Source organism: Mesorhizobium sp. AR07 (assembly GCF_024746815.1).
GTDB lineage: Bacteria > Pseudomonadota > Alphaproteobacteria > Rhizobiales > Rhizobiaceae > Mesorhizobium.
Genome location: NZ_CP080525.1, coordinates 2,989,468 through 3,047,138 on the forward strand (window position 1 = coordinate 2,989,468; position 57,671 = coordinate 3,047,138).

Annotated in this window: 44 protein-coding genes, 1 tRNA gene and 1 pseudogene (2 of these 46 only partly in view); 33 read left to right on the forward strand and 13 right to left on the reverse strand. The window is 63.6% G+C overall.

All coding sequences use genetic code 11. From position 1 onward, the window contains the following. From BPNPMPFG_RS15255 to trhO, 3 genes are all read right to left on the reverse strand, one after another. Window positions 1-148, reverse strand: partial view of an SDR family oxidoreductase gene (locus tag BPNPMPFG_RS15255; RefSeq protein ID WP_258596279.1) — the 5' end (the start) only. Its footprint begins 608 nt before the window's first position; the window shows 148 of its 756 coding nt (coding positions 1-148); its start codon is at window positions 146-148; its stop codon lies off the left edge, out of view. A 221-nt stretch (window positions 149-369) separates the two neighbouring features. After that, window positions 370-1,107, reverse strand: a complete 738-nt coding sequence (locus BPNPMPFG_RS15260; RefSeq protein WP_258596280.1) for a tellurite resistance TerB family protein — start codon at window positions 1,105-1,107, stop codon at window positions 370-372. Window positions 1,108-1,234: 127 nt separating this feature from the next. After that, a complete protein-coding gene (trhO, locus tag BPNPMPFG_RS15265) occupies window positions 1,235-2,155 on the reverse strand; it encodes an oxygen-dependent tRNA uridine(34) hydroxylase TrhO (RefSeq protein ID WP_258596281.1) in 921 nt (306 codons plus the stop codon). Between the two features lie 191 nt (window positions 2,156-2,346). On the opposite strand from trhO, the gene BPNPMPFG_RS15270 reads away from it, so the two are divergent. Then, window positions 2,347-2,985 (forward strand): 2-dehydro-3-deoxy-phosphogluconate aldolase, encoded by a 639-nt coding sequence (locus BPNPMPFG_RS15270; protein ID WP_258596282.1) that lies wholly within the window; start codon window positions 2,347-2,349, stop codon window positions 2,983-2,985. 120 nt (window positions 2,986-3,105) lie between these two features. Here BPNPMPFG_RS15270 and mepK read toward each other — a convergent pair whose 3' ends face one another. Together mepK and BPNPMPFG_RS15280 are read right to left on the reverse strand one after the other, a co-directional pair. Further along, window positions 3,106-4,974 carry a peptidoglycan L,D-endopeptidase MepK gene (gene mepK / locus BPNPMPFG_RS15275; protein ID WP_258596283.1) on the reverse strand — a complete coding sequence of 623 codons (1,869 nt, stop codon included), beginning with the start codon at window positions 4,972-4,974 and terminating at the stop codon, window positions 3,106-3,108. Between the two features lie 367 nt (window positions 4,975-5,341). Beyond that, entirely contained in the window at window positions 5,342-6,877 is a 1,536-nt protein-coding gene (locus tag BPNPMPFG_RS15280) for a sigma-54-dependent transcriptional regulator (protein ID WP_258596284.1), read from the reverse strand. 155 nt (window positions 6,878-7,032) lie between these two features. On the opposite strand from BPNPMPFG_RS15280, the gene BPNPMPFG_RS15285 reads away from it, so the two are divergent. From BPNPMPFG_RS15285 to BPNPMPFG_RS15340, 12 genes are all read left to right on the forward strand, one after another. Next, on the forward strand, window positions 7,033-8,871 hold the full coding sequence (locus tag BPNPMPFG_RS15285; RefSeq protein ID WP_258596285.1) for a M3 family oligoendopeptidase: 1,839 nt from the start codon (window positions 7,033-7,035) through the stop codon (window positions 8,869-8,871). A 369-nt stretch (window positions 8,872-9,240) separates the two neighbouring features. Next, window positions 9,241-9,969 carry a helix-hairpin-helix domain-containing protein gene (locus BPNPMPFG_RS15290; protein WP_258596286.1) on the forward strand — a complete coding sequence of 243 codons (729 nt, stop codon included), beginning with the start codon at window positions 9,241-9,243 and terminating at the stop codon, window positions 9,967-9,969. 200 nt (window positions 9,970-10,169) lie between these two features. Continuing rightward, entirely contained in the window at window positions 10,170-11,330 is a 1,161-nt protein-coding gene (locus tag BPNPMPFG_RS15295) for an aminodeoxychorismate synthase component I (RefSeq protein ID WP_258596287.1), read from the forward strand. After that, window positions 11,279-11,941: an aminotransferase class IV family protein gene (locus tag BPNPMPFG_RS15300; RefSeq protein WP_258596288.1), complete on the forward strand. Its 663-nt coding sequence runs from the start codon at window positions 11,279-11,281 to the stop codon at window positions 11,939-11,941. The genes BPNPMPFG_RS15295 and BPNPMPFG_RS15300 overlap by 52 nt, the downstream gene beginning before the upstream one ends. 3 nt (window positions 11,942-11,944) lie before the next feature. Further along, on the forward strand, window positions 11,945-12,883 hold the full coding sequence (locus BPNPMPFG_RS15305) for a heme-dependent oxidative N-demethylase family protein (RefSeq protein WP_258596289.1): 939 nt from the start codon (window positions 11,945-11,947) through the stop codon (window positions 12,881-12,883). Between the two features lie 126 nt (window positions 12,884-13,009). Then, entirely contained in the window at window positions 13,010-14,455 is a 1,446-nt protein-coding gene (locus tag BPNPMPFG_RS15310; RefSeq protein ID WP_258596290.1) for a homospermidine synthase, read from the forward strand. 187 nt (window positions 14,456-14,642) lie between these two features. Further along, a complete protein-coding gene (gene omp10 / locus BPNPMPFG_RS15315; RefSeq protein ID WP_258596291.1) occupies window positions 14,643-15,023 on the forward strand; it encodes an outer membrane lipoprotein Omp10 in 381 nt (126 codons plus the stop codon). Window positions 15,024-15,294: 271 nt separating this feature from the next. After that, window positions 15,295-17,340: a 5'-nucleotidase C-terminal domain-containing protein gene (locus tag BPNPMPFG_RS15320; RefSeq protein ID WP_258596293.1), complete on the forward strand. Its 2,046-nt coding sequence runs from the start codon at window positions 15,295-15,297 to the stop codon at window positions 17,338-17,340. 198 nt (window positions 17,341-17,538) lie between these two features. After that, window positions 17,539-18,603, forward strand: coding sequence for a ferrochelatase (hemH, locus tag BPNPMPFG_RS15325; RefSeq protein ID WP_258596295.1), 1,065 nt, complete (start codon window positions 17,539-17,541; stop codon window positions 18,601-18,603). A 53-nt stretch (window positions 18,604-18,656) separates the two neighbouring features. Further along, window positions 18,657-19,868, forward strand: a complete 1,212-nt coding sequence (locus tag BPNPMPFG_RS15330; RefSeq protein ID WP_258596297.1) for an NAD(P)/FAD-dependent oxidoreductase — start codon at window positions 18,657-18,659, stop codon at window positions 19,866-19,868. Window positions 19,869-19,989: 121 nt separating this feature from the next. Continuing rightward, window positions 19,990-20,940, forward strand: a complete 951-nt coding sequence (locus BPNPMPFG_RS15335) for an SPFH domain-containing protein (protein WP_258596299.1) — start codon at window positions 19,990-19,992, stop codon at window positions 20,938-20,940. 98 nt (window positions 20,941-21,038) lie between these two features. Beyond that, window positions 21,039-21,503, forward strand: coding sequence for an NfeD family protein (locus BPNPMPFG_RS15340; RefSeq protein WP_258596300.1), 465 nt, complete (start codon window positions 21,039-21,041; stop codon window positions 21,501-21,503). Between the two features lie 159 nt (window positions 21,504-21,662). On the opposite strand, the gene BPNPMPFG_RS15345 is transcribed toward BPNPMPFG_RS15340, so the two are convergent. Continuing rightward, window positions 21,663-22,664: a KpsF/GutQ family sugar-phosphate isomerase gene (locus BPNPMPFG_RS15345; protein WP_258596301.1), complete on the reverse strand. Its 1,002-nt coding sequence runs from the start codon at window positions 22,662-22,664 to the stop codon at window positions 21,663-21,665. 251 nt (window positions 22,665-22,915) lie between these two features. Between BPNPMPFG_RS15345 and BPNPMPFG_RS15350 the strand changes: the two genes are divergently transcribed. Then, on the forward strand, window positions 22,916-24,691 hold the full coding sequence (locus tag BPNPMPFG_RS15350; RefSeq protein ID WP_258596302.1) for an outer membrane beta-barrel protein: 1,776 nt from the start codon (window positions 22,916-22,918) through the stop codon (window positions 24,689-24,691). 133 nt (window positions 24,692-24,824) lie between these two features. On the opposite strand, the gene BPNPMPFG_RS15355 is transcribed toward BPNPMPFG_RS15350, so the two are convergent. Both BPNPMPFG_RS15355 and cpdR read right to left on the reverse strand, forming a co-directional pair. Continuing rightward, window positions 24,825-24,899 (reverse strand) — tRNA-Val (locus BPNPMPFG_RS15355). A 117-nt stretch (window positions 24,900-25,016) separates the two neighbouring features. Beyond that, window positions 25,017-25,379: a cell cycle two-component system response regulator CpdR gene (cpdR, locus tag BPNPMPFG_RS15360; RefSeq protein ID WP_006199474.1), complete on the reverse strand. Its 363-nt coding sequence runs from the start codon at window positions 25,377-25,379 to the stop codon at window positions 25,017-25,019. A gap of 162 nt (window positions 25,380-25,541) precedes the next feature. On the opposite strand from cpdR, the gene BPNPMPFG_RS15365 reads away from it, so the two are divergent. The 3 genes from BPNPMPFG_RS15365 to BPNPMPFG_RS15375 all read left to right on the forward strand — a co-directional run bounded on the left by BPNPMPFG_RS15365 (window position 25,542) and on the right by BPNPMPFG_RS15375 (window position 28,388). Continuing rightward, complete coding sequence (locus BPNPMPFG_RS15365; RefSeq protein WP_258596303.1) at window positions 25,542-26,483, forward strand: N-formylglutamate amidohydrolase; 942 nt, start codon at window positions 25,542-25,544, stop codon at window positions 26,481-26,483. A 362-nt stretch (window positions 26,484-26,845) separates the two neighbouring features. Beyond that, window positions 26,846-27,619 (forward strand): histidinol-phosphatase, encoded by a 774-nt coding sequence (hisN, locus tag BPNPMPFG_RS15370; protein WP_258596304.1) that lies wholly within the window; start codon window positions 26,846-26,848, stop codon window positions 27,617-27,619. A gap of 256 nt (window positions 27,620-27,875) precedes the next feature. Next, window positions 27,876-28,388: a DUF1579 domain-containing protein gene (locus tag BPNPMPFG_RS15375; protein ID WP_258596305.1), complete on the forward strand. Its 513-nt coding sequence runs from the start codon at window positions 27,876-27,878 to the stop codon at window positions 28,386-28,388. 18 nt (window positions 28,389-28,406) lie between these two features. Here BPNPMPFG_RS15375 and BPNPMPFG_RS15380 read toward each other — a convergent pair whose 3' ends face one another. Then, entirely contained in the window at window positions 28,407-29,384 is a 978-nt protein-coding gene (locus BPNPMPFG_RS15380; protein WP_258596306.1) for an alpha/beta fold hydrolase, read from the reverse strand. A gap of 477 nt (window positions 29,385-29,861) precedes the next feature. Between BPNPMPFG_RS15380 and BPNPMPFG_RS15385 the strand changes: the two genes are divergently transcribed. After that, window positions 29,862-30,329 carry an Hsp20 family protein gene (locus BPNPMPFG_RS15385; protein WP_109659260.1) on the forward strand — a complete coding sequence of 156 codons (468 nt, stop codon included), beginning with the start codon at window positions 29,862-29,864 and terminating at the stop codon, window positions 30,327-30,329. Between the two features lie 83 nt (window positions 30,330-30,412). On the opposite strand, the gene BPNPMPFG_RS15390 is transcribed toward BPNPMPFG_RS15385, so the two are convergent. Further along, complete coding sequence (locus BPNPMPFG_RS15390; RefSeq protein WP_258596307.1) at window positions 30,413-31,465, reverse strand: threonine aldolase family protein; 1,053 nt, start codon at window positions 31,463-31,465, stop codon at window positions 30,413-30,415. Window positions 31,466-31,953: 488 nt separating this feature from the next. On the opposite strand from BPNPMPFG_RS15390, the gene gltB reads away from it, so the two are divergent. Together gltB and BPNPMPFG_RS15400 are read left to right on the forward strand one after the other, a co-directional pair. Beyond that, window positions 31,954-36,675 (forward strand): glutamate synthase large subunit, encoded by a 4,722-nt coding sequence (gene gltB, locus BPNPMPFG_RS15395; RefSeq protein ID WP_258596308.1) that lies wholly within the window; start codon window positions 31,954-31,956, stop codon window positions 36,673-36,675. Window positions 36,676-36,818: 143 nt separating this feature from the next. Further along, window positions 36,819-38,273, forward strand: a complete 1,455-nt coding sequence (locus BPNPMPFG_RS15400; RefSeq protein WP_258596309.1) for a glutamate synthase subunit beta — start codon at window positions 36,819-36,821, stop codon at window positions 38,271-38,273. On the opposite strand, the gene BPNPMPFG_RS15405 is transcribed toward BPNPMPFG_RS15400, so the two are convergent. Both BPNPMPFG_RS15405 and BPNPMPFG_RS15410 read right to left on the reverse strand, forming a co-directional pair. Next, window positions 38,270-39,493: an SGNH/GDSL hydrolase family protein gene (locus BPNPMPFG_RS15405; RefSeq protein ID WP_258596310.1), complete on the reverse strand. Its 1,224-nt coding sequence runs from the start codon at window positions 39,491-39,493 to the stop codon at window positions 38,270-38,272. The genes BPNPMPFG_RS15400 and BPNPMPFG_RS15405 overlap by 4 nt on opposite strands. Before the next feature lie 129 nt (window positions 39,494-39,622). Further along, complete coding sequence (locus tag BPNPMPFG_RS15410; protein WP_258596311.1) at window positions 39,623-40,846, reverse strand: lytic murein transglycosylase; 1,224 nt, start codon at window positions 40,844-40,846, stop codon at window positions 39,623-39,625. Window positions 40,847-41,056: 210 nt separating this feature from the next. On the opposite strand from BPNPMPFG_RS15410, the gene galU reads away from it, so the two are divergent. Further along, window positions 41,057-41,962, forward strand: a complete 906-nt coding sequence (gene galU, locus BPNPMPFG_RS15415; protein ID WP_413776859.1) for a UTP--glucose-1-phosphate uridylyltransferase GalU — start codon at window positions 41,057-41,059, stop codon at window positions 41,960-41,962. A gap of 39 nt (window positions 41,963-42,001) precedes the next feature. Here the strand turns inward: galU and BPNPMPFG_RS15420 are convergent, their stop codons facing one another. Further along, window positions 42,002-43,180, reverse strand: coding sequence for a dihydrodipicolinate synthase family protein (locus BPNPMPFG_RS15420; protein ID WP_258596312.1), 1,179 nt, complete (start codon window positions 43,178-43,180; stop codon window positions 42,002-42,004). Between the two features lie 239 nt (window positions 43,181-43,419). Here BPNPMPFG_RS15420 and BPNPMPFG_RS15425 point away from each other — a divergent pair, with 239 nt between their 5' ends. The 12 genes and pseudogenes from BPNPMPFG_RS15425 to BPNPMPFG_RS15480 form a co-directional block, all read left to right on the forward strand. Further along, on the forward strand, window positions 43,420-44,463 hold the full coding sequence (locus tag BPNPMPFG_RS15425) for a LacI family DNA-binding transcriptional regulator (RefSeq protein ID WP_258596313.1): 1,044 nt from the start codon (window positions 43,420-43,422) through the stop codon (window positions 44,461-44,463). Continuing rightward, complete coding sequence (locus BPNPMPFG_RS15430; protein WP_258596314.1) at window positions 44,460-45,476, forward strand: Gfo/Idh/MocA family protein; 1,017 nt, start codon at window positions 44,460-44,462, stop codon at window positions 45,474-45,476. Before BPNPMPFG_RS15425 ends, BPNPMPFG_RS15430 begins: the two co-directional genes overlap by 4 nt. Window positions 45,477-45,523: 47 nt before the next feature. After that, window positions 45,524-47,074: an acyl CoA:acetate/3-ketoacid CoA transferase gene (locus BPNPMPFG_RS15435; protein ID WP_413776874.1), complete on the forward strand. Its 1,551-nt coding sequence runs from the start codon at window positions 45,524-45,526 to the stop codon at window positions 47,072-47,074. Beyond that, a complete protein-coding gene (locus BPNPMPFG_RS15440) occupies window positions 47,067-47,843 on the forward strand; it encodes an enoyl-CoA hydratase/isomerase family protein (protein ID WP_258596316.1) in 777 nt (258 codons plus the stop codon). The genes BPNPMPFG_RS15435 and BPNPMPFG_RS15440 overlap by 8 nt, the downstream gene beginning before the upstream one ends. Before the next feature lie 16 nt (window positions 47,844-47,859). Further along, window positions 47,860-49,372, forward strand: a pseudogene (locus tag BPNPMPFG_RS15445) (aldehyde dehydrogenase family protein). Between the two features lie 59 nt (window positions 49,373-49,431). Continuing rightward, complete coding sequence (locus tag BPNPMPFG_RS15450; RefSeq protein WP_258596318.1) at window positions 49,432-50,685, forward strand: ABC transporter substrate-binding protein; 1,254 nt, start codon at window positions 49,432-49,434, stop codon at window positions 50,683-50,685. A gap of 91 nt (window positions 50,686-50,776) precedes the next feature. Continuing rightward, window positions 50,777-51,733: a carbohydrate ABC transporter permease gene (locus BPNPMPFG_RS15455; protein ID WP_127290550.1), complete on the forward strand. Its 957-nt coding sequence runs from the start codon at window positions 50,777-50,779 to the stop codon at window positions 51,731-51,733. Beyond that, window positions 51,730-52,674 carry a carbohydrate ABC transporter permease gene (locus BPNPMPFG_RS15460; RefSeq protein WP_258596321.1) on the forward strand — a complete coding sequence of 315 codons (945 nt, stop codon included), beginning with the start codon at window positions 51,730-51,732 and terminating at the stop codon, window positions 52,672-52,674. Before BPNPMPFG_RS15455 ends, BPNPMPFG_RS15460 begins: the two co-directional genes overlap by 4 nt. Before the next feature lie 4 nt (window positions 52,675-52,678). Beyond that, window positions 52,679-53,794 carry an ABC transporter ATP-binding protein gene (locus tag BPNPMPFG_RS15465; protein WP_258596322.1) on the forward strand — a complete coding sequence of 372 codons (1,116 nt, stop codon included), beginning with the start codon at window positions 52,679-52,681 and terminating at the stop codon, window positions 53,792-53,794. Between the two features lie 5 nt (window positions 53,795-53,799). Beyond that, window positions 53,800-55,302, forward strand: a complete 1,503-nt coding sequence (locus BPNPMPFG_RS15470) for a GMC oxidoreductase (RefSeq protein WP_258596323.1) — start codon at window positions 53,800-53,802, stop codon at window positions 55,300-55,302. Between the two features lie 445 nt (window positions 55,303-55,747). Next, a complete protein-coding gene (locus tag BPNPMPFG_RS15475) occupies window positions 55,748-56,509 on the forward strand; it encodes a 3-ketoacyl-ACP reductase (RefSeq protein WP_413776860.1) in 762 nt (253 codons plus the stop codon). 12 nt (window positions 56,510-56,521) lie between these two features. Beyond that, window positions 56,522-57,671 carry the 5' portion of a GMC family oxidoreductase gene (locus tag BPNPMPFG_RS15480; RefSeq protein WP_258596324.1) on the forward strand. Its footprint extends 479 nt past the window's final position, so only the first 1,150 of its 1,629 coding nucleotides appear in the window; its start codon is at window positions 56,522-56,524; its stop codon lies off the right edge, out of view.

The window sequence follows — 57,671 nt, forward strand, 5'->3', positions numbered from 1 at the left end:
GGCCGGCCTCGGCGATCGCGGCATCCAGCACGGACTTGCGGCGGCCGCAGAACACCGTGTTCCAGCCGGCCTCGAGCAGCGCCGTGGCGACGCTCTTGCCGATACCCGTGCCGGCGCCGGTGACGATGGCAGTTCTTTGCTCTGTCATGACTGTCCTCCGCAATAAGCCCAGCCATCGCAAATGATCGGAGCCATGACAAGCCGCGCAGGTGTGCAAAGATACCTACCGACAAAAAGGGCGGTCATTGGCGACCGCCCTGATCTGAACCGGGCTTGGGAGGAGGAAAAGCCGATCCGACTGTGTAGAATGATGCGCTTGCTGGGTTAACGAAAGGTTAACGCAGGAAAGGCTGCCTGTGCCGATCTGGGCTACCAGCGCGGATTGGGTGAGGTGCCTGCCTTGGCCGGCACCTTCGCTGCTGAAACTGTCGCCTCGACATGGTCGACCAGCGCGTCCGGCAGGCCAAGCCGGCCGGCAAGCAGGTCGAGATAGCCGCGCTCGGCGCGGGTGTCGGGATCGATGGTCAGCCGCGACGCCGTATAGAGTTCGAGCTTCTGCGCATCGGTCTTGGCGCCGGCCACCAGCGTGTCGAGGTCGAGCGGGCTCTCCAGCTCCGACATCAGGAATTTTTCGGCGCCGGAGCCGATCCCGGCCAGGCTGAGCTTGCCGGCGATCTTCTGGCGTTCGTCATCGTCGATATGGCCGTCGGCCTTGGCGGCCGAGATCATCGCCCGAACCAGGGTCAGGGTGAATTCGTCCTCGCCTTGCGGCGCCTGCGACGGGTGGAAGGCGGTATCCTTGGGTGGCGGCAGCAATTCCGGTTCGCCGGCCGCCGGTGCCTCCGCGGGTGCATTGCCGGCCTTGTAGTTCTGGTAGGCCTTGTAGGCGAGACCGCCGATCGCGGCCAGTCCGCCAAGCTTCACGGCCGCCCCCGTCACCTCACGACCGGCGCCAGTTCCGAGCAGCACGGCAGCGAGCGCGCCGGCGGCCAGCGGATTGTCCTTGGCCATCTGCACGGCCTGGCCCGCCTTGTCGCGGACGGTGCCGCCGGTGCCGGGGATTTGCGAGCCGAGCAGATCGTCGAGAAGCTTCTTGGGATCGAACATTCAGGACCTCCAGGATTTGCCCGGCCGAACGGGCAGGTTTCGAACGTCGAAGACGTAGGTCCCGTACCTTGACATTACAATGACGGATCCTTGGGACGGACCCTTGGCGGAGCCGCCAATGCCGGGATCAGGAGCCGATATGCCGGCCCCTGCCCCGTGTTTGCGCAAGCTCGACCTGACGTTGGCGCTCGGCATAACGCTTGCGGTCCTCATCCGAACGCGCATCGAAACAATACGGGCAAGACACGCCGGCGGCGAACTTCGGTGAGGTCAGATCGCTCGGCGTCAGCGGATGGCGGCAGGCACGGCAAAGTTCCGCCTCGCCCTCGGCAAGGCCGTGCGACACCGAAACCCGCTCGTCGAAGACGAAGCACTCGCCTTGCCAGAGGCTCTGTTCGGCCGAAACCTCCTCGAGATATCTGAGGATGCCGCCCTTGAGGTGAAAAACATCCTCGAAGCCGAGCGACTTGACATAGGCGGTCGCCTTTTCGCAGCGTATGCCGCCGGTACAGAACATCGCCACCTTGCGGCCCTTGAGCTCGGCACGGTGCGCTTCCACCCAGGCCGGGAACTCGCGAAAGCTTGCCGTTGCCGGATCGACCGCGCCCTTGAAAGTGCCGATCGACACCTCATAGGCGTTGCGCGTGTCGATGACGATCGTATCGGGCTGCGAAATCAACGCATTCCAGTCGGCCGGCGCGACATAGGTGCCGGCGCTCGTCCCCGGATCGATATCATCGATGCCCATGGTGACGATCTCGCGCTTCAGCCGCACCTTCATGCGGTGGAACGGCATTTCCGCGGCGCTGCTGTATTTGACCTCGAGGCCGGCCAGCCCGTCGATGGCTTCGAGATGCTCGATCAGTTCGGCAATCGCCATCTCACTGCCGGCGACGGTGCCGTTGATGCCTTCATGCGCCAGAAGCAGCGTGCCCTTGATGCCGCGCCCACAGCAGAAAGCGGCGAGCGGCGCGCGCAGCTCGTCGAAGGCGTCGAGCCGGGCAAACCGGTAGAGCGCGGCGACGCGAAGGGGTTGAGGCGATGTCATCGCCGAAGCCACTAAACGCTCGTCGCAGCCGATTCAAGGCGGAGCGGCTTCATCAGCCTGTCATCGTGTTTGATTCGTAATGGCCGGTATGACCGCCCCACGGCGCGTGACATCGCGACACGCTTCGTTTCATGGACAGAAAAACACCCGTCTGCTAATCGGTTGAATTGTCCCACGATACGGAGAGGCAGATGCCCAGCAAGACCGAAAAACTCCTGTCGCTCCTCAACGGCCAGCCGGTCATCCCGGTGCTGAAGATCGCCAATGTCAGCGATGCCGTGCCGCTGGCACGCGCCTTGGCGCGTGGCGGCCTGCCGGCGATCGAGATCACGCTCAGGACCGCCGATGCGCTGGAAGCGATCCGGCGGGTGGCCGGTGAGGTCGAGGAAGCCATCGTCGGCGCCGGCACCATTCTGGATAGCGGTCAGTTCGAAGAGGCGGCGAGCGCCGGCTCGCGCTTCATCGTCAGCCCCGGCATCACCCGCGAGCTTCTGGCCGCGGCCGCCGACAGCGATGTTCCGGTGCTGCCCGGCGCCATCACACCTGGCGAGATCATGGCCGCGCGCGAAGCCGGCTTGCGTTTCCTGAAATTCTTCCCGGCCGAGCAATCGGGCGGCATCGCTTCGCTGAAGGCCTTCGCCTCGCCGCTGGCCGACGTGAAATTCTGCCCGACCGGCGGCATCACCGGCAAGAATGCGGCCGAGTATCTCAGCCTGCCCAACGTCGTCTGCGTCGGCGGCTCCTGGGTGGCGCCCGACGACATGGTCAAGGCCGGCAAGTGGGACGAGATCGAAGCCCTGGCGCGCGCGGCGAGCAAGCTCGCAAAGTAAGGCTTTCGGCACGGCATGAAAAAACCCGGCCGACTTGCATCGACCGGGTTTTGCTGAACTGGTTTGACCAACAAAAAGCCGCGCAGGTTGCCCGGCGCGGCTTTGTCGATTGACTGGTCCTTACTTGGTCTGGAAGCGGGCGACCGACAGGAACTTGACGGCGTTGCCGGTGAAGCGGTTGGCATCGGCCATCTGGTTGCCCGACTGGAAGCCTGCCGTGTAAACCTCGCTCGGTGGCGTGTGCACGATGCTGTAGGCGTAGCCCGGCGCTGTCGTGGCGCTTGAAACGGTGGCGACATGCTCGCCACTGGTCAGCGCCCAGCGGGCGGCCTGCGGCGCGGCGGCAACCACCATGGCCTTGGGACCGGGCTTGAGGTCGCGGGCGGTGGCTCTCGATTCCTTGCGGGTCGTCTTCACGCCGGCGCCGATCGCGGCGGCCGGATCGGAGCCGGCCGGGCGGGCAACGACAGCCTGGCGCGGCGATGCGGTATCGGCGCCCGACGGATCGTTGAAGGCCGAACGCGGTTCTGACGCAGCCAAGGAGGCAACCTGATAACCATCGGCCGCACCGACCTGGGCGTTGGCCTCGTCGAGCACGGCCTTGACCGCGTCCGGCTTGGCCATCTCTGGACGCGCCGTCGGCAGCACCGAGAACGCATCGGTCGCGGTGCTGCCGCGCTCAGCCGTATCGGCCAGCGCCATCAGCACATCCTTGCTGGGCGGCTGAGCCAGAGCGGCCGGCAGCGAAGTGTCGGGGCGCCAAGTCGGCAACGGTATGTTGTTGGCGGCGACCTGCGCCGGGCTCGGCGCGGCCGACACATCGGCCATGCCGAAAGGCACGCTCGCCGGCGCATGCGCGGTCGCCACGGCCTGCTCGGTGGTCGCGGTAGCCTGCTCGGTGGTCGCTGCCGCATCCGCGGTCGCTGTCGCATCCGCCATGGCAAAAGGAACGTTCTCAGGCGGCTGGGCGCCGACATCGGCCTTCGGTCGCGGTGCGAAATCGGGCAGCGGAATGCTGCGGGCTGGCAACGCCGCGATGATCGTCTCCGGCGTGTCCTTCTGCGGCTCCGGAGCCTGCGCTTCGGCAATCTGCGGAATCTCGGCGCGCTGCGCATTCTCAGGCGCCACGATGGCGATGCCCGGGAGGTTGCTGGTCTTGGCTGCCGCGGCCGGCTTCAGGTTTCTAGCCTTTGGCGGCGGGGCTGCCGAAGCGGTCTCGACATCGGCGCTGTCGTCGGCCTCGTCGCTGCCACCGCCAAAGAAAGCCGACAGGAACCCGCCTGATTTCTTGCTGCTGCCACCGGCACTGGCCATCTCGATGGCCGGTGCGCCTGAACCCTTGCGCGCCTTGTAGGAGGCAACCGCCTGCTCATAGCCGGGCAGCGGCCTGCCATCGCTCGGCACATGCAGCGTCTTCCCGTTGGGAAACAGGCTGACCAGTTCCTGGCGGCTGATGCCGGGCCAGTGGCGCACATTGCCGACGTCCATATGGACGAACGGCGAACCGGATGTCGGATAGTAGCCGACGCCACCGCCCTGCATCTTGAGGCCGATATTGCGCAGCTTCTTCAGCGGCACACCGGGAATATAGAAGTCCATCGCCTTGCCGAGCATGTGCTGGCTCTTCTCGGCGACGCCCCTGCTGCGGCTGCGCAGCATCGAGTTCGTCGACGGCGAGCGATAGCCGCAGACGACCTGGATGTAGTCCGTGGCGCCGCTTTCCCGATACGCTTCCCAGACCAGATCCAGCAGGCGAGGATCCATCTTGGTCGGCTCGTTGCGACGCCAGTCGCGCAGAATGATGTTGATCTTCCTCAGACCCTCCGGAATGTAGCGGCCATTGCGCTTGTAGACGATCTCGGCCTTCTCGTGGGTGTGGAGGTGATAGAGTTTCAGCGAACGTGTTTCGGCGCTGGCGCTGGTCGCGGCCGCTGCAACAAAACCAAATGCGACAATCAACGCCGCCAGCCATTTCGGCCAGACGCTCACGTGGTGGTGCCGCCCGTTTGTGTGTCGTTCGATTCTGTTCAAATCAAAAGGCCTTGCAGGCTGCCGTTTGTCCCCGGATTTGCCCAAACGGATGTGTCGTTATCACATCCGAATATCGATCCTAATGGTTAATCATCGCTTATTGAAGCCGAAATGCGGTAACACCGTGGCGATATCCCGTCAAAAATTGTTCACAGGGTTTCTTGGTAAACCGCTGGTTTAGATCATGTTTCGGCTTTCGGCCGAACACGATCTGTTACCGCTGGCCTTAATGCGTGAACAGAGCTGTCCACTAGGTCTGCCACAATCCCCCAAAAGCCCGGTACGGGCCAATTGTGGCATTGCAAGCTGGCGCCGGCCTTGTGCCTCAGGACGCGAGCCGGTCGACGCGGCCGGTTTCCGGGTCGATGCCGTATTCCTTGAGCTTGCGATAAAGCGTCGAGCGGCCGATGCCGAGGCGGCGGGCGACTTCGCTCATCTGGCCGTTGTAATGATCGATGGCGAGCTTGATCATCTCGAGTTCGACCTCGGCCAGCGCACGCACATTGCCGCGCTCGTCAAGCGCCCGCAGCGTGCCGAAGCGAGGCTGCAGCCGGGCCGGCGGGTCGAGCTCGGTCGCCCGGGCAGCCTCGCCGGGCAAGGCTTCCTCGTCGCGCGGCTGGGCGTCGAGGGACAAGGACGGCGAAGCACCATCGGCGTCGAGATTGACGGTGCCTTCCACCTGCGCCCGGATCTGCGGAAAATCCTCCGTGGTCAGCACGTCGCCTTCGCAAAGCACCGAGGCCCGGAAGACGGCATTTTCGAGCTGCCGGATGTTTCCGGGCCAATCATAGGCCTGCAGCACGGCAAGGGCCGCGGCCGAAATGCCTTGCAGGCGATGACGCGGGTCGGCCGGTGCCACCTTGTCCATGAAATGCGTGACCAGATAGGGGATGTCGTCGCGGCGGTCGCGCAGCGGCGGTACGAAGATCGGGTAGACGTTCAGCCGATAGAACAGATCCTCGCGGAACTTGCCGTCCTTGACCTGCTGCAGGAGGTTGCGGTGCGTCGCCGAAATCAGCCTTATGTCGACCCTGACGGTCGAGCGTCCGCCGACCGGGTCGACCTCACCGTCCTGCACGGCGCGCAGCAGCTTGACCTGCACGTCGAGCGGCAGGTCGCCGATCTCGTCGAGAAACAGCGTTCCCGAATGCGCCTCGACGAACTTGCCGGTGTGCTTGTCGGTGGCGCCGGTGAACGAGCCCTTCTCGTGGCCGAACAGGATCGATTCGACCAGATTGTCGGGAATGGCGCCGCAATTGACGGTGACGAAGGGTTTCGAGCGGCGGTCGCCAGTGCCCTGGATGGCGCGCGCCACCAGTTCCTTGCCGACGCCGGACTCGCCCTCGATCAGGATCGGAATGTTGGATGCCGCCGCCTTCTGGCCAAGCCGGATCACTCTGTCCATGGCCGGGCTGTGCGTGATCATGTCCTTGAAGGTCAGAAGGCCGCCGCGCCGGCGCGACGTGCGCTTGACCTCGCCTTCGACGGCCTCGACCTTGAGCGCATTGGCGATCGACGCCTGCAGCCTGTCGGGAGACGCCGGCTTGACGACGAAATCGAAGGCGCCGTGACGCATCGCCAAAACCACGGTCTCGATGCCGCCCTGCGCGGTCTGCACGATTGTCGGGACATTTATGTCGCGCTCGCGCATCGCCTTCAGCACGCCGATGCCGTCGAGACCGGGCATGACCAGATCGAGGATGACCACCGACACTTCGCGGGCGCCGGGGCCGTCGAGGACATCGAGCGCGGCCGCGCCGCCATCGACGACGGTTGCCGTATGGCCGAACCGCGTCACCGCCGCCTCGAGCAGCCGGCGCTGCACGGGATCGTCATCGACTATGAGTATGGAACCTGTCATGACTTGTACGACTGTGCCGCCCGAGGAATTCTGCCCTGTGGACCATCTTGGCACAGGGTTCTAAATAAGGTTTCAAAAAACCCGGTGAACGAATTCCTTAGGATTTGACCGGCTTCTCGTTTCCCCTTGAACCTTGGCCACGGAAGGTATCGGCAATGCGGATGGTTTTTGGTCGGCAGCTTATGGCGCCATCGTCCGGTCAGGGCGCGGCCGAGCTTGGCGACCTGCCGGAGTGGAACCTTACCGATCTCTATGCCGGCATGGATGCACCGGAACTGAAGCGCGACATCGCCAAGGCCGCCACCGATGCGATCGGCTTCGAGACCCGCTGGAAAGGCACGCTGGCCGCCGAGGCCTCGCGCGGCGGCTCCGGCAGGCTGGGCGAGGCGCTTGTCGCCTACGAGGCGCTGGAGGAACTGATCGGCCGCATCGTCTCCTATGCGGGGCTGGTCTATGCCGGCAACACTGCCGATCCGCAGCGTGCCAAGCTCTATGGCGACACCCAGGAGAAAATGACCGACGCCAGCGCGCACCTTCTGTTCTTCGCGCTCGAACTCAACCTGATCGACGACGGCGCGATCGAAGCAGCGCTTGCCGCCGACCCGGCGTTCGGCCATTACCGGCCGTGGGTGCTCGATCTGCGCAAGGACAAGCCCTACCAGCTCGAGGACCGCGTCGAGCAGCTCTTCCATGAGAAATCGATCACTGGGCGCGGCGCCTGGAACCGGTTGTTCGACGAGACGATGACCGACCTTCGCTTCGACATCGACGGCGAGGAACTGACGCTGGAGCCGGCGTTGAACCGCCTGCAGGATGCCGATGGCGAGGTGCGCCGCCGGGCGTCCGAGGCGCTGGCCACGACCTTCCGCGGGAATTTGCGTACCTTCACGCTGATCACCAACACGCTGGCCAAGGACAAGGAGATTTCCGACCGCTGGCGCGGCTTCGAGGACATCGCCGATTCACGCCATCTCGCCAACCGCGTCGAGCGCAGCGTCGTCGATGCCCTGGCGTCCGCCGTTCGCGACGCCTATCCGCGCCTGTCGCACCGCTATTACCAGATGAAGGCGCGTTGGCTGGGCATGGAGGTGATGAACCACTGGGACCGCAACGCGCCGTTGCCGGACACGCCGCAGGCGATCATCGGCTGGGACGAGGCCAGGAACACCGTGCTATCCGCCTATCAGCGCTTTTCGCCCGACATGGCGGAGATCGCGCGAACCTTCTTCGACCGCAACTGGATCGACGCGCCGGTGCGTCCGGGCAAGTCGCCCGGCGCCTTCGCGCATCCGACCGTGCCGTCGGCGCATCCCTATGTCCTGCTCAACTACATGGGCAAGCCGCGCGACGTGATGACGCTGGCGCATGAGCTTGGCCATGGCGTGCATCAGGTGCTGGCCAGCGGCCAGGGCGCGCTGATGGCCTCGACGCCGCTGACGCTGGCCGAAACGGCATCCGTCTTCGGCGAGATGCTGACCTTCCGCTCGCTGCTCGACCAGACCACCGACAGGCGCGAGCGCAAGGCCATGCTCGCCCAGAAGGTCGAGGACATGATCAACACGGTCGTGCGCCAGATCGCCTTCTACGAATTCGAGCGCAAGGTGCATGCCGAGCGCAAGAACGGCGAGCTGACATCCGACAGGCTTGGCCAGTTCTGGCTGGAAGTGCAGGCCGAAAGCCTGGGACCCGCGATCAAGTTGCGCGAAGGCTACGAGGTGTTCTGGACCTACATCCCGCACTTCATCCATTCGCCCTTCTACGTCTATGCCTATGCTTTCGGCGACTGCCTGGTGAACTCGCTCTACGCGGTCTACCAGAACGCCGAGCGCGGTTTTCAGGACAAGTATTTCGAGATGCTACGCGCCGGCGGCACCAAGCATCATTCAGAGCTTCTGGCGCCCTTCGGCCTTGACGCCACCGATCCCGCCTTCTGGCAGATCGGGCTTGGCGTCATCAGTGGCCTGATCGACGAGCTGGAAGCGCTCGACGCTTGAAACGCGCACGCGGGTCTCATCCGCGCGCGGAACAGTTTAGCCGGAGTGCATATTGGGACGGTTCTATTCTTGGCCTAAATATCTGTTCTTGAAGTACTCTCTCGGCAAGTTTTCCGATAGCTTTCCACAAGCTCTATGATAGCCTCCACTCCAAGCTCAGCCGGAGCGCATGCGGATCGGCGAGGGAAAGTCTCGGCCGACCGTGGTACTTTGGCGAACGCGACAACGGCCGTTGGCCATGGGCAAACAAACCCGATTGCCGACAGCTCCATCGAAGCCGGCTGTTCTGCGAACCCGCGGAACCATCATCGAGTAGTCCTTCGCCGAAGGCCATGACCCACGGCAGACGGATCTGACTGGAGAGAGACAATGGGCACTTTTTTCTATGTGGTCCTGGCGTTCCTGGTAGGCGTGTTGGTTGGCTGGTTCCTCTGGGGCCGTCTGCGCGGTGAACTCGACAGCGTGCGCGGCGACCTCGACCGTACACGCGGCGAGCGCGACAAGCTGCGCGCCGACAGCGACCGCCTGACCGGCGAACTGGATGCATGCGGCAAGGCCCGCGCCGACCTCGAGCGCCGGCTGCGCGACGCGCAGGCGACGCCGGCTGCCGGAACCGGTGCGGCGAAGGCGACGAGCCCGGTGCCGGCTGCCCTGCTGTCGACGCCAGCTCCGGCCAAATCCGCTCCGGCTCCAACCAAACCGGCGCCAAGCAAGCCGGCGGCAGCCAAGGCCGCGCCCAGCGCCGTCAAAGCCAGCGCACCCAAAGCGAGCGCCCCAAAGGCGAGTGCAGCTCCAAAAACCGCAGCCCCGGCGAAAGCCACGGCGGCCAAGGCGGCATCCGGCAAGCCCGACAATCTGCGCCGGCTGATCGGCATCGGCCCGGTCAACGAGAAGTTGCTCAAGGGGCAAGGCGTCACAACTTTCGCCCAGATCGCCGCCTGGAGCGCCGCCGACATCGAGCGGATCGAGCATGCCCTGCAATTCGGTGGTCGCGTCGAGCGCGAACACTGGGTCGAGCAGGCGAAGCTGCTTGCCGCCGGCGACGAGAAGGAATTCGCCCGCCAGTTCCCGACCGCGGGAACGGCCAGCAACACCTGATCGCCAAGCACCTGACGGACGCAGCCGGCGGCGCGAACATGGCGCCGCCGGTTTGTTTTTGCGAGGTCAGCCCAAAGGTCGACTCAAAGGTCGGCCGAAAGGTCGGCTTTGAGTGGCAGGGTGCCGTTCCCTCGATTGCGCGCGAGCGGCCCCCCATATAGAGCGGTCGATGGCTTCCCTGATCGCAGCATCCGAGTCCCATGTCCCTACCCGCCGCAATTTTCCGCAACGACGAAAGCGCGCGCCAGCTCGTTTTCGACCGGCCGGCCGAGATCATCGTGGCGCATGAGGCAAAGGATTTCCTGCCGGCGCTGGCGGCGGCGCAAGCCGCGCATGACGCCGGCAGATGGCTGGCCGGCTATTTCTCCTACGAGGCTGGCTACCTGCTCGAACCGAAGCTCGTTCCCTTGCTGCCGGGCGGACGGCGCGCCCCGCTGGTTTGCCTGGGGGTTTTCGACGCGCCGGTCGAAGAGGCGGTGCCGCCCCGCAACACGGCGGCAACCAATGGCCCGATCTTCGATGCCCCAATCTTCGACGCACGGGCGACGTGGTCGTTCGAGGACTACGAGAAGCGGTTCTCGCGGCTGCACCAGCACATCAGGCAGGGCGATTGCTACCAGGGCAATTTGACCTTTCCCATTCATGCGCAATGGTCAGGCGACCCGCTGGCCGCCTTCGATGCGCTGACCGAACGCCAGCCGGTGAAATACGGCGCGCTGGTCGCGCTTGGTGAGCCCACCGTGCTGTCGCGTTCGCCCGAACTGTTCTTCGAGATCGACACCGAGGGCATGATCGAGACGCATCCGATGAAGGGCACGGCGCCGCGCGGCGCGACCAAGGTCGAGGACGAGCGGCAGAAGATCTTCCTGCGCAATGACGAGAAGAACCAGGCCGAAAACCGGATGATCGTCGATCTCCTGCGCAACGACATCTCGCTGATCAGCGAGGTCGGTACGCTGGAGGTGCCGGCGCTGTTCCGCGTCGAGACCTACCCGACCGTCCATCAGTTGGTTAGCGACATCAGGGCGAAGCTGCTGCCGGGTCTCTCGATCCGCCAGATTTTCGCGGCGTTGTTTCCTTGCGGCTCGATCACCGGCGCGCCGAAGATTCGCGCCATGGAAATCCTGCACGATCTGGAAGGCACGCCGCGCGACGCCTATTGCGGTGCCATCGGCTGGATCGCGCCCGGCGGCACGATGCGCTTTTCCGTGGCCATCCGCACCATCTCGCTCTTTTCCGGCGGCGAGGCCGTCTACAATGTCGGTGGCGGCGTCGTCTTCGATTCGACGGCGCAGGAGGAGTATCAGGAGTGTTTGCTGAAAGCGCGCTTCGCGACGGGAACGCCGCCGATTTCGAGCTGATCGAGACCATGCGCTGGCAGCCCGGCGCGGGCTTCCTGCGCTTCGATCGCCACCTTGCGCGGCTCTATGGCTCGGCGGCGGAACTCGGCTTCAGCTGCGACCCGCGGAGGATCGGCGACGTGCTGAGCAAGGCGGTCAGCGGCTCCACTGTTGCGCTGCGGGCGCGCCTCGTCCTGTCGCGCGGCGGCGAGGTGACCGCCTCGGCACAGCCCTATGAACCGCTCGCCGCCGACAGGGTCTGGGTGCTGCGGCTGGCGCGGACGAGGCTCGATTCGCACGACACGCTGCTGCGCCACAAGACCAGCCGGCGGCAGCTCTACACGCATGCCCGCGCCGAATATCTCATCACCCAGGCCGACGAGGTGCTTATGGCCAATGAGCGTGGCGAACTCTGCGAAGGCACCATCACCAACGTCTTCGCCGATTTCGGCGACGGCTCGCTCGCAACGCCGCGGCTCGACTGCGGCCTGCTGCCTGGCGTATTGCGCGCCGAGTTTCTGGATGAAGGCCGCGCCCATGAAGCGATCTATAACTTGGACGACCTGAAATCCGCCAGAGCGCTGTTCGTCGGCAATTCACTGCGCGGACTGATCCCCGCGAGACTGATCTGAAACATGACATCTTTGCCCACTCGCACGCCCCCCACACATACGCCCTATGACGGCTCCTCGAAGCTGTTCAGCATCGGGCTGAAGCCGCTCGCTCCGACGGACTGGATCGAGGTTGACGGCCATCTGCTGCCGTATCTCGCCGAGAAGCGCCGGCTCTACGCCGAGATCCCCGGGCGGGTTTTCGTCGAGGAGGACGGCACGCGAGACGCCCAACAGGAGGTGCTCGACTTACTCGGCACGCATCTGCTGGAGAGATTCCCCGACACCTACCGGCGCATCGACGCAGGCGTCGAGGCCGTGGGCGCGCAGAGCACCACCCATGCCGGTCTCGACGGCGCATCGCTCGTCGCCGCCTCCCTGCTGGTCCAGGAAGACCTGATCCTGATGCGCCGTAACGACAGTGGCTGGCGGCTCGTCGCCGGCTCTCTGTGCTTTCCCTCATCCTGGTCGCTGGTCGAGAAATTCGGGCGGCCGCTGCAGGATATCCACGCGCCGGTGCCGGGCTTCGGTCCGGGCACCCGTCCGGCCGAGCTGATCAACCGCATGTTCGACGGTCTCCAGGGCCAGGCGGTCGAGCGCTATAACTGGTCGATCCAGTCCGACAACGCGCTCTACCATCCGCTCTCCGATCTCGAGCGCATCGACCGCGCGACCAAGCGCCCGTCGCGGTTTCCAGACGGCGACATCGGCGCCCATGCCTTCATCCGCGTCGAACGGCAGACGCTGAGAAAGCTGCCGGCGTCAGGGGATATCCTGTTCACAATCCGCATCCATCTCGACCCGCTCGCCGTGCTGGCGCGGCACCCGGACCGGGCAACACTCGCGGTGTCTTTCGTCGCGCAGCTCGAAGCGCTCGATCTCGCCCAGCTCGACTACAAGGGGCTGACATCGGACCGTGACCGGCTGATCGCCGTCCTTAACCACATGGCCAGTGACGGCTAGCCGCGGTTGGCGCTTTTCACTGGTTTGTGACAATGATCTGTGATGTAGCGCATGGCCGGCGGCCAAGAATGCCCGGTTTTGCGCGTGTTTCCCAGTTTCCTGGGTTTTGAAGGAGTGCTCGATAAAATGGCGACTGAAAACTGGCCCGTTTACGGTGAGATCACCGGCCCTGTCGTGATGATCGGCTTCGGTTCGATCGGACGGGGAACGCTGCCGCTGATCGAACGCCATTTCAAGTTCGACAAGTCGCGCATGACGGTCCTCGACCCGCGCGACACCGACCGCAAGCTGCTCGACGAACGCGGCATCGCCTTCGTCCAGGAAGCGGTGACCGAGAAAAACTACAAGAAGCTGCTGTCGCCGCTTCTGACCAATGGCGGCGGCCAGGGCTTTTGCATCAACCTGTCGGTCGATACCGGCTCGGTGGACCTGATGCGGCTGTGCCGCAAGCTCGGCGTGCTCTACATCGACACCGTCGTCGAGCCGTGGCTTGGTTTCTATTTCGATGCCAAGGCCGACAATGCCAGCCGCACCAACTATGCGCTGCGCGAATCGCTGATCAAGGAAAAGCACGACAAGCCCGGCGGCGCGACGGCGGTCTCCACCTGCGGCGCCAACCCCGGCATGGTCTCGTGGTTCGTCAAGCAGGCGCTGGTCAACCTCGCCACCGATCTCGGTCTCGAATTTTCAGAACCCGCGCAGGAAGACCGCGAGGGCTGGGCCAAGCTGATGAAGAAGGCCGGCGTCAAGGGCATCCACATCGCCGAGCGCGACACCCAGCGCGCCAAGAAGCCGAAGCCGATGGATGTGTTCTGGAACACCTGGTCGGTGGAGGGTTTCATTTCCGAGGGCCTGCAGCCAGCCGAGCTCGGCTGGGGCACGCATGAGAAATGGATGCCGAAGAACGCCAAGAAGCACAAGCACGGTTCGAGGGCCGCCATTTATCTGGAGCAGCCCGGCGGCAACACGCGCGTGCGCTCATGGTGCCCGACGCCAGGACCGCAATACGGCTTCCTGGTCACCCACAACGAGGCGATCTCGATCGCCGATTTCTTCACCGTGCGCTCCAAGAAGGGCAAGGTTCAATACCGCCCGACCTGCCATTATGCCTACCATCCCTGCAATGACGCGATGCTGTCGCTGGATGAGATGTTCGGCGCCGCCGGCAAGCCTCAGCCGGTGCACCATGTGCTCGACGAGAACGAGCTGGTCGACGGCGTCGACGAGCTCGGCGTTCTGCTCTATGGCCATGACAAGAACGCCTATTGGTACGGCTCGCATCTGTCGCTGGCCGACGCGCGCAAGCTGGCGCCCTACCAGAACGCCACCGGCATGCAGGTCACGTCGGCGGTTCTTGCCGGTATGGTCTGGGCTCTGGAAAACCCCGAGGCCGGCATCGTCGAGGCCGACGAGATGGACTACAAGCGCTGCCTGGAAGTGCAGTCCCAATATCTGGGACCGGTCAAGGGCCATTACACCGACTGGACGCCGCTCGATAAGCGGCCCGGCCTGTTCCCGGAAGACCTCGACCGGACAGACCCGTGGCAATTCCGCAACATCCTCGTCCGATAGCGGCCCCATCAGCATGCCTCCTTGCCTTGCAATCGCCCGGAAATCGGGCGATTGAAGGGACGCGGACGAGAGCGACGTGCGTCCATTTGGACGCACAGCGTACGCTCTGGAAACTTGGATGCGCGCATCGTGCTTTCCGAAAATCGATTCCGATTTTTCGGCCGATGCGAGAGGAGAGGATTTTCACATGACTATTGCGCGCAAAGTTCTTTCGATGAGTGTGGCGGGCGCCATTGCCGCGATGCTTTCTGCCTGTGCGACCAGCGGCCCCGACGCGCCACCTATGGCGGCAGCCACGCAGAAAGGCGTCGAAGGCTCCTGGATCGATGCCAAGGGCACCGGCCTTTCGACCTTCACCGGCGGTACCTTCACGACGGTCGCCACCGACACTGGCCAGAAGCTTGCCGACGGCAGCTACACGATGACCGGCGCCACGTCCGTGCAGATCAACGGCACCTCGCTGATCCGCCAGACACCGGTCAGCTTCAACTGCCTTATGGTTTCGACAAGCCAGCTGAACTGCACCAGCTCCAGCGGCCAGAATTTCGTGCTGACACGACGCGTCTAATGCATATCGCCCACTAAAGCGCGTCGCTTGAATCCGTTCAAACGCGACGCGCTTCAGACCAGCGAGTATTGTCTCCCGAAGGACGGCGGCCAATTGGCCGCCGTCCCTTTTTTACGCCGGCAAAGGTCGCCGGTTTTGCACAGGCAAATACCACCGGGATTCTGCTTGCATCGACCGGAACGCGATGGGAACATACCTGGAAAGCTGGCTGTTATAGTCCAGTCAAGCAAGCGCGCTAAACGCATCTGATCAGCCTGTCCGGGAGACGAAGATGAAGAAGATCGCTGCCATTGCGGCCCTGTCCGCCTCAGCACTTGGCCTGTCGGCCGGCGCATCCTTTGCCGACTACACGTTGAACATCCTGCACATCAACGACTGGCACAGCCGCATCGAAGGCAACAACAAATATGAATCGACCTGCTCGGCCGACGAGGAGACCAAGGGCGAGTGCATCGGTGGCGCGGGCCGGCTGATCACCGCGATTGCCCAGGAACGCAAGAAGCTCGAAGGCCAGAACGTGCTGCTGCTCAGCGCCGGCGACAATTTCCAGGGATCGCTGTTCTACACGACCTACAAGGGCAAGGTCGAAGGCGAGTTCCTCAACGAGATGAAGTTCGATGCCATGGCGCTCGGCAACCATGAATTCGACGACGGCGAGACGGCACTTGCGCCGTTCCTCGACATGATCAAGTTCCCGGTGCTGGGCGCCAATGTGAAGGCCAACGCGCAATCCAAGCTCGGCGACCGCGTCAAGCCGTCTGTTGTCGTCGAGGTCGGCGGCCAGAAGATCGGCATCATCGGCGCCGTCACCAACGATACGCCCGAACTCGCCTCCCCCGGCCCCAACGTCACCATCGAGGACGACGTCAAGTCGATCACCGCGGAGGTCGCGAAGCTGAAGGGAGAAGGCGTCAACAAGATCATCGCCGTGACCCATATCGGCTACAGGCGCGAGCGCGACGTCATTGCGAAGATTCCGGGCATCGACGTCGTTGTCGGCGGTCACAGCCACACGCTGCTGTCCAACACCGATCCGAAGGCGGAAGGCCCTTACCCGACGATGGTCGACAACCCCGACGGCTACAAGGTACCGGTCGTGCAGGCGGCGTCCTATTCGAAATATCTCGGCGAGTTCAAGGTGGTGTTCGACGACAATGGCGTCGTCAAATCGGCCAGCGGCAACCCGATCTATCTCGACAAGTCGATCACGCCCGATCCCGCCGTGCTCGCCCGCATCAAGGAACTTGGCGCGCCGATCGAGGCCTTGAAGAACAAGGAGGTGGCCGAGACCACCGACGTGATCGACGGCAGCCGCGAGAGCTGCCGCACCCGTGAATGCGCGATGGGCAACCTCGTCTCCGACGCCATCCTCGACCGCGTCAAGGGACAGGGCGTCGAGATCGTCATCTCCAATGGCGGCGGCCTGCGCGCCTCGATCGACAAGGGCACCGTCACCATGGGCGAGGTGCTGACCGTGCTGCCGTTCCAGAACACGCTGGCGACCTTCCAGATTTCCGGCAAGGACCTGGTGGCCGGCCTCGAGAGCGGCCTCAGCCAGATCGAGGACGGCGCCGGCCGTTTCCCGCAGGTCGCCGGCCTGAAATACTCCTTCGACAAGTCGGTCGCGCCCAATACCGGCCGCGTCAAGTCGGTGGAAGTCATGCAAGGCGGCGCCTGGACGCCGATCAATCCGGACAAGGATTATCTCGTCGCCACCAACAATTATGTTCGCCAGGGCGGCGACGGCTACAAGGTCTTCGCCGACAAGGCCAAGAACGCCTATGACTACGGTCCGGGCCTCGAACAGGTGGTTGCCGACTATCTCGGTGCGCACCGGCCCTACACGCCGAAGCTCGACGGCCGCATCACCGAAATTGCCGCGACCGTCGCGGCGGCGCCCGCCCCCGAACCAGACAAGCCGGCCGAAGCGGCTCCGGCACCGGCTGAAGCCGCCAAGCCGGCCGAAGCCGCGGCACCCGCCGAACCTGCAATGCCAGAACTGCCCGCCAAGTCGGGCGATATCGCCAACACACCACCGGCCATATCGACAGAGGGAGCGCCGCCCCAACCGGCACCGCCGGCTCCTGCTCCCGCTGCTCCTGCCCCGGCCGCACCGGCACCTGCCGAACCGGCAAAGCCCGCCGAGGCCGCTCCGGCCGAAAGCAGCCATGTCATCGTTGCCGGCGATACCTACTGGGACCTCGCAAAGAAGGCCTATGGCGACGCGACCAAGTGGAAACTGATCTATGAGGCTAACAAAGGCCAAAGACCTCACCGGCTTACGCTTGGCGCGACGCTGACCATCCCGGCGAAGTAACCTCGCTCCCACGGCGAAGTAACTTCACTTCGCCCTTTCGGCACCAGCGCCCACCCGGGGAAACCGGGCGGGTTTTGCGTTTTAGTGCATGTCGCCCAAAGGTGGCGCCCGGGAGAACGACATGCATTAAGGTGCGGCCAGACGCTGCATTGAAAGCGCGCGCAAGATGGTTAGGTTCGCGTCTCCTGGAGAACCCTTATGACGCTTTCCACCCCTGTCGATCCCAAAGCCGCGAAGGCCGTCGGCCCGTTGCCGGCCGGACATCCGCCGGTCAAGGCTGGCAAGATCGGCGTCATGCTGGTCAATCTCGGCACGCCGGACGGCACCGATTTCAAGCCGATGTGGCGGTATCTGAGGGAATTCCTGTCCGACCCACGTGTCATCGAGCTCAACAAGGCAATCTGGTATCCGATCCTCTATGGCCTGGTGCTCACAACGCGGCCGAAGAAGTCGGGCACCAACTACGCCCGGATCTGGAACCGGCAAAGGAACGAGTCGCCGTTGCGCACCTACACCCGCGCCCAGGGCGAAAAGCTTGCCGAAGCGCTGCGTGACCTGCCAGAAATCGTCGTCGACTGGGCAATGCGCTATGGCAACCCTTCGACTGAGAGCGTCGCCAAAGGCCTGGTCGAGAAGGGCTGCGACCGTATCCTTTCGTTCCCGCTCTACCCGCAGTACTCGGCGACGACGACGGCAACGGCCAACGACCAGCTGTTTCGCGCCTTGATGAAGATGCGCCGCGCACCGGCCATTCGCAGCGTGCCGCCCTACTATGACGAGCCCGTCTATATCGAAGCGCTGGCGCGTTCGATCGAACGGCATCTGACGACACTGGATTTCGACCCCGAGGTGGTCATCACCTCCTATCACGGCATCCCAAAACCTTATTTCGAAAAGGGCGACCCCTATCATTGCCATTGCCAGAAGACGACGCGGCTGTTGCGCGAACGGCTCGGCTGGAGCGAGAAGAAGCTGATCATCACTTTCCAATCGCGCTTCGGCGCCCAGGAATGGCTACAGCCCTACACCGACAAGACCGTCGAGGAACTGGCCAGGGACGGCGTGAAGTCGATCGCCATCGTCAATCCGGGCTTCTCGGTCGACTGCATCGAGACGCTGGACGAGATCGGCCGCGAGGCAGCCGAGACCTTCCATCACGCCGGCGGCAAGAACTTCGCCCATATCCCTTGCCTCAACGACAGCGCCGAGGGCATGGCGGTGATCGAGGCAATGGTGAGGCGCGAACTGTCGGGCTGGGTCTGAGGCCGGAACCACACACACTCCGGAGCGTTGACGCCCACCTTCCGGAGAATTCGATGCCCCGCAAACTCGACCTCAGAACTGGCCGGCCCGTCTGGTCCGCCTATCGGGCACCTGCCGTCCCGACAGACAGTCTGACACGGGACGTCAAGACCGACGTGCTGATCATCGGCATGGGCATCAGCGGCGCCATGATGGCCGAAGCGCTGACAGCCGACGGCCATTCGGTGATCTGCATCGACCGCCGCGGCCCGTTGAAGGGCTCGACGTCCGCGACCACCGCACTAGTACAGTTCGAAATCGACCAGCCGCTTTCGACGCTGTCGAAAATGATCGGCAGAGCTTCGGCGGAGCAGGCCTGGCGACGCTCGCGGCTCGCCGTTTCCAACCTCGCTGCCCGCATCGCGGAACTCGGCATCAACTGCAGCCTGCGCCTTACGCCATCGCTCTATCTGGCGGGCACCGTACTCGGCCCGTCGGCACTGCGTGACGAAGCCGATGCGCGCCGGCAGGCCGGCATCGCCGCAACCTATCTCACCTCAGCACCGCTGGCGGAGAAATTCGGCATCGAACGCGACGGCGCCATCCTCAGCCATGGCAACATCGCGCTTGACCCGCGCAAGCTGACGGCCGGGCTGCTGCTCAAGGCGCTTGAGCGCAAGGCACGCTTCTACGCCCCCATCGAAGCGACGGCGATCGAGGACAGTGCCGACGAGGTGGTCGTGGCAACCAGGGATGGCCCGACCATCACGGCACGACATGTTGTCCTGGCCACTGGTTACGAACTGGTCGACATCGTGCCGGGCGCGGCCCACCGGATCATCTCGACATGGGCGATCGCGACACGCCCGCAATCACGAAGGATCTGGCCCGATGCCGCCCTCATCTGGGAGGCCTCCGACCCCTACCTCTATATGCGCGCGACAGCTGACGGCAGGGTCGTCTGCGGCGGCGAGGACGAGGATTTCGTCGACGAGACGCGGCGCGACCAGCTGATCGCCGACAAGAGCACACGCATCGAAAAAAAGCTCGGCCGGCTGTTTCCGCATCTCGACGTCAGGCCGGAATTTGCCTGGACCGGTTCCTTCGGCACCACGACCACCGGCCTGCCCTATGTCGGCGCCATTCCCCGCCACCCACGCATTCATGCGGTGATGGGTTACGGCGGCAACGGCATCACCTTTTCCCAGATCGCTTCCGAGATTGTCTCGGCCTCGATCAACGGGCTGGACGACACGGATGCAAGGCTGCTCGCCTTCAACCGCTGAGTGCAAACCCGCAAACAATCCATCATCACCTGATTGTAACGCACTTGAAATACACTTAAGTCTTTGGTGAAGCTGGCGGCGTGAGAATGGCTTGTGCGGCCTGCCTCTGAGGGAGAGCCAAATGGATTTCAGTGGTTTCGATATTGCGGTCATTGTTCTGGTCGCGCTTGTCGTGCTGGTGCTGTTCAAAGGCATCAAGACAATTCCGCAAGGCTACAACTATACCGTCGAACGCTTTGGCCGTTACACCAAGACACTGAGCCCTGGTCTCAATCTTATCACCCCGTTCGTCGACCGCATCGGCGCCAAGATGAACATGATGGAACAGGTGCTCGACGTTCCGAGCCAGGAAATCATCACCCGCGACAACGCCATCGTCGGCGTCGACGGCATCGCCTTCTACCAGATCCTCAATGCGGCACAGGCCGCCTACCAGGTTGCCGGCCTGCAGAACGCCATCCTCAACCTGACGATGACCAACATCCGTACCGTCATGGGCTCGATGGACCTCGACGAACTGTTGTCCAACCGCGACGCCATCAACGAGCGCCTGCTGCGCGTCGTCGACGAAGCGGCGCATCCGTGGGGCATCAAGATCACCCGCGTCGAGATCAAGGACATCAACCCACCGGCCAATCTCATCGAATCGATGGGCCGGCAGATGACGGCGGAACGCAACAAGCGCGCGCAGATCCTGGCCGCCGAGGGCCTCAAGCAGTCGCAGATCCTTGAGGCCGAGGGCCGCAAGGAAGCCGCCTTCCGCGACGCCGAGGCGCGCGAGCGTTCGGCCGAAGCGGAAGCCCGCGCCACCCAGGTGGTGTCGGAAGCAATCTCCAAGGGCGACGTGCAGGCGCTGAATTACTTCGTGGCGCTGAAATACACCGAAGCGCTTGGCAGGATCGGCACGGCCACCAACAGCAAGATCGTGCTGATGCCCTTCGAAGCGTCGTCGCTGATCGGCTCGCTCGGCGGCATTGGCGAGATCGCCAAGGAAGTCTTCCGCAGCGAAGGCACGACCGGCTCGCAAAGGCAGGCCGCGCGCCCGCCAGTCGTGCGCCCGACAGACAACTGAGATCGTAGGAGCATGATTGCGAACCGCAGGTCCGCGTCAGCGAAACTTGGAACTCTATTTTCGCTGGAGATCGTGCTCGAACAAGAAGAAGCACGCCCATGATCGACCGCATCGTTTCCGAACTCGGCCCTTGGAGCTGGATGGTTCTGGGCTTCGTCCTGCTGGTAATGGAAATCATCGCGCCAGGCATCTTCATGCTGTGGATCGGCATCGCCGCCCTTATCATCGGCGCCGCGTCGCTGCTGATAAGGGATGCCGGTTTCTGGATCTGGCAGGTCCAGGTCCTCGCCTTCCTGGCACTGTCGCTGGTCTCGGCCTATGTCGGCAAGAAACTGGTCGGTGGTCGCAATGACCCGACCGACCAGCCACTGCTCAACCGACGCGGCGCGCAGATGGTCGGCAGGATGGCGACACTTGCCGAACCGATCCGGGACGGGCGCGGCCGCATCAAGCTGGGCGACACGCTCTGGCGTGTCTCAGGCCCGGACCTGCCGGCCGGCACGCAAGTGCGGGTGACAGCAGCGGCCGACACGGATCTGGAACTGACCGTGGAGCCGGTCTGAATTTACGAACCGCTATAAGGTGTATTGAGATTCAGGTCAGGCGGAGTCGAGAACAATGGCTTTCGAGAACCGGAGCGGAGCGGACATTCGGGTCCGTGAGCACCGGAAGCGCAGAAAGCCGTCGTTCGCAGGCCGGCATCACCTGAATATCAATACACCTTAGGCGGCGCCGATACGCAGCAGGTCGTGGAAGTGAACCACGCCCAACGGCATGTTGTTTTTGGTCACCACCAGCGCGCCGATATTGTATTCGTTGAGAAGCGCGATCGCCGTACCCGCAAGCGTCTGCGGATCGATCGTCTTGGGGGTACGGGTCATGATGTCGTCGACGATGACGTCGGCCAGGTTGCGGTGCAGATTGCGCGCCACGTCGCCGTCGGTGATGATGCCGACCAGTTCGCCGTTCTTGTCGGTGATCAAGACGCAGCCGACCTTCTTCTGGGACAGCGTCATGACCGCTTCCGGCATCTTGGTGCCCAGCACGGCCAGCGGAATCTGATCGCCGACCCGCATGATCTCGGAGACCAGGGTCAGGTTGGCCCCGAGCTGGCCACCAGGATGGAACGTGCGGAAATGGTCCGGCGTGAAGCCACGCGCTTCGAGCAAGGCGATCGCCAGCGCATCGCCGATCACCAGCTGCAGCAGCGTCGAGGTCGTCGGCGCCAGGCCGTGCGGGCAGGCCTCCGCTGCGCGCGGCAGCAAAAGCACGACGTCGGCCGCGCGTGCCAGTGCCGATGTCTCCCCGGCGGTGATGGCGATGAGTGGAATGGAGAAGCGCCTGGAATAGGCGACGATCCCCATCATCTCCTTGCTCTCGCCCGACCACGACATGGCGATGATGGCATCGTCCCTGGCGATCATGCCGAGATCGCCGTGATTGGCCTCGACGGGATGGACGAAAAAGGCCGGCGTGCCGGTCGAGGCCAGCGTCGCCGCGATCTTCGAACCGATATGGCCGCTTTTGCCGACACCGGTGACGATGAGCCGGCCTTCGATCTTCGAGATCGTGTCGACGGCGTGGGCGAAAGGCCCGGCCAGTCCGTTCTCGAGCGCCTCGGCAAGGGCCGCGATCCCGGCCTGCTCGGTTGCCACAGTTCTCAGCGCCGAAGCGATCGACGCCTGCCTGTCCAAAGGCTTCTTATCCAGGGATCCTGCATGCATGGGTGATGCGATTAGCGCGTTGCCGCCCGCCTGTCCAACGGAAATGGCCTTATGCATGTCGCCCGGATGTCCACAGTGGTTCTGGACAGCGACAAATATGAGAACAAAAAAGCTCTACGCACGCCGCATGAAACCCTTTGAAAATCGGCGCTTGCGGCTCCTGATGGGTCACCGCCTCAACCCTCCGTTAACCATCCCCGTTTACGGTTCGGTAAGTATGGCGCGCGTGCGCCGCGCAAGCAGTGGTGGCGATGTCCGGGGTCCAGCCAGAAAAATCAAGAGGACAAAGGAGCAAGGCGGTCTGCGCCCTGCTGCTGGCGACCAGCGTGCTTGCCTTGCTGCGACCGGCGGCGCTCCATGCCCAGGAAACGGAACTGCGTGGCGAGGTTTCCGAATCGGCGATCCTGTCCGACCAGCAGCGCAAGGCGAGACAACTCGCTCAGGCAGCCAAGGGTCAGCAGACACCGGCCAATGCCGCGCAGGACAATGCGCCCGCGCGAACCTACCTGCCGGCCAGCGCCGGCGCCGTGCCCGACGACACGAACACCAACGATGTGGCGGCGACCGGCAGTGTTTTCGATCCGCCTTCCGCCACCGATGACACCTCCGCCGACGCACCAGTGCCACCGAAGCCACGCCGCCCATCGACGGTCAGGCAAAATGCGGCGGACAAGGCCAAGGGCAAGGCGGCTGACAAGTCGAAGAAGAAAAAGTCGACGACGACCACCACGGACACAACCGCATCCACGACGAGCGATGCCAGCAATGCCAATGCGGATGAGGAAACGGCCAACCGCCGCGCCGTCACCATCGACAGCGTCGACCGGCAGAAGCTCGACCCCGGCGCCGAGCGCACCGCCTCCATCGAGGGCCAGAAGAAGAAGCTCGAGGACGACCCGTTTGCCGCCACCGGCGTCAAGTGGGGCTCCTTCGTCATCCGGCCAACGATCGAACAGGGCCTGACCGCCACGTCGAACGGCGATTCGAGCAGTGCCGGCAAATCGGCGCTGCTGTCCGAGACGGCACTGCGCTTTTCCGCCGCCTCCGACTGGCGCGAGAACTCCGCCACGATCGACGGCTATGGCCTTTTCCGCGAGACCGTGTCGGGCTACCCGGTTCACAACGAGCAGGGCCGCATCGAAGGCCAGCTCAACGTCGACCTCGACAATGAATTGCGCGCCATCGCCAAGCTGGGCTACGAGGCCGTACCGGAATCGGCCTCCTCGCCGGACGCCATTGCCGGCGTCGAGACGCAGCCGCTGCGGCAGACCATCAACGGCAGCCTCGGCATCGAGAAGGAAGCCGGCAAGATGCGCTATGCGTTGACCGGCGCGGTCACGCACGACTTCTTTGGCGACGCCAAGCTTTCGGACGGCACTTCGTTGTCGCAGAAGGATCGCGACTCCACGCTCTACACGGCGACCTTGCGCACCGGCTACGAGATCTCTCCCGCACTCACCCCCTTCACCGAAATCGAGGTCGGCCGCCGCGCCTATGATCAACGCTTCGACACCGATACCTTCGAGCGCTCCTCGACGCGGCTCGGCGCCCGCGCCGGCCTTGAGCTCGACATGGGCGAGAAGCTGTCGGGCGAGTTTTCCGCCGGCTGGCTGCGCGAAGCGATCGACGACGACCGGCTCGAGGCGATTTCGGGCGCCACCGTCAACGCCGCTCTCAAATGGTCACCCGAACGCGGCACCACGATCGGCCTGACCGGACAGACCACCGTGGAGCCCACGACCACCGCCGGGCAAAGCGGCGATATCCTTTACTCGGGCCGCCTGACGGGCGAGCGGCAGATCCGTGCCAACCTCAGCGGAAATGCGACTCTGGGCCTGGACTGGCGCAACTATATCGGCATCGACGGACATGACATGACCTTGAGCGCCGAGGCCGGCCTGACCTGGTGGCTGAACCGCTATACCGGCCTCACCACCCGGGTGAGGACCGAAAAGCTGACCAGCAACCTGGATGGCCGTGACTACACCGCCAACAGCATCTTCCTGGGCGTAAAGGTGCAGCGCTGAGGCATGTCAGGCCGCGCCGAGAATGGCGGGAGCCGAAAACGCTTGCCAGCGTCCGGCTTCTCCTTGGGAGCGAACATCGTCGTCCATCCCGGGCGAGCCGACAGGGATGCAAGTCCGATTTGTCTGGAGTGGATGGTGGGCGTGACAGGGATTGAACCTGTGACCCCTGCAATGTCAATGCAGTGCTCTCCCGCTGAGCTACACGCCCATCCGAAGCCGCGCATACACCATTTTTGATCCAGCGCGTCAATAGCAGGAAAAAGGAAAGAAGGCGTCGTCTCGCCGCAGCGGCGAACGGGCGCCGATGCCTTGCCTAGAAAGCTGCTCAGGCCGCCTGCAGCATCTTCTCGACCTCGTTGACGAGGTCGCGCAGGTGGAACGGCTTCGACAGCACCTTGGCGTCTTTCGGCGCCTTGGAATCCGGGTTCAGCGCAACGGCGGCGAAACCGGTGATGAACATGACCTTGAGGTCGGGATCGATCTCGGTGGCGCGGCGCGCCAGCTCGATGCCGTCCATCTCCGGCATGACGATGTCGGTCAACAGCAGCGAGAACGGTTCCTCGCGCAGCCGCTCATAGGCGCTGGCGCCATTGTCGAAATCGCTGACCTGGTAACCGGCGCGCTCCAGCGCCTTGACGAGGAACCGACGCATATCGTCGTCGTCTTCCGCCAGAAGAATGCGTGCCATGATATCCCGTCCGAATCACCCGCCCGAGATTGCCGTTGGGCAAGCCCGTTAACCATCCTGTATATGAGGAGGTGAGGGTAAACATCAAGTGAACGAGGACGGGTATGATCCATATTTGCCCGGCATCGCGACCGCTGAAATGCTGGACACGCGGCCAGCAAGGTGGCACTTTCACATCATGATGCACTGGTGTTTTCGGGTTCGCTCAAATTGAAGACGGCAGCCGAGGATTTTTCGGTCTTTCCACCCTTCGAAATCCGGTCGGGCGCCGAGCAGCGCGTCCCCTTCCTCTTCAACTCTCCGCATAGCGGCCGCTACTATCCGGAGCGCTTCCTTGCCATGGCAAGGCTGGACCGCAACGCCATCCGCCGGTCGGAAGACTGCTATGTCGATGAGTTGTTCGGCGGCGCCGTGGCGCTGGGGGCGCCTATGCTGGCGGCGAATTTCCCGCGCGCCTATCTCGACGTCAACCGCGAGCCGTGGGAGCTCGATCCGCGCATGTTCGCCGAGCCGGTGCCGTCCTTCTGCAACATCCGCTCGGCGCGGGTGGCCGGCGGGCTCGGCACCGTTCCAAAACTGGTCGGCGAAGGGCTCGACATCTATTCGGGCCGGTTGCCGCTGGCCGAAGCGGTCGCCCGCATCGAGGCCGTCTACAAGCCCTATCACGAGACGCTGAAACGGCTATTGACCAGAACCCATGCGCGCTTCGGCTTTGCGGTGCTGATCGACTGTCATTCGATGCCGGCGAGCATCCGCGTCGGCGACAGCGGCCTGCGGCCCGATTTCATCATCGGCGATCGTTTCGGCATCTCGGCCACCCCGGCCTTGACCGAGACCGCGATCGGCCTGCTCACCGCCATGGGCTACACCGTCGCCCACAACAAGCCCTATGCCGGCGGCTTCATCACCGAGCACTATGGCCGCCCTGCCCGCCATCTCCACGCGCTGCAGATCGAGGTCAATCGCGGGCTCTACATGAACGAGCGGACATTCGAGAAGGCCGCCGGCTTCGACGCGCTGGCCGACGATCTGACGCGGTTTTCGGCCGACCTGATGGCGATGCCCGACCATCATTTCATCGACCTGCCGCTGGCGGCGGAGTGAAATCAAGCCTTGTTTTTACGCATGTCGTTGTCCCAAACCGCTACGCACTTTTGGACGACATTCATCAGGCGTAAAAAAAGACCGCATCGTTTGCACGATACGGTCGAAGTCTAGGGAGGAAACGCCCAAGGAGGGCATGGACAGGAGAACCTGTCCGAGGTCGAGGGTATTGTGCGCTGCACAAATGTCAAGCGACCTTCAGGCTTTTTTAATTCACTCTGATGTGGAAATTGCGTTTCGATGACGCTGGCGTGATATTTGGGCAACAGGTGCCGCTGCGGAAAAATCATCGAACACCCTTGTTTTGGCAGGAAATTGGCGGCAGAGCACGGCCCAGGCATGCTGCAATGCGGGAGAATCAGTTGGACATCAGCATCGATTTCATGCGCCGCATCGCGCAGGCGGCAGCAGCGGAAACCTTGCCGCGCTTTCGCAGCCAGGGCGCGGTCGCCAACAAGGAAAAGGGCAGTTTCGATCCGGTCACCGAAGCCGACCGCGAGGCCGAACGCGCCATCCGGGCGCTGATATCGGCTGAGTATCCCGATCATGGCATCCTCGGCGAGGAGCATGGCAGCGAGAACATGTCGAGCCGGCATGTCTGGGTGATCGATCCGATCGACGGCACGCGCGCCTTCATCTCCGGCCTGCCGGTTTGGGGGACGCTGGTCGGTCTGACGGCCGATGGCGATGCGGTTGCCGGCATGATGTCGCAGCCGTTCACCGGCGAGCTTTACTACGCCAACGCCTCTGGCTCGCATTATGAGGGGCCAGGCGGGCCGCGCAAGCTGACCACCCGCAGGACGACGAGGCTCGACGAAGCGACGCTGTTCACCACCACGCCGGCACTGTTCAAGGGCGCGGCGCGCGAGCGTTACGACCAGTTCGAGAAGCAGGTCCAGCTCGCCCGCTATGGCGCCGATTGCTATGCCTTCGCCATGATCGCCTCGGGAAGCGTCGACATCGTCGCCGATCCCGGACTGAAGCCTTACGACATCGTGGCGCTGATCCCGATCATCGAAAAGGCCGGCGGCATCGTCACCACCTTCGATGGCGGGCCGGCGGAAAAGGGTGGCGATGTGCTGGCGGCGGCAACGCCGGACCTTCATGCGGCCGCGATGGCCGCGCTGCGCGGCTGAGGCCAGGCCCTCAGCGCGGCTTGATAGAGCGCCGGAATTCAGCCGGCGTGCGCCCGTAAACCTGCCGGTCATGATCTCGTCTCCATGGCGTTCAGTTCGACGCGGGCAGATGAGCATTCCAGGACCGCGCGGGCTGTCAGAATCTTCAGCACTTTGCGGGCCACGGGCGCTGCCGGTCCATCCCCTACTGACAACTGACAACAGGCTGTCAGTAGGCACGGGCTATGGATGGGTCTTTCCAGAGGGAGAACCAGACATGCCGACACAATCAACAGCCAACCACGCCAATGACATTCGGACGGACGGCCGCAGCGATTTCGATTTCTTCTTCGGCAGCTGGGACGTCAGCCATCGAAGGCTGCAAAAGCGGCTGGCAGGCGACACTAGCTGGGACGAATTCACTGGCACATGCGAGGTGCGCCCGCTGCTTGGCGGTCTCGGCAATGTCGACGACAATGTGATCGAGCTACCGGGCGGCGCCTATCGTGCCGCCACGGTGCGGACCTTCGATCCGGCGACACGGCAATGGTCGATCTGGTGGATCGACGGCCGCAACCCGCTGACCATCGATGTGCCGGTACGCGGCGCGTTCACCGACGGCGTCGGCACGTTCCTGTGCGAGGATGTCTTCGACGGCTGGCCGATCCGCGTTCGTTTCCTCTGGTCAGGGATCATGGAGAATTCGGCGCGCTGGGAGCAGGCCTTTTCGCCGGATGGCGGCACGAGCTGGGAGACCAACTGGATCATGGAGTTCGCCCGCCAGACATAAGCCGGTGATTGGTGCCCGTCAGACCGTCGGATCGTCGCTGCCGGGAATGAAGGCGTCGAAGGCGGCGAGCAATTGCTCGCGGTAGATGTCGGCTTCCTGCAGGATTTCGTGGCGGGCGCCGTCGATCATCAGCAGCGAACCGAGACGTAGGCGCCTAGCGTAGGCTTCCACTGCCTTGGTCGAGACGACCTGGTCGGCGCCGGCGGCGATCACCAGCAAGGGGACCTGAATCCTGGCCATGAAGTCGGGGTCGCTGACGGCTTCGGATGCTTTCGCGGCTGCCTGCAGCCAGCGGATCGTCGGGCCGCCAAGCGCCAGTTGCGGGTACTCTTCATAGATCCGCGTGTTGCGCCGGTAGCGTTCTGGGTCCGACGTCAGCTTGTTGGTCTCGAAAGGCGCCGTCACCTTCGGCCGTCGCCCCCAGGCGGCATAGAGCCGGCCAAGGCCGAGAGCGCAGAACAGCGAACAGACGCGGCGGACTGTCGATATCGAGATCGGCAGGTCGGGCAGCGTGAGGAACGGCGCGATCAGCACCATGCGCCGCACGCGGTTCACCATCGACGGTGCGGCAAGCAGCGCGATCACCGCACCCGCCGAATGGGCCAGGATGTAGTATGGGCCGCGGCAGTCGGGCAGCACGATCTCCTCGAAGAACTGTTCCAGGTCGGCGGTATAGTCGCGGAAGTTCCGGACGTAGCCGCGCTGGCGATCACGGATCAGACGGCTGGAATCGCCCTGCCCGCGCCAGTCGAGAGTGGCGACCCCAAAACCACGATCGGCAAGGTTGCGGATGGTTTCGAAATATTTCTCGATGCACTCATTGCGGCCGGTGAGCACGACCACGGTGCCCTTCATCGGGCGGGTGACCGCGCCGAAAAGGCCGTAGCGGATCTTCTTGCGGTCGCGCGTGGTGAAGAAGCCGCCGGAGGCGTTTTCCGGTCGCGGATTGCCCTCACTTTCGTGAAAAAGGGGGATGTCGTGGAAAAGGTCCGTCATTCGGCGCTTCGTGCTCGGCGTCTGGCGTGCCCGCCCGTGCTGGCTGGGCCCGCTAAGGTGATAGACGCCCATGCGCCAAAAGCAAAGGAATTCCGGGTGATGGGAGGCCTGCAACGGGGAAGGCCGGAAGCCGCTTGAAAGCGCGCTTCCGGCCTCTGTCGATCCGGGAGGAAGGGACGTTACACCCGGTTCGGCCTCGTTGCGGCACCTCTAGCAAACCGGCGCCGCCAATCCTTGATCTTGGGCTCACTCTAGTCCCGGCTGTCTGAACGCGCGCCGAAGCGCCGGTTCATCTGCCGTTCATCAACGACCCGCCACGCGGCTTTTGCCATCGGGGAAAATCTTGAAATGCATTCGAGCGCTCCCCAAATGTCGGATGCGGTCGCCAATGTCGGGGCCGCTGGTCCAGCCGAAACGCCGCTCAAGGGTTTCGCAACGGCCATACGCAAACCATGTTGCTCAACAGGAGAACACCTCATGCGTCACGTTGATTTTTCCCCGCTCTATCGCTCGACCGTCGGCTTCGACCGGCTCTTCACCATGCTCGATTCGCTTGCGCAGCCGGATGGCGCGCAGACCTATCCGCCCTACAACATCGAGCGCACCGGCGAGGATTCCTACCGGATCTCGATGGCGGTTGCCGGCTTCTCGGACGAGGAAATCTCGATCGAAGCCCACCGCAATGTGCTGACCGTGAAGGGCGAGCGCAAGGATGAGGGCACTGGCGAAGGTTCCGAGCTGCTCTATCGCGGCATTGCGTCGAGGGCTTTCGAGCGCCGCTTCCAGCTTGCCGACCATGTCGAAGTCGTCGGTGCTTCGCTGAAGAACGGCCTGCTCTTCGTCGACCTCAAGCGCAACATCCCCGAGGAGCTGAAGCCGCGCAAGATCGCCATTACGGCGTCTTCGGCCAAGGCCAAGCAGATCGAAGCCAAGACCGCGAACTAACAAGACCGCGAACTAAACCAACAGCCTCCCAAGGCAAAGGCGGCGCCGAAAGGTGCCGCCTTTTTTGTTGTCCGGGATACTGATCATCCAGCGATCAGATGGCCAAAGCGGTCGACCTCATCGGCCGTCGTCGCAAAGCTGGTGACGAAGCGATGGAGCAACTCGTCCTCGCCTATATGGCCGTCGAAGCCATGCGGCTTGTGCCAGTCATAGAAGGCGGCACCCGCCGCCTGCAGTCTGTCCGCTTCGGCTTTCTTGATCACCGCGAACACCTCGTTGGCCTGCGGCAGCCAGGCCAGCTTTGCCGTGGCCGAATCCTCGATGGCCGCGGCAAGGCGCGCGGCCATGGCGTTGGCGTGGCGTGCGGTGTCCAGCCATTGGTCGTCCTTGAAATAGGCCTCGAACTGCGCCGCGACGAAGCGCGATTTCGAAAACAGCTGCGCGGCGCGCTTGCGCAGGAAAGCCAGCTCCTTGGCACGATCGAGATCGAACAGCACGACGGCCTCGGCGCACCAGCAACCGTTCTTGGTGCCGCCGAAGGAGAGGATATCGACGCCGCGTTTCCAGGTCATTTCGGCCGGCGTCGTCTCGAGCGCGACCAGCGCATTGGCAAAGCGGGCGCCATCCATGTGCAGCGGCACGGAATGCTTTTTGGCAATGGTCGAGATCGCGTCGATGTCGTCCAGCCCGTAGATGGTGCCGACCTCGGTCGACTGGGTGATCGAAACGGCCATCGGCCGCCCCCAATGGACGATTTCGGGGGCGAAGCGGCCGATGGTCCTTTCCAGATTGTGCGGGTCGATCTTGCCCAGCGCGCCGTCGATGGCATGCAGGCGCGAGCCGCCGGAAAAATATTCCGGCGCGCCGCATTCATCTTCGATCACATGCGATTCGCGGTGGGCGAAGGAAATGCCGCCAGGCTTGTTGTAGGCGGTCAGCGACAGCGAGTTGGCGGCCGTGCCGGTCGCCACGAAGAACACCGCGACCTCGCGCTCGAAAATCTCGCTGAAGCGCTTGTAAACGGCCTGGTCGAGCGCGCCGTCGCCATAGGCGGTGGAAAAACCGCCGGCATTGGCCGACAGGCCGGCGACGATATGGGGATGGGCGCCTGCCCAATTGTCGGAAGCGAAGAACATGCATCTGCCCGTGTGTTGTGGAAATCAGTGTTTTGGGGAAATCAGCCTGAAGTTGACTGGTTTCGCGGACCGACCGCAAGGGCCAGGCGCCGGAAAACCATTAAAGCCAGTCAATCTGGCACGGCAGTGGCTGGCGACCGAAGCTTACGTTTTCCCTCAACGTCACGTAATTTTCTGTCGCCGGCGGCCCAAGTTTTTTGTGAATCGGTCTTGTGTGCGTCCAGGATTTCTGTCATAAAAATTTAGGACAGTAGTGCTGTCTTATTTTGTCGCACAAAACGAGCTGGATTGGCGTATCATTTGGGCCTCTCCGGCTGTTGCCGCGAGCGACGGATGGACGGCCGGATTCTGGCCTGTACGAATACGAACCATGCGGAAAGCCGCCTGGTTCGGCAAGGATTTCGCAAGACGTGCCGCAAGGATCGGGGTGAGCCAAGCGCTTGCCGAGGCAAACCAGCGCCCGAAGGGCTGGAAACGGAGGACAGGAGATGACGGACATGACGCACTCTGCGACGAACGGCCAGGCCGCGCAGACGAAAGCGGCAACCGTCAAAAATACGTTTCGAACCGACACGGGCTTTTCCGCCCACGGCCTCTACGATCCGCGCAACGAACACGACGCCTGCGGCGTCGGCTTCATCGTCAACATGAAGGGCGTGAAGTCGCATCAGATCGTCAAGGACGGGCTTGCCGTGCTCGAAAACCTGACGCATCGCGGCGCCGTCGGCGCCGATCCGCTGGTCGGCGATGGCGCCGGCGTGCTGGTGCAGCTTCCCGACCGTTTCTTCCGCGAGGAGATGGCAGCCCAGGGCATCGACCTGCCGCCGGCGGGTCAATACGGCGTCGGACACTGGTTCATGCCGCAGGACGCCGCATCGCGCGCCCATATCGAGGACATCATCGCCGAATCGGCGCAGTCCGAGGGGCTGCCGCTCATCGGTTTCCGTGACGTGCCCGTCGACAATTCGTCCCTGTCGAAGGCGCCTGACATCGTCGCGTCCGAGCCGTTCCATCGGCAGGTCTTCATCGGCCGCGCATCAGACATTACCGACGACGAGGAGTACGAGGCCAGGCTTTATCTGCTGCGCAAGGTCATATCGGGCCGTATGTACGCCGAGAACGACAACAAGGACATCGGCGCCTACTGCGTGTCGCTGTCGGCGCGCACCATCGTCTACAAGGGCATGTTCCTGGCCTATCAGGTCGGTGCCTATTACAAGGACCTGACCGATCCGCGCTTCGAAACCGCGCTGATCCTCGTCCACCAGCGCTTCTCGACCAACACCTTCCCGTCGTGGAAACTGGCGCATCCCTACCGCATGGTCGCCCACAATGGCGAGATCAACACCGTGCGCGGCAACAACAACTGGATGGCGGCGCGACAGGCGTCCGTCGATTCCGAACTGTTCGGCAACAACATCTCGAAGTTGTGGCCGATTTCCTATGACGGCCAGTCCGACACCGCCTGCTTCGACAATGCGCTGGAGTTCCTGTTCCAGGGCGGGTACAGCCTCAGCCACGCCATGATGATGCTGATCCCGGAAGCCTGGGCCGGCAACAAGCTCATGGATGCCGACCGCAAGGCTTTCTACGAATACCATGCCGCGCTGATGGAGCCGTGGGACGGACCGGCGGCGGTGGTCTTCACCGATGGCCGCCAGATCGGCGCCACGCTCGATCGCAACGGACTGCGCCCGGCGCGCTACATCGTCACCGACGACGACCGCGTCATCATGGCCTCGGAGGCCGGCGTGCTGCCGGTGCCGGAGGAGAAGATCGTCAAGAAGTGGCGGCTGCAGCCCGGCCGCATGCTTCTGATCGACCTGGCAAAGGGCCGTATCGTTTCCGACGAGGAGCTCAAGTCGGAGATCGCGACCAAGCATCCCTACAAGACCTGGCTTGCCAACACGCAGCTCATCCTCGAAGACCTGAAGCCGGTCGAGCCGCGCGAACTGCGCAAGGATGTCAGCCTGCTCGATCGCCAGCAGGCGTTCGGCTACACGCAGGAAGACACCAAGCTGTTGATGTCGCCAATGGCGACGACAGGCCAGGAAGCGGTGGGGTCGATGGGCACCGACACGCCGATCTCGGCGATGTCGGACAAGTCGAAGCTGCTCTACACCTATTTCAAGCAGAATTTCGCCCAGGTCACCAATCCACCCATCGACCCGATCCGCGAGGAGCTGGTGATGAGCCTGGTGTCCTTCATCGGGCCGCGGCCGAACATCTTCGACCTGGTCGGCAATTCGCGCCGCAAGCGGCTCGAAGTGCGCCAGCCGATCCTGACCAACGGCGATCTGGAAAAGATCCGCTCCATCGGCCACACCGAGGACCGCTTCGACACCAAGACGATCGACATCACCTATGGCTCGAACGAAGGGGCCGCGGGTATGCAGGGCGCCATCGACCGCTTGTGCGAGCGGGCGGAGGCGGCGGTCGCCGGAGGCTACAACATCATCATCCTGTCCGACCGTCAGGTCGGGCCGGACCGCATCGCCATCCCGGCGCTGCTGGCGACGGCCGCGGTGCATCATCATTTGATCCGCAAGGGGCTGCGCACCTCGGTCGGCCTCGTCATAGAATCCGGCGAGCCGCGCGAAGTGCATCATTTCTGCTGCCTTGCCGGCTATGGCGCCGAGGCGATCAACCCTTACCTCGCCTTCGACACGCTGCTCGACATGCACAAGCGTGGCGAACTGCCGAAAGAGGTGGACGCCTACGAAGTCGTCTCGCGCTACATCAAGTCGATCGGCAAGGGCATCCTCAAGGTGATGTCCAAGATGGGCATCTCGACCTACCAGTCCTATTGCGGCGCGCAGATCTTCGACGCCATCGGGCTGAAGACCGATTTCGTGCAGCAGTATTTCACCGGCACCGCGACGCTGATCGAGGGCGTCGGGCTGGACGAGATCGCGGCCGAGACGCTCAGCCGCCACACCGATGGTTTCGGCAACGATCCGGTGCTGCGCAACAGCCTCGAGGTCGGCGGCGAATACATGTTCCGCATGCGCGGCGAGGCGCATATGTGGTCGCCCGACGCAGTCGCCACCTTGCAGCACGCCGTGCGCCAGGGCTCGTGGCAGACGTTCAAGGACTATTCCGCGCAGATCGACAGCGAGACGGCCCGCGCCCAGACCATCCGTGGCCTGTTCAGGATCAAGCTGGCCGAGGAGAGCGGCCGCAAGAAGGTCGCGCTCGACGACGTCATGCCGGCGGCCGACATCGTCAAGCGGTTCTCGACCGGAGCGATGTCCTTCGGCTCGATCTCGCGCGAAGCGCACACCACGCTGGCGCGTGCCATGAACGCCATCGGCGGCAAGTCGAACACCGGCGAGGGCGGTGAAGAGGCCGACCGTTATCTGCCGCTGCCCGGAGGCGGCAAGAACCCCGAACGCTCGGCGATCAAGCAGGTCGCCTCGGGCCGGTTTGGCGTGACGGCCGAATATCTCGTCAACTCCGACATGATGCAAATCAAGGTGGCGCAGGGTGCCAAGCCGGGCGAAGGCGGCCAACTGCCCGGCCACAAGGTCGACGCCACGATCGCCAAGGTCCGGCATTCGACGCCGGGCGTCGGCCTGATCTCGCCGCCGCCGCATCACGACATCTACTCGATCGAGGATCTGGCGCAGCTGATCTACGATCTGAAGAACGTCAACCCGGCGGCCGACGTGTCGGTCAAGCTGGTCTCGGAAGTCGGCGTCGGCACGGTTGCGGCGGGCGTCGCCAAGGCGCGCGCCGACCACATCACCATCTCGGGCTATGATGGCGGCACCGGTGCCTCGCCGCTGACCTCGCTGAAGCATGCCGGCAGCCCATGGGAAATGGGCCTTGCCGAGACGCACCAGACGCTGGTGCTGAACGGCTTGCGCAGCAGAGTGGCGCTGCAGGTCGATGGCGGCTTGCGCACCGGCCGCGATGTCATCATCGGCGCGCTGCTCGGCGCCGACGAGTTCGGCTTCTCGACCGCGCCGCTGATCGCGGCCGGCTGCATCATGATGCGCAAGTGCCATCTCAACACCTGTCCGGTCGGCGTCGCGACGCAGGACCCGGTGCTGCGCAAGCGCTTCAAGGGCACGCCCGAGCATGTCATCAACTTCTTCTTCTACGTGGCGGAGGAAGTGCGCGAGCTGCTGGCCGAGATGGGCTACACCCATATCGACCAGATCATCGGCGATACCGACCTCTTGGAGAAGCGCGACCTGATCGTGCACTGGAAGGCGCGCGGGCTCGATTTCTCGAAGATGTTCTTCAAGCCCGATGCGCCGCATGAAGCGGTGCACTGGACCGAACGGCAGAAGCACCCGATCGACCACGTGCTCGACCGCAGGCTGATCGAACTGGCAAAGCCGGCACTGGAAAACAAGCAGCCGGTCAAGATCGAGGTCGACATCCGCAATGTCGATCGCTCGGCCGGCGCCATGCTGTCTGGCGAAGTGGCCAAGCGCTTCAAGCACAAGGGCCTGCGCGAGGACACGATCTCGGTGAAGTTGACCGGCACCGCCGGCCAGTCCTTCGGCGCCTTCCTGGCGCGCGGCATTTCCTTCGAGCTTGTCGGCGCCGGCAACGACTATGTCGGCAAGGGCCTGTCGGGCGGGCGTATCGTTATCCGGCCGCCGGAAGAGGCCAAGATCGTCGCGGCGGAGTCCATCATCGTCGGCAACACGGTGCTCTACGGCGCGACCGAGGGCGAGGCCTATTTCGCCGGCGTCGCCGGCGAGCGTTTCGCCGTGCGCAATTCGGGTGTGGCGGCCGTCGTCGAAGGCGTCGGCGACCATGGCTGCGAGTACATGACCGGCGGCATCGTCGTCGTCATCGGCCAAACCGGCCGCAACTTCGCCGCCGGCATGTCGGGTGGCGTCGCCTATGTGCTGGACGAGGCAGGCGATTTCGCCGAGCGCTGCAACATGGCGATGGTCGAGCTGGAACCGGTTCCGGAAGAAGACGATTTGATGGAAAGGCTGCTGCACCATGGCGGCGACCTCGACCACAAGGGCCGCGTCGACGTCTCCGGCGACATGACCAGCCATGACGAGGAGCGGCTCTATCAGCTGATCTCGAACCATGTGCACTACACCGGTTCGGTGCGCGGCCGCGAGATCCTCGACGACTGGACGACATTCCGGCCGAAATTCCGCAAGATCATGCCGGTCGAATACCGCCGCGCGCTGATCGAGATGGAGCGCATGCGCATGGGCGTGGCGGCGGAATAAACTTATGCATTGCCGGGAAGCCCAGGTTTCCCGGCCCACACTTTCATCGACCGTTTGACCTCGAAGGCAAGGTTGCCATGGCTGCCTCAAGAGGTTAACGGGTGCGGCGAAAACCGCACCATCTGGACAGCAGGAACTGGACTATGGGCAAGGTAACAGGCTTTCTCGAAATCGACCGGCAGGTGCACAAGTACCAGCCGGCCTCCGACCGCATCCGGCACTTTCGCGAGTTCACGCTGCCGATGTCGGACAAGGAGGTCGAGAAACAGGCCGCGCGCTGTATGGATTGCGGCATTCCGTTCTGTCACGGGCCGACCGGCTGCCCGATCCACAACCAGATCCCGGACTGGAACGACCTCGTCTACAATGGCGACTGGGACAACGCGATCCGCAACCTGCATTCGACCAACAATTTCCCGGAGTTCACCGGCCGCATTTGCCCCGCGCCCTGCGAGGAAGCCTGCACGCTGAACCTCGAGGACATTCCCGTCGCCATCAAGACGGTCGAGCAGGCGATCGCCGACAAGGCCTATGAGACCGGCCATATCAGGCCCTATCCGCCGGAGAAGAAGACCGGCAAGCGGGTCGCCGTCATCGGCTCCGGCCCGGCCGGCATGGCGGCTGCCCAGCAGCTGGGCCGCGCCGGCCACGACGTCCATGTCTATGAGCGGGAGAGCCGTCCCGGCGGGCTGATGCGCTACGGCATTCCCGACTTCAAGATCGAGAAGCACTATATCGACCGGCGCATCGAACAGATGCAGGGTGAAGGCGTGACTTTTCATTGCGGCGTCAATGTCGGCGTCGACAAGACGGCGAACGAGTTGCTGGCCGAGCACGACGCGGTTCTCTATTGCGGCGGGTCGGAAACACCGCGCGCGGCCGGCATTCCCGGCGACGATCTCGGCGGCGTGCATGACGCGATGCCCTATCTGGTGCAGCAGAACCGGCGCGTCGGCGGCGAGCCGATCCAGTCGGTGGCCTGGCCGTCGCATCCGATCATCGCCGGTGGCCAGCATGTCGTCGTCGTCGGCGGCGGCGATACCGCCTCCGATTGCGTCGGCACCGCTTTCCGCCAGGGTGCGGTGCGCGTCACCCAGCTCGACATCCGCCCGCAGCCGCCGGAGAAGGAAGACAAGCTTTCGGTCTGGCCCTACTGGGCGACCAAGATGCGCACCTCGTCCTCGCAGGCCGAAGGGGCGGAGCGCGAATTCCAGGTGGCGACGCTCGAATTCATTGGCGAGGAAGGCCAGCTGACCGGCGTCAAATGCTGCGAGGTCGACGACAAGCGCAAGCCGATCGCCGGCACCGAATTCGTCATCCGTGCCGATCTCGCCTTCATCGCCATCGGCTTTGCCGGTCCGACCACCGCCGGCCTGGTTGGGGAACTGGACGGCCAGATGAAGATCGTCACCGACAGCCGCCGTTCGAAGAATGTCGAAGCCAATGACCGCGACTACAGAACCAGCGTCGACAGGCTCTATGCGGCGGGCGACGTGCGTCGCGGCCAGTCGCTGGTCGTCTGGGCGATCCGCGAGGGCCGCCAGGCGGCGCGTTCGATCGACGAGGATCTGATGGGGTCGAGCGTCCTGCCCCGCTAAGGGGTGATCGCCGTCGTCGTGTCGGTTGCGGCGGCTGTGGTCGCCGGCCTTGTCTTGGGTGGCCAGGAGAAATCATCGGCGCGACCGGGCGAAGCGTCCGGCGCCCTGCCCTCGATAACAAGCTTTTCACCAGGGAGATCCGGATTGGCCTTTGCCGGCGGCGCCGCGCCGAGAAGTTCGGAGCCGCCGTCGAGTGCGGGATCGCTGAGCAGCATCGGCGCGGTGCGGTCGATCACAATCGGCGCCGCGGCAGGCGTCGGCGCTTCGACGGGCGCGCCCGCCGGCGCGGTCGCCGGGGCTACGCTTCCGGGCGCGGCGAGGCCCAGGATCTTCATCAGCGGCTTTTCGGTATAGAAGGCGAGCTTGCGCTTGCCGGCTTTCGACACGTTGATGCCGTCATCGGCCCGCAGTCGCACGGCCTGGCCGTTGATGTCCGGTCCAGTGGTGATGAAGGCGCCATTCTCGTCGACGAAGCCATCCCAGACGTCGACGAATTCGCCGCCATGGTTTTCGGCCGCCTGATGGTAGATGTCGTTGAAGGCCAGCATGTCGGAGGTCATGTTCGGCACCCGGAACGCCGGCATGCCGACCCACAGGAAAGGCACCTTGGCGTCGGCGATGGTCTTGCCGAATGCATCGATACGGCGCTCGTATTCCTTGGTCCAGTTCTCGGACCGGGGCTGCTCGCGCACATCGCCCACCTTCATCTGCTGGCGATCGTTGGAACCCAGCATGACGACCACGGCGGCCGGCTTCTCGGTCTCGATCAGCGATTTGATCTGCTCGGGCCAGTTGTAGAAATCATCGCGCACGAAGCCGGATGAACCATTGCTGCGAACGACGATCCTGATGCCGGTGTTTTCGGCAAAGGCGGTGTCGAGGCCTTCGGCAAGCCCGGTCGCCATGAAATCGCCGACCACCAGGACGGTGCGGGCGTCCGGTGTCTTCTCGGCTATCGGCGTTTGTGGTTCGGCCGGCGCACGCGGAGCGCGGGGTTTGCGCGGCTTTGGCTTCGCCTTCTGGATGTCCAGCGGCGGCTCGACCCGCTCGCTTCGGCGCGGGAACAAAAGGTCGCGCAACGACCAGCCGCGACTTTGCTGTTCCTGCGCCATGGCCGGCGCATGAAAGGCGCCAGCGACGCCGACGGCGAGCACGACAATGGCCAGAATCAGCACCGGCATGCGACGAACAAGCCCTGCGATGCGCGCAGCCGAAGCCAATCGTTTCCTCCATCCCTTGGCGCGCTTCTTTCGAAAAGTCGCATCGACTTTTCAAAAGGACATCGCGCCAACCAGATTGCTACAGTGTCCTTTGCGCGTCCGAAAGGCCGCGTCGCACCGCAGATGGCTCTATTTCTGCCGGAGCCACTTCAGCACTTCCATGCTTGGATAGCCGTCCTGGGTCAAGCCGGCCTTGGCCTGGAAGGCCATGATGGCTGACTTCGAGCCGTCGCCGATCTTGCCATCGAACTTGCCGTCGTAGAGGCCGTGCTGGGAAAGCCGCTTCTGCAGCTCCTGCCTTTCCTCGAAGGTGAGCTTGGTGAAAGGCCGCTTCCAATCCTGCACGAGACCGCTGGAGCCGGCGATTTCGTCGGCAAGAAGACCGACGGCAAGCGCATATTTGTCGGCATTGTTGTAGGCTTTGATGACCGAGAAATTCTTGACCATCAGGAAGGCTGGCCCGCCGCGGCCGTCCGGCACTTTCAGCGTCGCCTTGTCGGAGCCGTTCTTGAACGGCTTGCCGTTGGCCCGGACGACGCCGAGCGCCTGCCATTGCGACAGCGCCTTGGAGCCGCCGGGAAGCTTGCCGGCGGGCAAGGTGACCTCATAACCCCAGGTCTTGCCGGCCTGCCAGCCATTCTTCTTCAACAGATTGGCTGCGGTGGCCAGCGCATCGGGAACGGAATTCCAGATGTCGCGCTTGCCGTTGCCGTCCATGTCGACGGCATAGTGCAGATAGCTGGTCGGGATGAACTGGGTGTGGCCCATGGCGCCGGCCCAGGATCCGCTCAGATGGCTTTCGTCGATATCGCCGGTCTGCAGGATTTTCAGCGCTGCGATCAGCTGGGTGCGGGCGAACTTTGCCCGCTTCGGATCGGCATAGGCCAAGGTCGCCAGCGAACGCACGACATTGCGCATGATGTCGTCGCGCTTGAGGATCTCGCCATAGTTCGATTCCATCGACCAGATGGCGAGCAGAATGTAGCGATCAACGCCAAATCTGGCTTCGATCTTGTCCAGCCACGGCTTCCACTTCTTGGCCATTTGCTGGCCGACCGCGACGGACTGGTCGTGGACACGGTTGTCGAAATAGTCCCAAGCAGGTGCGGTGAATTCAGGCTGCGTGCGCGCCTTTTCCAGCACCACCGGGTCAATATCCCTAATGTCCCTGAAGGCCTGGTCGTAGAGCGCGCCGGAAACGCCGCTCTGCACGGCCGTGGCGCGGAAGCCGGCGACCCATTGCCGGAAACCGGCATCGGCGAAGGCGGGTCCGGCCTGCATCAGCAGAGCGAGCGAGAGGCTGGCTGCCGCGATGACGCTGGTAAAACGTTTTGCGGCATTGCGAACGGACATCTTTTCCTCCTTCTCTGTCTCAGGAAAGACCATTCATCGCCGAAGCAGGTTAGGAATTAGTTTACCATAGGTGCCGGCGGGAACGAAAAGTCGCCTCAAACCTTTACCGGTGAACGTTCCCTCTCACTCGTCCAGTAATCCTCAATTCCGGCGTGAAAATGTCTCGAAACAGGGATTGCGGAGCTGACCATCAAACGGATAATTGGAAGCATGAAGAGAGTTCGCAAGGCAGTCTTCCCGGTCGCCGGTCTCGGCACACGGTTTCTCCCGGCCACCAAGGCCATCCCCAAGGAAATGCTGACTGTCGTCGACCGGCCGGTCATCCAGTATGTGGTGGATGAAGCGCGCGAAGCCGGCATCGAGCATTTCATTTTCGTCACAGGCCGCAACAAGGCGGTCATCGAGGACCATTTCGACGTCCAGTTCGAGCTCTATGACACGTTGGCCCAGCGCGGCAAGGACGACCAGCTCGCTCGCCTGCAACGCCTGCAGCCAGCGCCGGGGCAGACCAGTTTCACCCGTCAGCAGGTGCCGCTCGGCCTTGGCCATGCCGTCTGGTGCGCGCGCGAACTGGTCGGCGACGAGCCGTTCGCTCTTTTGTTGCCCGACATGATCATGCAGTCGGAGAAGAGCTGCATGAAGGACATGGTCGAGCTTTACCAAGAAACCGGCAACAACATCATCGCGGTGCAGGAATGCGACCCGGCCGAGGCGCACAAATACGGCATCGTCGGCCGTGGCGCGGATACGCATCACGGCTTCCGCATCACCGAGATGGTGGAAAAGCCGAAGACCGGCACCGCGCCGTCCAATCTCTACATCAATGGACGCTACATCCTGCAGCCCGAGATCTTCAAGATACTCGAAGGCCAGGAGAAGGGCGCCGGCAACGAGATCCAGCTCACCGACGCGATGCTGAAGCTGGAGAAGCAGCAGCCCTTCTATGGCTATCACTATCAGGGCCGCACCTTCGATTGCGGATCGCCGGAAGGCTTTGTCGAGGCCAATGTCGCCTTCGCGCTGTGGCGCAGCGACATGAACGAGAACATGGCCGGCGTCATCCGCACGCTTCTCGACGAGTTGAAGCCATCGGAGCGCCGCGGCGCCGCCTTCTAATTTAAGAGTTTTCCATATCGAAGATTCCGGTTGTGGGCGTCAAGTTCCGCCAAGAGGAGCGGCCATTGAGCCCGCGACGGCGCAGAAATTCTTCATCCTGGCAACCGCCAGTTCCGGATCGGCCAGCAATCCGGCCTGGTCGGCAAGGCGGAAGATATCGGCATAGTGGCGGATGCCGCGTGCCGACTGCATGCCGCCGACCATCGCGAAATGGTCCTGATGGCCGTTCAGCCAGGCCATGAAGACGATGCCGGCCTTGTAGTACTCGGTCGGCGCCTCGAAGATCTTTCGCGATAGCGGCACGGTTGGCGCCATCAGCGCGTCGTAACCGGCGCGGTCGCCGTCCGCCAGCTTGGCCAGTGCCGCGTTGGCGACCGGCGCGATCGCGTCGAAGATGCCGAGCAGCGCATGCGAGTGTTTCCTGCTGTCGCCCGCGATCAGTTCGGGATAGTTGAAGTCGTCGCCGGTGAACATGACGACGCCGTCCGGCAGCCGGTTTCTGAGCGCGACCTCCTTGTCGGCATCGAGCAGCGAGATTTTTATCCCCTCCACCTTGCCCGCATGGCGTTCGATGATGGCGACGACGGTGTCGAGCGCGGCGTCGAAATTTCCGCTGCCCCAATAGCCCCTGAGCGCCGGGTCGAACATGTCACCCAGCCAGTGCAGGATGACCTTGCCGGACGCCTGGGACAGGATGCGGTCGTACACGCGCGCATAATCGTCCGGGCCCTTGGCCACCGCCGCCAACGCGCGGCTGGCCATCATGATCGCCTTGCCGCCCTGCCCTTCGATAAAGGCGAATTGCTCTTCATAGGCGGCAATCACATCATCGAGCGTCCTGGCGGCGGCTGGCGCCAGATGGTCAGTGCCGGCACCCGAAGCGAGATCAGCGCCTTCGACGGTGCGCGCTTCCGCGATCGAGCGGCGGATCAATTCCTGCGCATTTGTCCAGTCGAACCCCATGCCGCGCTGCGACGTGTCCATCGCCTCGGCGATGCGGAAGCCGAGCCGCCACAGATGGTGACGGAACGCCATCGTCCTGTCCCAGTCGACTGCGGGCTTCGACCACGGATCGGTCATCGCCAGCGGATCGGCGACGACATGCGCGGCGGCATAGGCGATGCGTGAAAACTGCGCCCCGATCACCGGCTGCACCGGCTGGCCGACAAGCGCGTAACGGGTGCTGCGGCCACCCTCACCAGGCAAGGCAATATCCATCGATTTCTCCCTTTAGCTCGCCTATAAATGGAACGTTCCAATAAATCAAGAACCTTTAAGATTCAAAGCTCGCTCTGGGAAAATGCTGCGCCGCAGCACGACAATCGTTCAAACATATGGCGTTCGGCGTCCAGCCATCGATTTTTCGGATTCAGAAAAAATCACGATTGACTCATCGTTTGAGGGATGATTAGAACGTTCCAATAACTTTGACCTAGAAATCGGGAGGATGCATCTGGATGGCCAGCCGGGCCAAGGCGACGATATTCGACATCGCCCGCGAAGCAGGCGTGTCCAAATCGACGGTATCGCTCGTGCTCCAGGGCAGCGGGCTGATCCGGCCTGAAACCGCGGTCAAGGTTCGCAAGGCGATCGAGGATGTCGGTTACGTCTACAACCGCGGCGCCGCCAATCTGCGCAAGGCTCACTCCAACGTCATCGGCATGGTCATCAACGATCTCACCAATCCCTTCTTCGCCGAACTGGCGGTCGGCATGGAGCGGGTCTTCCAGTCGGCCGGCATCGTGCCTTTCATCGCCAATACGGCTGAAAACCCGGTGCGCCAGGAAGAAGTGCTGAAATCGCTGATGGAGCAAGGCGTCGCCGGCCTCATCGTGTCCCCGGCCCGCGGCACGACGCCGGGCGCCTTCCGGCGGCTGGAGACGGCGGGCGTTCCGGTCGTCTTCGCCATGCGCCGCCTGCCCGACAGCCGCATCCCGGTGATCGCGCCCGACAATCATCGCGGCGCCTACCTTGCCGCAGCCCATCTCATCGGCAAGGGCCATCGCCGGCTGGCCTTCTTCGGCGGTTCGTCCGATCTCGTGGTCTATCACGAGCGGCTGGGTGGCTTTCGCGAAGCCTGCGAGACGCTTGGCATCGCTGCCCGCGACATGGCTATCGTCGAGGGCGAGACCAGCCGCAGAGGCGGCATTGCCTGTCTTGAGACCGCTCTGTCGATGCCTGAACCACCGACCGCGGCCTTGTGCTTCAACGACGCCGTCGCCTTTGGCGTCCTTCTGGCCCTGCGCAAGCGCGGGCTGGAGCCGGGAGCCGATTTCGCCGTCGTCGGTTTCGACGATGTGGTCGAGGCCGAACATTATATGCCGGCGCTGACCAGCGTTTCAGTGGATACGGCTGGGCTCGGCGAACGTGCCGCCCATGTCATGCTGAAAATGATCCAGTCGCGCACGACGCGGGCCGAGGACCATATCGGCGCGGTCAATCTGGTCGTCAGGGAAAGCTGCGGTCCAGACCGCAACATCGGGATGGGAGACGCGGCATGAGCATCAGATGGGGGCTGATCGGCGCCAGCACGATCGCCAGACAGTTCATGATCGATGCCATCCGCGCGCAAGGCGATGGCAAGATCGCGGCGGTGATGAGTTCCAGCCCCGAGCGCGCCAAAACCTATGCCGGGGAAAACAACATTCCGTTGGCTGTCTCGACGCTTGATGCCCTGCTCGGCGCCGACATCGACGCGGTCTATATCTCGACCACCAACGAACTGCATCTCGAACAGGCCTTGGCCGCCACCAAGGCGGGAAAGCACGTGCTGTGCGAGAAGCCGCTGGCGCTGACCAGCGCCGATGCGCGCAGGATGGTCGAAGCCGCCAGGGCCGCCGGCATTGTGCTCGGCACCAATCACCATCTGCGCAACGCCGGCGCGCACCGCGCCATGCGCGAGGCAATTGCCGCCGGCCGCATCGGCGAGCCGATCGCCGCGCGCGTCTTTCATTCCGTCTATCTGCCTGAGAACCTCCAGGGCTGGCGCATCACCAGGCCGGAAGCGGGCGGCGGCGTGGTGCTCGACATCACCGTGCACGACGCCGATACGCTGCGTTTCGTGCTCGGCGACGATCCGGTCGAGGTCTCCGCCTTCACGCAATCGGCCGGCATGGCCGGTCGTGGGCTGGAAGATGGCGCCATGTGCATCTGGCGCTTCAAGTCGGGCGTCATCGCCCAATCGCATGAAGGCTTCACCACCAGATTCGCCGACACTGGTTTTGAGGTGCATGGTTCGGAAGGGTCGCTCATCGCCAGCAATGTGATGACACAGAAGCCGGTCGGCTCGGTGACGCTGCGCACAGCAAAGGGCGGGGAAGAGCTGAGCTTCGACCGCGAGGACCTCTATGTCAGGTCACTGCGCCAGTTCCATGCCGCGATCCGTGGCGAAGGCCAGCCTTCCGCCACCGGCGAGGACGGCATCTGGTCGCTCGCTGCGGCCGAAGCGGCATTGCAATCGGCCAGCTCCGGCAAGGCCGTCAAGATCGCCCCGAAACTCGGGAGCATGAATTGAGCAAGGTCGTTTCCGCGGCGCAGGCAGCAGGCCTCATCAAGGACGGCATGGTCGTATCCGTGTCGTCGTCGAGCGGTCTCGGCTGCCCGGATGCGGTGCTGGCCGCCATCGGCGAGCGCTTCGACACCGAGGGCCATCCCAAGGACATCACCACGCTGCATCCGATCGCCGCCGGCGACATGTATGGCATCAAAGGCATCGACCATCTGGCCAAGCCCGGCCTGCTGAAGCGCACTCTATGCGGCTCCTATCCGTCCGGGCCATCGTCCTCCGAACCCCCGCAGATCTGGAAGATGATCGGCGACAATTCGGTTGCCGCCTACAATGTGCCGTCCGGCATCCTGTTCGACATGCATCGTGAAGCCGCAGCCAAGCGGCCGGGCGTGCTGACCAAGATCGGCCTCGACACCTTCGCCGACCCGCGCCACCAGGGCTGCGCCATGAACGCGGCCGCCAGCGAGCCGATCGTTTCGGTACAGCAGTTCGACGGCGAGGAATGGCTCTATTTCCGCTCGATCGTCCCACATGTTTCGATCATCCGCGCCACCACGGCCGACGAGCGCGGCAACCTCACCTACGAGCATGAGGGCGCCTATCTCGGCGGGCTGGAACAGGCGCTGGCCGCCCGCAACAATGGCGGCGTCGTCATCGCGCAGGTCAAGCGCGTCGTCGAGAACGGCACGCTGAATCCGCATGACGTGCGGGTGCCCGGAGTGCTGGTCGACCACATCGTCGTCGCGCCCGACCAGTTGCAGACGACGCTGACGCCTTACGACCCGGCAATCTCGGGCGAAATCTTCCGGCCTCTGTCGAGCTTCCGCAACGCCGAAATGAACGTGCAGAAGGTGATCGCACGCCGCGTCGCCATGGAGCTTCGCGACGGCATGGCCGTCAACATCGGCTTCGGCATCTCGGCCAACGTGCCGCGCATCCTGCTCGAGGAAGGCCAGCACGGCAAGGTCACCTGGGTGATCGAACAGGGCGCGGTCGGCGGTGTGCCGCTGCTCGACTTCAAATTCGGCTGCGCTTCGAACGCCGAGGCGATCATGCCCTCGCCGCACCAATTCATCTATTTCCAGGCCGGTGGCTTCGACGCCTCGTTGCTGTCTTTCCTGCAGATCGATCGCCACGGCTCGGTCAACGTCTCGAAACTGTCGGCACGGCCGCATGTCACCGCTGGCGCTGGCGGTTTCGTCGACATCACCGCGCGGGCGAAGAAGATCGTCTTCTCGGGCTTCTTCAACGCCGGGGCAAAGCTATCATTGGCCGATGGCGGCATCCGCATCGACCAGGAGGGCAGGATCAAGAAGGTGGTCAACGAGGTCGAGCACATCTCCTTCTCGGGCAAACGCGCGGTCGCACAAGGACAGGACATCACCTACGTCACCGAGCGCTGCGTGATGAAGCTGACGCCGGAGGGACTGGTGGTAACGGAGCTGGCGCCAGGCATCGACTTGCAGCGCGATGTGCTGGCCCAGGCAGAAATGCCGCTCGGCGTCGCCAAAACCCTCAAGAGGACACCGGCAGCCCTCTATCTGGACCAGCCGATCGGCCTGACGCTGAATGGCGGCGCCTCGCTTGGAGGTGGGCATGGCTGAGCATCTCGTCACCTTCGAAAGCGACGGCGCCATCGGCATCGTCACCTTGCGCCGGCCGGAGAAATTCAACGCGCTTGATATTCCGATGCTGCGGGCGCTGGAAGCGGCGCTCGACGAGGCTGAGGCGGCCGACGGCGTGCGCGTCGTGTTGCTGCGCGGCGAAGGCAAGGGCTTTTGCGCCGGCGGCGATGTCGAGGCGTGGGCGCGGATGAGTGCGGCCGACTTCCAGGTGCAATGGGTGCGCTACGGCCACCGCGTCTTCGACCGGCTGGCGCGGCTGCGGCAACCGACCATCGCCGTGCTCTCCGGCCATGCGCTGGGCGGCGGGCTGGAGCTGGCGGTTGCCTGCGACTTTCGCGTCGCGGAAAATCACATCAAGCTCGGCTTCCCCGAAACCTCGATCGGTGTCGTTCCCGGCTGGTCCGGCACGCAGCGTGCGGTACGCCGCTTCGGCGCGCAAACAGTGCGGCGCATGGCGCTCGGCGGCGAGATCCTACTCGCACCCGAAGCGCTGGCCCTTGGCGTGGTCGACCGGGTGGTCGAAAGCGGCAGCGGCCTGACCGAATCCAGGGCCTGGGCCGAAAAGATCGCCGAGCGCGGCCCGCTGGCGACGGAAGCCGCCAAATTGATGATCGCGGTCGCCGAAGGCGAGGACAGTGCAGCGGCGACGGAAGCGCTGGCCAGCGGCTTCATCGCCCTGACCGGCGATCTCACGGCCGGTGTCGACGCTTTCAAGATCAAGCAGAAACCAGCATTTTCAAGATCCTGAGGATTCCGAACCCAAGATGAACGCCCCTCTTAACATCATCATGCCCGCCGAGGCATCTGCGGCACCGAAAACCTATCGGCTGCTGATCGACGGCAAGCATGTCGATACCCGCGACGGCCGCACGCTGGAGCGCAAGAGCCCCGGCCATGGCTTCACCGTTTCGCATTATGCACAGGCCGGCGAGGCCGACGTGGAAGCCGCGATGCAGGCCGCGCACAGGGCTTTCGAGACCGGTCCATGGCCGCGCATGAAGGCGGCCGAGCGCGCCGCGATCCTGCTCAAGACGGCCGATCTGATCGAAGCGCGGCTGGAAGAGATCGCCCGGCTCGACGCGCTGGAATCCGGCAAGCCGATCGCCCAGGCGCGTGGCGAGATCGGTGGTGCCGTCGACATCTGGCGCTATGCAGCATCGCTTGCCCGCACGCTGCACGGCGAATCCTACGCCAATCTCGGCGACGCCATGCTGGGCGTCGTGCTGCGCGAGCCGATCGGCGTCGTCTCGATCATCACACCGTGGAATTTCCCGTTCCTCATCGTCAGCCAGAAACTGCCCTTGCGCGCTCGCCGCCGGCTGCACGGCGGTGGTCAAGCCGAGCGAAATGACCTCGGCCTCGACCTTCGTCCTCGGCGACATCCTGATGCAGGCCGGCCTGCCCGCCGGCGTCGTCAATATCCTCGCCGGTCTTGGCGCCGATGTCGGCGCGCCGATGGTCAGCCATCCGCTGGTCGAGATGGTGTCATTCACCGGCTCCACGCGCGTCGGCAAGATGACCATGGCCTCGGCCGCGCAGTCGCTGAAGAAAGTCTCGATGGAGCTTGGCGGCAAGAACGGCCAGATCGTCTTTCCGGACGCGGACCTCGAAGCGGCCGCCGACGCGGCCGTGTTCGGCGGCTTCTTCAATGCCGGCGAATGCTGCAATGCCGGCAGCCGGCTGATCGTGCACGAGGCTATTGCCGACGAATTTCTCAGCGCGGTCAAGGCGCTCACCGCCAAGGTGACGGTCGGCGATCCGCTCGATGATCGAACCAAGGTCGGCGCGATGATCTCGTCCGACCACCTAACCAAGGTAGCCGGCTACGTTGCGGCAGCGGCAAACGACGGCAGCAGCGTCTACACCGGCGGCAGGCAGTTGGCCTCGAATGCCGGCCAGTATCTCGATCCGACCATCATCCGCGGCGTCACCGAGGATATGGCCATCGCCCGCGAGGAAGTGTTCGGCCCGGTGCTTTCTGTGCTGACCTTTGAATCGATTGAAAAGGCGTTGCACATCGCCAACAACACGCCCTATGGTTTGTCGGCGGGCGTATGGAGCGCCAGCATCGACACTTGCATGTCGGTGGCGCGTGGGGTGCGTTCGGGAACCGTCTGGGTGAACACGTTCATGGAAGGTTATCCCGAACTGCCATTCGGAGGCTACAAGCAGTCCGGTATCGGACGCGAACTCGGCAAACGCGCCGTCGAGGACTATACCGAGGAAAAGACAATCCAGTTTCATCGCGGCCAGCGCACCGGATGGTGGGTCGGCTGAGTTGAGAAGAACCCGGCGGGCATCCGCCGGTCGTGTAGATGCAACAAGGGAGGAAGTACATGTTGCGCAAACTGCTTATCGGAACGGCTTTGGCATCGAGCTTTGCGTTCGCGGCCCATGCCGCGGACGTCAAGGAAGTCCAGATGCTGCATTGGTGGACGTCGGGCGGCGAAGCGGCTGCTCTCAACGTCCTCAAGGGCGATCTGGCCAAGGAAGGCTATGCCTGGAAGGACGTGCCGGTGGCCGGCGGTGGCGGCGACGCCGCCATGACCGCGCTGAAGGCAATGGTCGCGGCCGGCAACTACCCGACCGCCTCGCAGATGCTCGGCTACACCGTGCTCGACTATGCGGCGGCCGGCGTCATGGGCGACCTGACCGAGACGGCGAAGAAGGAAGGCTGGGACAAGTCGGTTCCGGCGGCCCTGCAGAAGTTCTCGGTCTATCAAGGCAAGTGGGTCGCGGCTCCGGTCAACGTCCACTCGGTCAACTGGCTGTGGATCAACAAGGCCGTCATGGACAAGATCGGCGGCACCGAGCCGAAGACCTTCGACGAATTCGTGGCACTCCTCGACAAGGCCAAGGCGGCAGGCGTGATCCCGCTCGCTCTCGGCGGCCAGAACTGGCAGGAAGCCACCATGTTCGACTCGGTCGTGCTGTCGACCGGCGGACCTGAGTTCTACAAGAAGGCCTTCAACGACCTCGACGACGCTTCGCTCAAGTCCGATACGATGAAGAAGTCGTTCGACAACCTGGCCAAGCTCGTCACCTATGTCGACCCGAACTTCTCGGGCCGCGACTGGAACCTTGCCACCGCCATGGTCATCAAGGGCGACGCCCTGGTGCAGGTCATGGGCGACTGGGCCAAGGGTGAGTTCCACGCCGCCAAGAAAACCCCGGGCACGGACTTCCTGTGCTATCGCTTCCCGGGCACCAACGGCTCAGTGATCTACAACTCCGACATGTTCGGCATGTTCAACGTTCCGGAAGACCGCAAGGCCGCCCAGATCGCACTGGCCACAGCCACCCTGTCGAAGAGCTTCCAGTCGGCCTTCAACGTCGTCAAGGGTTCGGTTCCGGCCCGTACCGACGTGCCTGACACCGACTTCGACGCTTGCGGCAAGAAGGGCATCGCCGACCTGAAGGCAGCCAATGACGGCGGCACGCTGTTCGGCTCGCTGGCCCAGGGCTATGGCGCGCCTCCGGCGGTCGCCAATGCCTATAAGGACGTCGTCTCCAAGTTCGTCCATGGTCAGATCAAGACCTCCGACGAGGCCGTGACCGAACTGGTCAAGGCAATCGACGACGCCAAGTAAGCATCACGCACCCAAAAACGCCTTCCCCGCTCCGGCGGGGAAGGCTCCGATCCGAGAACCTGGTTGGCCTCGCGTCGACGGGAGGAGCCCTATGAGCACGGTAGCGACAAGCCAGATCAAGCTGACGCCGGAGCACGCCCGTCCGCGCGCCTCGGTGCGCTCGCGCCTGCAGGACGCGCTGCCGAAGATCGTGCTGGCGCCGAGCTTCGCCATCACCATTGTCTTCGTCTACGGCTTCATCCTGTGGACGATCTATCTGTCCTTCACCAATTCCAAGACCTTCCCGTCCTATGTCATCACCGGCTCGCGCGCCTATCAGCGGCTGTGGGGCTGGACCTTCGACACCGACCCGCCATCGAGCTGGTACACGTCGATCACCAACATGGGCATTTTCGGTTTTCTCTACATCTTCATCTGCCTGGCGCTCGGCCTGTTCCTGGCCATCCTGCTCGACCAGAAGATCCGTGGTGAAGGCGTGCTGCGGCCGATTTATCTCTACCCGATGGCGCTGTCCTTCATCGTCACCGGCGTCGCCTGGAAATGGTTCCTCGATCCGGGCCTCGGCCTCGAGCAGACCTTGCATCAATGGGGCTGGACGAGCTTCCATTTCGACTGGATCAAGAACAAGGATTTTGTCATCTACACCGTGGTCATCGCCGGCGTCTGGCAGGCCTCTGGCTTCATCATGGCGATGTTCCTGGCCGGCTTGCGCGGCATCGACGGCGAGATCATGAAGGCGGCGCAGATCGACGGCGCCACCACCTTCCAGCTCTATCGCCGCATCGTCATCCCGCTGCTGCGGCCGATCTTCCTGTCGGCCTTCATCGTGCTCGCGCACCTCGCCATCAAATCCTACGATCTGGTGGTCGCGCTGACCAGCGGCGGCCCCGGCGGCTCGGCCTGGCTGCCGTCCAACTTCATGTATGAATACACCTTCAAGCGCAACGAGATGGCCGTCGGCTCGGCCAGCGCCGTGATCATGCTGATGACCATCGTCGCCATCATCGTGCCCTATCTCTATTCCGAACTGCGGGAGAAGCCGCGATGAGCGCCGTCACCACGCCCGCCCGCCAGGTCTCCGGCGGTGTCAACGTCAAGATCATCAACCGCATCGTCATCTACGGGCTGCTGGCGCTGTTCGCGCTGTTCTACCTGATGCCGCTGTTCGTCATGCTGGTGACCTCGTTCAAGACCATGGACGAGATCAAGAACGGCAACATGCTGGCGCTGCCCAGGGCGCCGACCTTCGACCCGTGGCTGAAGGCCTGGGGCGAGACCTGCGTCGGCCTCACCTGCGCCGGCATCAAGGGCTATTTCTGGAACTCCATCAAGATGGTGGTTCCGGCCGTTCTGATCTCGACCATGCTCGGCGCGCTCAACGGCTACGTGCTCACCAAATGGCGCTTCCGTGGCGCAACGCTGGTGTTCGGGCTGATGCTGTTCGCCTGCTTCATCCCGTTCCAGTCGGTGCTGTTGCCGATGGCGACCATTCTCGGCAGCCTCGGCCGTTTCGGCGTGTCGCTGCGGAACTCGGTCGGAACGAGCTTTGGCCTCGGCAACCCGACGGTCAATCTCGTCTTCGTCCACGTCGTCTACGGTATCGGTTTCACCACTTTGTTCTTCCGCAACTATTACGAGGCGTTCCCGACCGAACTGGTCAAGGCCGCGCAGGTCGACGGCGCCTCCTTCTTCCAGATCTTCCGCCGCATCATGCTGCCGAACTCGATGCCGATCTTCGTCGTCACCGTCATCTACCAGTTCACCAACATCTGGAACGACTTCCTGTTCGCCTCCGCCTATGCCGGCACCGGCGACGCCATGCCGATGACGGTGGCGCTCAACAACGTCGTCAACACCTCGACCGGCGTCGTCGAATACAACGTCAACATGGCGGCCGCGATGATCGCCGCACTCCCAACCCTTCTCGTCTATGTGCTCGCCGGCCGCTATTTCGTGCGCGGTCTGATGGCGGGCGCCGTCAAAGGATAATCTGATGGCTTTTCTGGAAATTGATGGTCTGAGAAAGCGCTTCGGCCAGGTCGAGATCCTCAAGGGGATCGATGTCGAACTCGATAAAGGCGGCTTCCTGGTGCTGGTCGGCCCGTCCGGCTGCGGCAAGTCCACGCTTCTGAACACCATCGCCGGCCTGGAGACGATCACCTCTGGCGAAATCCGTGTCGACGGCCGCGCCATCAACGATCTGCATCCGTCCAAGCGCGACATCGCCATGGTGTTCCAGAGCTATGCGCTCTATCCGAACATGACGGTGGCCGGCAACATCTCCTTCGGCATGGAGATGCGAGGCGTGCCGGCGGCGGAGCGCCAGAAGGCGATCGACAAGGTGGCGAAGGTCTTGCAGATCGGCCACCTCCTGCAGCGCAAGCCAAGCCAGTTGTCCGGTGGCCAGCGCCAGCGCGTCGCCATGGGTCGGGCGCTGGTGCGCGACCCGAAACTGTTCCTGTTCGACGAGCCGCTGTCCAACCTCGACGCCAAGCTGCGCGTCGACATGCGCATCGAGATCAAGCGCCTGCACGCCACCACCGGCACCACCATCGTCTACGTCACCCACGACCAGATCGAGGCGATGACGCTGGCGACCAAGATCGCCGTGATGCGCGACGGCGAGGTGCAGCAATTCGGCACGCCGGCCGAAATCTACAACAACCCGACCAATCTCTTCGTCGCCGATTTCATGGGCTCACCGGCGATGAACCTGATCCCGGCGACGATCGGCACCAATGGCAACGCGCTGTCCGTCGTGCTGCAGCGCGAGGCGCGCGAGCCGATCTCGCTGCCGATGGCCAACGCACCGGCGGGCCTGTCGGCATTCCAGGGCAAGCCGATCATCTTCGGTGTCCGTCCGGAAGCGCTGACCGATCCTGAAGGTGCTGAACGCAACGCCTCCAACATCGCCACCGCCGACTGTCACATCGAGGTCGTCGAACCGGCCGGCTCCGACACCTTTGCCGTCACCAATCTCGGCGGCAAGGGCGTGGTGGCGCGGTTGCGCGCCGACGCCAACATCCAGCCCGGCACCAACACGCCGCTCGCCTTCAACCTGACCAAGGCGGTGTTCTTCGATCCGGCGACCGAGAACCGCATTCGCTGACGGCCATGGCAAATCCGGACATCGTCATCATCGGCTCCGGCATCGGCGGCGCCACGATCGCCTCCGGCCTTGCCGGCAGCGGCGCGAATATCCTGATGCTGGAGCGTGGCGAACCGTTGCCGGCAACGCCGCATGCGCGCGACACGCGTTCCATCTTCGTCGACGGCCACTACCGGCCGAAGGAGATGTGGCGCGAGGCCGGCGGCGCGGCCTTCAATCCCGGCAACTACTACTATGTCGGCGGCAATTCGAAATTCTACGGCGCGGTGCTGATCCGCTACCGCAGGGAAGATTTTGCCGCGATGGAGCATTTCGGCGGCGTTTCGCCGGCCTGGCCGTTTTCCTACGAAGAATTCGAGCCCTGGTATTCGAAGGCCGAGCAACTGTTTCGCGTGCGCGGCACGCTGGGCGAGGATCCGACCGAGCCGTTCCACTCGATCCCCTACGCCTTCAAGCCCGTGCCCGACGAGGCGCCCATCGCGCGCGCCCGCGCCGAGCTTAGGGGACTCGGCCTGCATCCGGCCTCGCTGCCACTCGGTGTCGACATCGACAGCTGGCTGAAGGACGGCAAGACCGGCTGGGATGCTTTCCCGAACACCGGCCAGGGCAAGGTCGACGCGCAGACGGGACCGCTGACGGCGGCGCTGACCGACCAGAACATCACGTTAGAGACCGGCGCTTATGTCGAGTATCTCGAGGCCTCGGCGGACGGCAAAACCATATCAGCTGTTCACTACCGCCAGAATGGCGCGTTGAAGAAAGTAACGCCGAAGCTGGTCATCCTCTCGGCGGGAGCGGTCAATTCCGCCGTCATCCTGCTGCGCTCGCCTTCTTATGACGGCAAGGGGCTCGCCAACCGATCCGACCAGGTCGGCCGCAACTTCATGAACCACAATTCCAGCGCCATGCTGGCGATCGACCCGCGCCGCAGGAACGATGCCGTCTACCAGAAGACACTGATGCTGAACGACTATTATCTGTCCGACGGCAAGGGCGGCAAGCCGCTCGGCAATGTTCAGCTTCTCGGCAAGATCGACGGCAACATGCTGAAGGCCAACGTCAAGCGAGTGCCGAAATTCGCGCTCGACTTCATGGCCGGCCACGCCGTCGACTGGTACCTGATGTGCGAGGACCTGCCAGATCCCGAAAGCCGCATCATGGTCGACGGCAAGGACATCATCATGCAATGGCGACGCTCCAACATGCAGTCGCTCGACGGGCTGACCAAGGTGATGCGCGAAAACTTCCGCGCCTGCGGCTATCCGATCGTGCTGTCGCGCCCCTTCGACAAACGCACGCCCTCGCATCAGTGCGGCACGGTGAAGATGGGCGACGATCCCGCGACGTCGCCGCTCGATCCGTTCTGCCGGTCGTTCGACCACACGAACCTGTTCGTCGTCGATGGCGGCTTCTTGCCGAACTCGGCCGCCGTGAACCCGGCGCTGTCGATCGCCGCGCAAGCGCTGCGTGTCGCCGACCACATCAGGAAGGTGGAGCTTGCCGCATGATCGGTCCGCGCCGCCCCTCATCCGCCTGCCGGCACCTTCTCCCCGTTTACGGCAGGGCAATCGCATATGGGTTCTTGCGAAGAAGGACCCCCACCCTAACCCTCCCCACAAGGGGGAGGGAATGCTGCCGCGCGCCTTTGTCCATCATACTCGGCGTCGAACTTCGGCAGTTTGCCGAGATCAGCGCCTACGCGAGTCTCCGTCCCCCTTGTGGGGAGGGGTTAGGGGTGGGGGTATTCGTAGGGCGAAAACCTCGGCTTCCCATATGCGATCGCCCTGCCGTTTACGGGGAGAAGCCCGCTGACCGCAACCTCGACGCTTTTTTTGCAGCGCTTGCCATTGGCGAAGCCGGCGATGAAGGCGTCCTTCTCCCCGTCACTATACGGGGAGAAGTGCCCGGCAGGGCGATGAGGGGCAGTGCTGACATCCAAGGAAGCATATTCATATGATCCGCCCCACAGCCATCGTCACCGGCGGCGCGCGCGGCATCGGCCTTGCCTGTGCCCAAGCGCTTGCCGATGCCGGCTTCGACATCCTCGTCGCCGACCTTGCTGAAAAAGCACCGGCCGAACTTGCGAAGGACATCGTCGCGCGCGGCACGAAGTTCGCCTATGTCAGCTGCGACATCGCCGATCTCGGCGACCATACTTCGCTGGTCGATGGCGCGATGCGCGCCTTCGGCCGCATCGACTGCCTCGTCAACAATGCCGGCGTCGGTGCTGTCGTGCGCGGCGACCTCCTGGCTCTCAAGCCCGAAAATTTCGACCGGACGCTCGGCATCAATCTGCGCGGCACCGTGTTTCTCAGCCAGGCAGTGGCCAGAGCGATGCTGGCCACACCGGGCGATCACCCCAAATCGATCATCACCATCACCTCGGTCAGCGCCGAAATGGCGTCGCCGGAACGGCCGGACTACTGCATCTCGAAAGCCGGGCTGTCGATGTGGGTGAAGAACCTGGCGCTCAGGCTCGCCGCCGAAGATATCGCTGTGTTCGAGGTACGGCCGGGCATCATCCGCACCGACATGACATCAGGCGTCACCGCCAAATATGGCGCCTTGATCGACGGCGGCCTGGTGCCGGCGAAGCGCTGGGGCGAAGCGTCGGACATCGGTGCCGTGGTGGCGACGCTTGCCGGCGGCAAGCTTGGCTTTTCGACCGGCTCGATCATCAATGTCGACGGCGCCCTCTCCGTGCCGCGACTGTAAATGGACTGTGTCATGACCGACTACATCATCGTGGGCGCCGGCCCGGCCGGCTGCGTTCTGGCCAACCGGTTGAGCGAGGATCCGGCGCACCAGGTCCTGCTGCTGGAAGCCGGCGGCAAGGATTGGCATCCTTACATCCACATGCCGGCGGGCTTCGCCAAGATGACCAAGGGCATCGCCTCCTGGGGCTGGTCGACGGTGCCGCAGAAGCACATGAAGGACCGCGTCTTCTGGTACACGCAGGCCAAGGTCATCGGCGGCGGTTCTTCCATCAACGCCCAGATCTACACGCGCGGCAATGCCCGCGACTACGACGCCTGGGAGAAGGAGGAGGGTCTCGCCGGCTGGGGCTATCGCGACGTGCTGCCCTATTTCAAGCGCGCCGAGAACAACCAGCGCTATGCCAATGACTTTCATGGCGACCAGGGTCCGCTCGGCGTGTCTAACCCGATTTCACCGCTGCCGATCTGCGAGGCCTACTTCCGCGCCGGCCAGGAGATGGGCATTCCCTTCAACCCGGATTTCAACGGCGCCAGCCAGGAAGGCGTCGGCTATTACCAGCTGACCCAGAAGGATGCCCGGCGTTCGTCCGCCTCGGTCGCCTATCTCAGGCCGATCCGTGCGCGCAAGAACCTCACCGTCAGCACCGATGTGCTGGTGACCCGCATCGTCGTCGAGAAGGGCCGCGCCATCGGCGTCGAAATCGTCGACAGGCCCGGCGGGCAGAAGAAAATCCTGCGTGCCGAGCGCGAGGTGATCGTCTCGTCCGGCGCCATCGGCTCACCGAAGCTGTTGATGCAATCGGGCATCGGTCCGGCCGACCATCTGAAAGCGGTCGGAGTGACGCCGGTTCATGACCTGCCCGGCGTCGGTTCCAACATGCAGGACCATCTCGACCTGTTCGTCATCGCCGAATGCACCGGCGACCACACCTACGACAACTACGCCAAGCTGCACCGCACGGCCTGGGCCGGCCTGCAATATCTGCTGTTGAAAAAGGGGCCGGTGGCCTCAAGCCTGTTCGAGACCGGCGGCTTCTGGTACGCCGACCCGACCGCCGCCTCGCCCGACATCCAATTCCATCTCGGCCTCGGCTCCGGCATCGAGGCCGGCGTCGAGAAGCTCAACAACCCCGGCGTCACCTTGAACTCGGCGTTCCTGC

Excerpts from the sequence above, each read along its gene's own strand:
- BPNPMPFG_RS15465 (WP_258596322.1), top strand. The coding sequence starts at position 52,679 with ATGGCTTTTCTGGAAATTGATGGTCTGAGAAAGCGCTTCGGCCAGGTC.
- BPNPMPFG_RS15285 (WP_258596285.1), top strand. The coding sequence starts at position 7,033 with ATGCGGATGGTTTTTGGTCGGCAGCTTATGGCGCCATCGTCCGGTCAG.
- BPNPMPFG_RS15420 (WP_258596312.1), bottom strand. The coding sequence starts at position 43,180 with ATGGATATTGCCTTGCCTGGTGAGGGTGGCCGCAGCACCCGTTACGCG.
- BPNPMPFG_RS15260 (WP_258596280.1), bottom strand. The coding sequence starts at position 1,107 with ATGTTCGATCCCAAGAAGCTTCTCGACGATCTGCTCGGCTCGCAAATC.
- BPNPMPFG_RS15390 (WP_258596307.1), bottom strand. The coding sequence starts at position 31,465 with ATGTTCTTCGCTTCCGACAATTGGGCAGGCGCCCATCCCCATATCGTC.
- BPNPMPFG_RS15270 (WP_258596282.1), top strand. The coding sequence starts at position 2,347 with ATGCCCAGCAAGACCGAAAAACTCCTGTCGCTCCTCAACGGCCAGCCG.
- BPNPMPFG_RS15330 (WP_258596297.1), top strand. The coding sequence starts at position 18,657 with ATGCCCCGCAAACTCGACCTCAGAACTGGCCGGCCCGTCTGGTCCGCC.
- BPNPMPFG_RS15385 (WP_109659260.1), top strand. The coding sequence starts at position 29,862 with ATGCGTCACGTTGATTTTTCCCCGCTCTATCGCTCGACCGTCGGCTTC.
- BPNPMPFG_RS15345 (WP_258596301.1), bottom strand. The coding sequence starts at position 22,664 with ATGCATGCAGGATCCCTGGATAAGAAGCCTTTGGACAGGCAGGCGTCG.
- BPNPMPFG_RS15475 (WP_413776860.1), top strand. The coding sequence starts at position 55,748 with ATGATCCGCCCCACAGCCATCGTCACCGGCGGCGCGCGCGGCATCGGC.
- BPNPMPFG_RS15350 (WP_258596302.1), top strand. The coding sequence starts at position 22,916 with ATGTCCGGGGTCCAGCCAGAAAAATCAAGAGGACAAAGGAGCAAGGCG.
- BPNPMPFG_RS15435 (WP_413776874.1), top strand. The coding sequence starts at position 45,524 with ATGGTCGTATCCGTGTCGTCGTCGAGCGGTCTCGGCTGCCCGGATGCG.
- BPNPMPFG_RS15375 (WP_258596305.1), top strand. The coding sequence starts at position 27,876 with ATGCCGACACAATCAACAGCCAACCACGCCAATGACATTCGGACGGAC.
- BPNPMPFG_RS15460 (WP_258596321.1), top strand. The coding sequence starts at position 51,730 with ATGAGCGCCGTCACCACGCCCGCCCGCCAGGTCTCCGGCGGTGTCAAC.
- BPNPMPFG_RS15305 (WP_258596289.1), top strand. The coding sequence starts at position 11,945 with ATGACATCTTTGCCCACTCGCACGCCCCCCACACATACGCCCTATGAC.
- BPNPMPFG_RS15290 (WP_258596286.1), top strand. The coding sequence starts at position 9,241 with ATGGGCACTTTTTTCTATGTGGTCCTGGCGTTCCTGGTAGGCGTGTTG.
- BPNPMPFG_RS15335 (WP_258596299.1), top strand. The coding sequence starts at position 19,990 with ATGGATTTCAGTGGTTTCGATATTGCGGTCATTGTTCTGGTCGCGCTT.
- BPNPMPFG_RS15410 (WP_258596311.1), bottom strand. The coding sequence starts at position 40,846 with ATGTCCGTTCGCAATGCCGCAAAACGTTTTACCAGCGTCATCGCGGCA.
- trhO (WP_258596281.1), bottom strand. The coding sequence starts at position 2,155 with ATGACATCGCCTCAACCCCTTCGCGTCGCCGCGCTCTACCGGTTTGCC.
- hemH (WP_258596295.1), top strand. The coding sequence starts at position 17,539 with ATGACGCTTTCCACCCCTGTCGATCCCAAAGCCGCGAAGGCCGTCGGC.
- BPNPMPFG_RS15455 (WP_127290550.1), top strand. The coding sequence starts at position 50,777 with ATGAGCACGGTAGCGACAAGCCAGATCAAGCTGACGCCGGAGCACGCC.
- BPNPMPFG_RS15280 (WP_258596284.1), bottom strand. The coding sequence starts at position 6,877 with ATGACAGGTTCCATACTCATAGTCGATGACGATCCCGTGCAGCGCCGG.
- BPNPMPFG_RS15295 (WP_258596287.1), top strand. The coding sequence starts at position 10,170 with ATGTCCCTACCCGCCGCAATTTTCCGCAACGACGAAAGCGCGCGCCAG.
- BPNPMPFG_RS15400 (WP_258596309.1), top strand. The coding sequence starts at position 36,819 with ATGGGCAAGGTAACAGGCTTTCTCGAAATCGACCGGCAGGTGCACAAG.
- BPNPMPFG_RS15320 (WP_258596293.1), top strand. The coding sequence starts at position 15,295 with ATGAAGAAGATCGCTGCCATTGCGGCCCTGTCCGCCTCAGCACTTGGC.
- cpdR (WP_006199474.1), bottom strand. The coding sequence starts at position 25,379 with ATGGCACGCATTCTTCTGGCGGAAGACGACGACGATATGCGTCGGTTC.
- BPNPMPFG_RS15380 (WP_258596306.1), bottom strand. The coding sequence starts at position 29,384 with ATGACGGACCTTTTCCACGACATCCCCCTTTTTCACGAAAGTGAGGGC.
- BPNPMPFG_RS15430 (WP_258596314.1), top strand. The coding sequence starts at position 44,460 with ATGAGCATCAGATGGGGGCTGATCGGCGCCAGCACGATCGCCAGACAG.
- omp10 (WP_258596291.1), top strand. The coding sequence starts at position 14,643 with ATGACTATTGCGCGCAAAGTTCTTTCGATGAGTGTGGCGGGCGCCATT.
- BPNPMPFG_RS15440 (WP_258596316.1), top strand. The coding sequence starts at position 47,067 with ATGGCTGAGCATCTCGTCACCTTCGAAAGCGACGGCGCCATCGGCATC.
- BPNPMPFG_RS15425 (WP_258596313.1), top strand. The coding sequence starts at position 43,420 with ATGGCCAGCCGGGCCAAGGCGACGATATTCGACATCGCCCGCGAAGCA.
- BPNPMPFG_RS15340 (WP_258596300.1), top strand. The coding sequence starts at position 21,039 with ATGATCGACCGCATCGTTTCCGAACTCGGCCCTTGGAGCTGGATGGTT.
- gltB (WP_258596308.1), top strand. The coding sequence starts at position 31,954 with ATGACGGACATGACGCACTCTGCGACGAACGGCCAGGCCGCGCAGACG.
- BPNPMPFG_RS15450 (WP_258596318.1), top strand. The coding sequence starts at position 49,432 with ATGTTGCGCAAACTGCTTATCGGAACGGCTTTGGCATCGAGCTTTGCG.
- galU (WP_413776859.1), top strand. The coding sequence starts at position 41,057 with ATGAAGAGAGTTCGCAAGGCAGTCTTCCCGGTCGCCGGTCTCGGCACA.
- BPNPMPFG_RS15470 (WP_258596323.1), top strand. The coding sequence starts at position 53,800 with ATGGCAAATCCGGACATCGTCATCATCGGCTCCGGCATCGGCGGCGCC.
- BPNPMPFG_RS15310 (WP_258596290.1), top strand. The coding sequence starts at position 13,010 with ATGGCGACTGAAAACTGGCCCGTTTACGGTGAGATCACCGGCCCTGTC.